Source organism: Streptomyces sp. NPDC086989, from assembly GCF_044745505.1.
GTDB lineage: Bacteria > Actinomycetota > Actinomycetes > Streptomycetales > Streptomycetaceae > Streptomyces.
Genome location: NZ_JBIVAL010000010.1, coordinates 169,685 through 225,359 on the forward strand (window position 1 = coordinate 169,685; position 55,675 = coordinate 225,359).

Consider the following 55,675-nt stretch of genomic DNA (forward strand, 5'->3'; position numbering starts at 1 on the left):
CCGGCTCGGGCAAGACCATCGTGGGCGAGTTCGCCGTGCACCTGGCCCTGCGTCAGGGCCGCAAGTGCTTCTACACGACGCCCATCAAGGCCCTGTCGAACCAGAAGTACGCCGACCTCGTCAAGCGCTACGGCGCCGCCAAGGTGGGCCTGCTGACCGGCGACAACAGCGTCAACTCCGAGGCGCCCGTGGTCGTGATGACCACCGAGGTGCTCCGCAACATGCTGTACGCGGGCTCGCAGTCGCTGATCGGCCTCGGCTACGTCGTGATGGACGAGGTGCACTACCTCTCCGACCGGTTCCGTGGAGCCGTCTGGGAGGAAGTGATCATCCACCTCCCCGAGTCGGTCACGCTGGTGTCCCTGTCGGCCACGGTGTCCAACGCCGAGGAGTTCGGCGACTGGCTCGACACCGTGCGCGGCGACACCGAGGTGATCGTCTCCGAGGAGCGGCCCGTCCCGCTGTGGCAGCACGTCATGGCCGGCCGCAGGATCTACGACCTCTTCGAGGAGGAGTCCGACCACGGGGGCCGCGGCTCCGCGCGCCGCGAGGTCAACCCCGACCTGCTGCGGATGGCGCGCGAGGAGAACACCCGGACGTACAGTCCGAAGGACCGGCGCCGCGGCAAGATGGTCCGCGAGGCCGACCGCGAGCGCGAGCGGCGCTCGCGCGGCCGGATCTGGACCCCGAGCCGCCCCGAGGTCATCGCCCGGCTCGACGGCGACGGGCTGCTGCCGGCGATCAACTTCATCTTCAGCCGGGCCGGCTGCGAGGCCGCCGTCCAGCAGTGCCTGTTCGCGGGCCTGCGGCTCAACGACGACTCCGCGCGCCTGAGGGTGCGCGAGATCGTCGAGGAGCGGACCGCCTCCATCCCCGCCGAGGACCTGCACGTCCTGGGGTACTACGAGTGGCTGGAAAGCCTGGAGCGGGGCATCGCCGCGCACCACGCCGGCATGCTGCCGACGTTCAAGGAGGTCGTGGAGGAGCTGTTCGTCCGCGGCCTGGTCAAGGCCGTGTTCGCCACCGAGACCCTCGCGCTGGGCATCAACATGCCGGCGCGGACGGTGATCCTGGAGAAGCTCGTCAAGTGGAACGGCGAGCAGCACGCCGACATCACTCCCGGCGAGTACACGCAGCTCACCGGCCGGGCCGGGCGCCGCGGCATCGACGTCGAGGGCCACGCCGTGGTGCTGTGGCAGCGGGGCATGGACCCGGCGGCGCTCGCCGGGCTCGCCGGCACCCGTACGTATCCGCTGCGCTCCAGCTTCAAGCCCTCGTACAACATGGCCGTGAACCTGGTCCAGCAGTTCGGGCGGCACCGCTCGCGCGAGCTGCTGGAGACCTCCTTCGCGCAGTTCCAGGCCGACCGCTCGGTCGTCGGGATCTCCCGGCAGGTGCAGCGCAACGAGGAGGGCCTGGAGGGCTACCGGGAGGGCATGACCTGCCATCTCGGGAACTTCGAGGAGTACGCGCAGCTGCGCCGCGACCTGAAGGACCGCGAGACGGACCTGGCCAAGCAGGGGGCGGCCCAGCGCCGGGCCCAGGCGGCCGGTTCGCTGGAGAAGCTCAAGCCGGGCGACATCATCCACGTGCCGACCGGCAAGTTCGCCGGGCTCGCGCTGGTCCTGGACCCGGGCGTGCCGGCCGGGCGGGTCCACGGGCACCGGGGCCAGGAGTGGGCCGAGGGTCCGCGCCCGCTGGTGCTGACCGCGGAGCGGCAGGTCAAGCGGCTCGCCGCGATCGACTTCCCGGTCCCGGTCGAGGCCATCGAGCGGATGCGGATCCCGAAGACGTTCAACGCGCGCTCGCCGCAGTCCCGCCGGGACCTGGCGTCCCAACTGCGCGCGAAGGCCGGGCACATCACGCCGGAGCGCCGGGGCCGCGGTCGGGCCGCGGCCGCCGACGACCGCGAGATCACCCGGCTGCGCGCCGCGCTGCGGGCGCATCCCTGCCACGGCTGCGACGAGCGGGAGGACCACGCCCGCTGGGCGGAGCGCTACCACCGGCTCAAGCGGGACACCCAGCAGCTCGAGCGGCGCATCGAGGGGCGGACGAACACCATCGCCCGTACCTTCGACCGGATCCACGCGCTGCTCACCGAGCTGGACTACCTGCGCGAGGACGAGGTCACCGTGCACGGCAAGCGGCTCGCCCGGCTGTACGGGGAGCTGGACCTGCTGGCGTCCGAGTGCCTGCGCGCGGGGGTCTGGGAAGGCCTGAGCCCCGCCGAGCTGGCCGCCTGCGTCTCGGCGCTGGTGTTCGAGGCGCGGCAGTCCGACGACGCGGTGGCGCCGAAGGTGCCGGGTGGCGCGGCGAAGGCGGCGCTGGGCGAGATGGTCCGCATCTGGGGCCGGCTCGACGCGCTGGAGGAGGAGCACCGCATCAACCAGGCGGAGGGCGTGGGCCAGCGCGAGCCGGACCTCGGCTTCGCGTGGGCGGCGTACCAGTGGGCCTCCGACAAGAGCCTGGACGAGGTGCTGCGGGAGGCGGAGATGCCGGCCGGTGACTTCGTGCGCTGGTGCAAGCAGGTCATCGACGTGCTCGGGCAGATCGCGGCCGCGGCCCCGGCGTCCTCCGCGCCGCCGTCCTCGCAGGGCGGCAGCACGGTGGCCCGCAACGCCCGCAAGGCCGTCGACGCACTGCTGCGCGGTGTCGTGGCCTACAGCTCGGTCGGCTAGGCCGGTACGGGTCAGTGTTCCGGCGGTGGTCTTCGGTGGTCTTCGCGGAGACCACCGCCGACACGACCTAGGGGCCGGCTTCCCAGGCCGTGAGGTCCTCCCAGGCCCGGAGGGTCAGGCCGCTCTCGAAGCGGCGCGGGGTGCCGCTGACGGGGTCGATGAACGACACGGTGCGGGCGAGGAGTTGCAGCGGGCGGCGGTAGTCGTCCGGGGCCGGGTCCCTGACCTGCGGGTACACCGGGTCGCCGAGGATCGGCAGGCCGAGGCCGTTCATGTGCACCCGCAGCTGGTGGGTGCGGCCGGTGTGCGGGGTCAGTCGGTAGCGGCCCAGTTCCCCTCTGGTGCCCAGGAATTCGACCAGGCTCTCGGCGTTGGGTTCGGCGCCCGGGACCTCGACCGCGGCGATCACCCCGCGGGTCTTGTCGATGTGGCTGCGGACCGTGCGGGGGAGGGCGACCGCCGGGTCGTGGCGGGCTACGGCCTCGTACTGCTTGACGACCCGCCGCTCCTGGAAGAGCAGTTGGTACGCGCCGCGGTCCTCGGGGCGGATGGTGAACATCACCAGTCCGGCGGTCAGCCGGTCCAGCCGGTGCGCCGGGCTGAGGTCGGGCAGGCCGAGCTCGGTGCGCAGCCGGGCCAGGGCGGTCTGTGTGATGTGGCTGCCGCGCGGCGTGGTCGCCAGGAAGTGCGGCTTGTCCACGACCAGCAGGTGCGCGTCGCGGTGGACGACGCGGATCGGGAACGGCACCACCGGTTCCGGCTCCATGTCGCGGTGGAACCACAGGTAGGAGCCCGGCTCGTACGGGTCCTGCGGGTGCAGGACCCGTCCGCCGGGGCCGAACACCCGCCCGGCGCGCAGCAGCCGGCCGATGGACTCGGCGCCGCGGGTGCCGGCGTAGCGCGCGGCGAGGTAGCCGCCGAGGTCGGGCCAGCGCCCGTCGGGGTCGGCAGGCAGCCGCAGCCGGACGGGGTCGATGCCGGCGACCTGCGGCAGGGGTGAGGGGGGTGCCTGGGTTCTGCGTCTCATCGGGTCCAGGCTATGCGCCTATTGCTACTGCTATTGCTACTGCTACTGCTACTGCTTGGTGAAGGTGCCCAGGTGGGTGGCGTCCAGGTACTCGATGCGGACCGTGCCGTCCTTGAAGAACACCCCGGTGCGCCCGACGGCGTTCTCGCCGGAGGTCACGTAGCTGAAGGTGTCCCCGTCGTAGTGGGTGAGCGGGAAGCGCATCGGCTTGGGGCCGAGGGAGAGGGTGAGGCCGCCCTTGCCGCCCGCGTTCGCGGTCACGGTCAGCTTTCCGTAGTACGGGCTCACGTAGGTTCCGGTGTACGCGCTGTCGGCGCGGGCCGGCTTGGCGCCCGCGGGCGGGTGCGCGTAGTCGGTGGCGGAGGGGCCGGGGCCCAGCTGCTGGGCGTAGAGCTCGGCGAAGAGGGGGAGCCAGTCGGTGGTCGGGCCGCCGTGCTCGGCGGTGTCGAAGAAGTCCGCGGCGATGGCGTCGGCCATGCCGACCGGGGCGCCGTTGGTGAGGACGACGATGCCGAGCTTCTCCAGCGGGAGCAGTGTGACGTTGGTGTTGGCGCCGAGTTCGAAGCCGCCGGAGTGGCTCAGGCGCAGCCGCCCCGCGTCGTCGTAGGAGACGTTCCAGCCGAGCCCGTAGAAGCCGGTGTGGTCCAGGGGCGGGGTGGGCGCCTGGGACACGATGTGCGGCAGGCGCGTGGCCGCGAGGGTGCCGGCGGGGATGATCCGCTTCCCGTCGAGGGTGCCGTCGGCGAGCTGGAGGCGCAGCCAGCGGGCCATGTCGGTGGCGGTGGAGCTCACGCCGCCGGCCGGGGCCTGGGCGTCGGGGTCGCGCACGAAGCGGGGCGCCCAGGTGCCGTCGGGGTTCTTGACGTGGGTGGCGGCGTGGTCGGGGGCGTTGATGAAGGACGAGAACTCGGTGCTGGTGTGTGTCATCCCGGCGGGCTTGAAGAGGGTGTCCTGGCTGAGCTTCTCCCAGGTGGTGCCCTTGTGCCGGGCGACGGCCTCGGCGGCGGCGGTGAGGCCGAAGTTGGTGTAGTTGTAACTCGCGCGGAAGGGGGTGAGGGGCTCCAGGCGGAGGTGGTCGAGGATGTACGCCTGGTCGTAGCCGAGGTCTTCGAGGAGGTCCCCGGCGTGGTCGGGCAGGCCGCTGCGGTGGGAGAACAGGTCGGCGGTGGTGACGTGGTCGGTGACCCACGGGTCCTTCAGTGCGAAGCCGGGCAGTTCGGTGCGGGCGTTCCAGTCACCGGGGTCCTTGAGGGCTCCGGCCACCACCGAGGAGGAGATGGGCTTGGAGACGGACGCGACCTGGAAGACGGTGTCGGGGCCGATGGCGCCGGGCGCGTCGGTGCGCCGGACGCCGAAGCCCTTGAGGTAGACGACCTTGTCGTCGTGGACCACGGCGACGGCGGCTCCGGGGACCCCGGTGCTGCGCATGGCGTCGGTGACGAAACCGGGCAGGCGCGCGAGCGCCTTGTCCACTTCCGCGTCGGTGATCTGCGGCTTGGGCGCGGGCGGCGGGCTGGGCGCGGCGCGTGCGTCGGCCACCGCCGTTGCCGTGAGGACAGCGGCGGTGGCGGCTGCGCCGAACATCCGGAGCGTACGCATGAGCACATTGTCACGCCGAACGGGTGACCACGCCGCTCGGAGCGGCGGGCGGGCGGCCCGGCGGGCGGGCGGCCCGGCGGGTCGTGGCCCGGTGGGTCGGTGGCCTGGCGGGTCAAGACCCGCGGGGGGACGGGCTGCCCCGGCCGCGCCGACGGCCGGGTTCCCCCGGGGTGTGCCACGGGGACGGGGCGGGGCCGTGCTCGGGCCGGGCCGGGTCCGCGGTGCGGTTAGGCCGCGGATTCCTGTTCGGCCATGACGCGTGCGTTCCAGTCGCCCTTGATGGCCCGCCAGCCCTCGTCCGTCTCGCCCAGGCGCCAGTAGCCCGAGATGGAGAGGTGCTCCTTGGGGATGCCGCGCTCCAGGCGCAGGTGGCGGCGCAGCTCCTTCACGAAGCCGGCCTCGCCGTGCACGAAGGCGTGGACCTCGCGGGAGGGGAATTCGAAGGCCCGGACCGCCTCGACGAGCGTCTCGCCGACCGGGCGGGTGCCGCGGTGGAGCCAGACCGGGACGACGCCGTCCGGGGTGGCGATCTTCTGCTCGTCGTCCGGGCCGTCGACCTCCACGAAGGCGTGCACCCGGGCGCCGGCCGGCATCCGCTCCATCGCGGCCGCGATCGCCGGCAGGGCGCTCTCGTCGCCCACCAGCAGGTGCCAGCCGGCGGTCGGGTCCGGGGCGTAGGCACCGCCCGGGCCCAGGAAGCGGACGAGCTCACCGGGCTGGACGCCGGCCGCCCAGGGGCCGGCCAGCCCGGCGTCGCCGTGGACGACGAAGTCGAGCGTCAGCTCCAGGTGCACCGGGTCCCACGAGCGGACGGTGTACGCCCGCTGGCGCGGCCACGCCTCCCGCTGGTACTCGGCGCGGATGCGGTCCAGGTCCCAGGGCGAGGGGTAGGTGACGCCCTCGGGCGCGAACAGCAGCTTGATGTAATGGTCGGTGAACTCGCCCGCACTGAACCGGACCAGTCCGGCGCCTCCCAGCACCACCCGCACCATGTGCGGCGTCAACCGCTCGGTGCGCACGACGACTGCGGTGCCGACCTTGCGGGCGCGTCCTTCTGCCACGGCGTAACCCCTTGCTCCCCTGAAACTTAGGATTACCTAAGTTAGCATCTCAGGGGCGGAGCGCGCTCCCCAGGCGCGACACCGCTCCGCCCAGACCCCACCGGCGCGCCAGCGCATCGACGAGTTCGGGCTCCGCGGGGACCATCGGCAGGGCCGGGTCGAACGCCGGAAGCGGGACGTCGGAGGCCACCTGGACCACCTTCGGGGCCACCGCCAGATACGGCCGGGACTCGTCCAGCCGCTTGCGCTGCGTGGGCGTCAGCTTCGACCTCGGGTCGTCGACCGCCGCGATGATCCCGGCCAGGGAGCCGTACGCGTCCAGCAGCTTCGCCGCCGTCTTCTCGCCGATCCCGGGCACCCCCGGCAGGCCGTCGCTCGGGTCCCCGCGCAGCAGCGCCAGGTCCGCGTACCCGCGCCCGTCCACCCCGTACTTCTCGCGCAGCCAGGCCTCGTCCGTCACCTGGAGGGTGCCGACCCCCTTGAGGGGGTACAGCACGCGCCGCTGCCGGGCGTCGTCGACCAGCTGGTACAGGTCACGGTCGCCGGTGACGATGTCCACCGGGCCCGTGGCGCGGGCCGTGAGGGTGCCGATCACGTCGTCGGCCTCGTACCCGGCGACCCCCACGCGGGCGATCCCGAACGCGTCCAGCGCCGCCTCGATGATCGGCACCTGCGGGGCCAGCGTGTCGGGGGTCTCCTCCACGTCCGGACCCGTCTCGGTCTCCTGGGCGACCCGGTGCGCCTTGTAGGAGGGGATCAGCTCCACCCGCCAGTGCGGCCGCCAGTCGGCGTCCATGCACGCCACCAGATCGTCGGGGCGGTGGTCCTGCACCAGCCGGCCGATGAAGTCGAGCAGCCCGCGCACCGCGTTGACCGGAGTGCCGTCCGGGGCCTTCACGGAGTCCGGGACGCCGAAATAGGCGCGGTAGTAGAGGGAAGCGGTGTCCAGCAGCATCAGGCGTCGAGTCGTCGTCACGGAGACGATGATGCCGCAAGCCCCGCGCGTGCCCCCCGGGGCGGACGGTTACGGGCGGGGGCACGGGAAGTGGCCGTCGGAGCGCTCGGAAACGGCACGGGAGTTTCACGCGGGGCGTACCGTGGTGGGCTCTTGCGCGCGAAACCGGGGGCGGTTGCTGCGTAAGGTGCTTACAGCACACCCACGTGTGACGGACGCCGATGTCCGCCGGCAAACCTGACAAGGGGAGGGCAGCCCCGCCATGGACGACAGGGACGGCTCGGACGACAAGGAACGGGACAAGGACGCCAAGGAACCGCTCCGGGTGGGCGTGGCCGTGCGCAAGCGGCGCCGGGCGCTCCACCTCACCCTCGCCGCCGTATCGGCGCGCAGTGGCCTGTCGGTGCCCTTCCTCAGCCAGATAGAGAACGAGCGGGCCCGGCCCAGCATGCGGTCCCTGGAGCGGGTCGCGGACGCGCTGGAGACCACGGCCGTCGAACTGCTGGCCGCCTCCGACACCGCGCGCACCGTCGACCTCGTACGGGCCGGCGACGACTCCGGGCTCACGCCGATGCCGGGCGTGCGGCCCCTCGTACGCGGTCACCACCAGCTGCACGCCCTGGAGTTCACCGGGGACCAGGACGCCGGCCGCGAGTACCAGCACCGCAACGACGAGCTGATGTACGTGGTCTCGGGCGCCTGCCAGGTCGAGGCCGAGGGGCGGGCGTACCGGCTGGAGAGCGGGGACGCGCTGTTCCTGTCCGGCGGCGTGCGCCACCGCTGGCGGGCCGTCTCCGAGGACACCCGGCTGCTGGTCGTCGCCGTCGGGGAACACATCCACGCCACGTCCGAACCGCCCTCGCCCGGGCGCTGAGCCGGATGCGGATCGTCTCGCTCGTGCCCTCGCTGACCGAGGCGGTCGCCGTGAGCGCACCCGGGCTGCTCGTCGGGGTGACCGACTGGTGCAGCCACCCCGCGGACCTCGGGGAGCGGGGCGCGGTGCGGATCGGGGGGACGAAGAACCCCGACGTCGGGCGGATCGCGGCGCTGCGCCCCGACCTGGTCGTCGCCAACGAGGAGGAGAACCGGGTTCCGGACCTGGAGGCGCTGCGCGCGGCCGGGCTGGAGGTGCTGGTCACCGAGGTACGGGAGCTGCCGCAGGCGCTGACGGAGCTGGACCGGGTGCTGGTGGGGGCCCTGGGACTGAAGCGGCCCCGGTGGCTGGACGAGGCCGAGGCCGCCTGGGCGGCCGTGGAGCCCCTGGGCCCCCTGACGGCCTGCGTACCCATCTGGCGGCGGCCCTGGATGGTCCTGGGCCGGGACACCTTCGCCGGGGACCTGCTCGCCAGGCTGGGCGTCCGCAACGCCTACGCGGAGCACGCCGAGCGCTATCCCAGGGTGGCGCTCGGCGAACTGACGGCGAGCGGCTGCGATCTGGTGGTGCTCCCGGACGAGCCCTACGCGTTCGGTGCCGAGGACGGCCCGGAGGCCTTCCCGAACCTCCCGGCCGCCCTGGTGAGCGGACGCCACCTGACCTGGTACGGGCCCTCGCTGGCCGAGGCGCCGGCGGTCCTGGGGGCGGCGATCAGGCGGTCCTGGGCAGCAGCCGGCCGCTGAACAGGCCGCGCAGGGTGTGCGCGGCGGCGAGCAGCCACGCGGTGACCAGGCCGAGGAAGAGGGCGGCGGCAAGCCAGGCGAAGGCGTCCAGGCCGGTGTGGCGGGCCAGGCCGGCGGCGCCGGTGACACACGTCCCGACGGGGAAGGTCAGCGCCCACCACGTCATGGCGAAGCCCATGCCGTTGCGGGCCGCCCGGACCAGCATCGCGGCCGCCAGGGCCAGCCACAGCAGGGCGAAGCCCGTCACGGGCACCCCGTAGACGACCGCGAAGGCGCCGAGGGCGTGGGCGTAGGGGGCTTCGACGGCGCCGGGCGCCACGTCCGCGAGCTGGTTCACGGCGGTGGTGGACTGCCCGAGGGGGCCGAGGACCAGGAACAGGGCCGGGGTCAGGGCCAGGGGCAGGGGGCCGTGCGTGATCAGCCGGCCGAAGACCAGGGGCAGCATCAGCAGCGTCGCCAGGAGGCTGAGGCCGAACATGGCGTAGCAGGCCAGCAGGAGCGCCTCGCGGGGCTGGCCGGCGGGCAGGTGGGGCACCAGCAGGGGGCCCACCGCGGCGGACACCATGGGGGCCACCAGCGGCAGCAGCCACACGGGGGAGGCCTGCGCGGGCTCGACCTTGTGCCGCACGACCATCAGGTAGGGCACGACCACGGCCATGAGCAGGCCGATCGCGGTGCCGACGGTGAACAGCACGGCGTCGACGGCGACCGCGGCGGGCTCTCCGACGAGGTCCTTGCCGACGATGAGGGTGCCGCCGCCGACGGCCAGCAGGGCCATCGCCAGACAGCCGTAGAACGGCGCCACGGCGGGGTCGAGCAGGTGGGCGCGGGCCTGGTCGCGGTGGTGGAGCCAGTGCCCGGCGCGGGCGGTGAGCAGGACCGCGAGGGCGACGGCCGACAGGGCCCACACGGCCTGGCAGGCCGCGCGCTGGCCGGGCACCTGGTACGGGAGGGTCGCGCCGGCGTTGGCGACGATGGCCGTGCCCATGACGGAGGCGTACCAGTTGGGGCCGAGGTGACGCAGCGCGGGGACCTTGTGGGTCCGGGGCGCGGCGGGGATGACGGTGCGGGGTCGCACGAGGGTGGTGGCCATGGGTCCAGCCTGGTGGCGGCGGCGGACCCATGGCAGAGGCCGTCTCTCTATAAGGTCATAAACTGACTTTATGGGTAACGAGGAGTGGGTTCCGCTGGCGCACCGGGTACCGGACCTGGGGGCGCTGGAGCTGCTGCTCGCGGTCGCGCGGATCGGCAGCCTGAGCGGCGCCGCCAAGCGCGTGGGCATCACCCAGCCCGCCGCGAGCAGCCGCATCCGGGCGATGGAGACACGGCTGGGCGTGGCGCTGGTGGACCGCTCGCCGCGCGGATCGACCCTGACGGCGGAAGGGGCGCTCGTCACGGACTGGGCGCGGCGCGTGGTGGAGGCCGCGGAGGCGTTCGACGCCGGGGCGCAGGCGCTGCGCGGGCGGCGCGACTCGCGGCTGCGGGTGGCGGCCAGCATGACCATCGCGGAGTACCTGCTGCCCGGGTGGCTGATCGCCCTGCGCGGGCAGCGGCCGGGGACGGCGGTTTCGCTGCACGCGGGGAACTCGGCGGTGGTCGCCCAGCGGGTGCTGGCCCATGAGGCTGACCTGGGCTTCGTGGAGGGGCTCTCGGTCCCCGAGGGGCTGGACTCGGCGGTGATCGCACAGGACCGGCTGGTGGTGGCCGTGGCGCCGGGCCACGCGTGGGCGCGGCGGTCGCGGGGGGTCGCTGCTGCGGAGCTGGCGGCGGCGCCGCTGATCCTGCGGGAACGGGGGTCGGGGACCCGGCAGGTGCTGGACGCCGCTCTGGCGGCGAGCGGGGGCCTCGCGGCGCCGCTGCTGGAGCTGGCGTCCACGACCGCGGTGAAATCGGCCGCGCTGAGCGGGGCAGGCCCGTGCGTGCTGTCGGAGCTGGCGCTGGGGGAGGAGCTGGCGGCGCGCCGCCTGGTGGAGGTCCCGGTGACGGGGGCGGCCCTGGGGCGGGCCCTGCGGGCGGTGTGGCCCTCGGGAGCCCGCCCGGCCGGCCCGGCCCGCGACCTCCTGTCCCTGACCAGGGTCCGCCCCTGACCGACTCCTGTCCCTGAGCTAGTGGCCCAGGTCGGGGCGGGGCTGGGCGTCCTGGGGCCAGCCGTAGCCCGTGCGCGGAGGCTCCGGGGCGGCTGCGCCCATCGAGGCCAGGTCCCGGTCGGCGGCGCGCGACAGCCGGGCCGCGAGGTCGCGCAGGGCCCGGCCGGCCGCGAGTTCGTCCCCGATGGCGGGGACCTCCACGTCCTCGGGGTTGCAGCGGGCCGAGCCGCGCCCGACCAGCTGCCCCGTGCCGGTGTCCAGCACGGCCCGGGCCCGGGTGGTGCCGCCCTCCTCCGTCAGCGAGACACCCACGTTCCATTCCGCCTTGTGTGTCATGGCGCGCCTCGTCATTCGGCGATCTCGGTGCGCTCCCACCACTCGAACACCGGCAGCCGCCCCTGTGGGCCGTCCTGCTGCCGTCCCGTGGCCCGGAAGTGCTCGTACCCGCCGCGGTGCGGGATCTTCATGTCCTCGCCGGGGGAGGGAGCGTCGACGACCCGATCGGGCAGGTCGGCCGGTCCGCCCTCCAGCACAGCCTTGTTCGTCATGCCTCCAGTCTTCCGACCTGCCGGACGCCTCGCACGTCGGCGGGCCGCGTCAGACGCGCACGGCCGGGATGAGTGACGCCGCCTCGATCAGGGAGGACATGACGCGGGTGTCCTTGTCGCGTTCCGGGTGCCACTGGACGCCGAGGACCCAGTGCGCGGAGCCGGGCAGCTCGATGGCCTCCACGGTGCCGTCGACCGCGTGGGCCGAGGCGATCAGGCCGCGGCCCAGCCGGTCGACGGCCTGGTGGTGGTAGGTCGGGACCTCCGCCTCCTCCGGGACCAGCGCCGCGTACCGCGTGCCCGCGACCGGGCGGACCGGGTGCCAGGACATGACGCCCGGGGCCACCGCATGGCCGTCGATGTGCTGGATCAGCGTGCCGCCCAGGGCGACGTTCAGCGCCTGCATGCCCCGGCAGATGCCCAGCACCGGCTTGCCCGACGCCAAGGCGGCCTCGATCAGGGCGAGTTCCCACTCGTCCCGGACCGTCGCGGGAGGGCCCGTGCGCGGGTGCCGTTCGGCTCCGTAGCGGACGGGATCCACGTCGGGGCCGCCCGCGACGACCAGGCCGTCCAGCCGGCCCAGCACCTCCGCCGCCGATCCGGGTTCGTCCGGCGGGAGCAGCACGGCCGCGCCGCCCGCCGCCTGGACGAGTTCGTGGTACCCGGTGGGCACGAGGGACGCCGGGACGTCCCACACCCCGTAGCGGGTGGATTCCTCCACGTAGGTCGTGATGCCGATGAGCGGCCTGGGCACGGTTGCTACCTCCAAGGGACGACGGGAAGGCGGACCGGTCGGCGTCCGGATCGGGGCGGGCCGGTCCCGGGGCGGCTGCGGATCGGCCGCGGGTCAGTCGCGGGTCAGTCGCGGGTCAGTTCCGCCTCGGCCTCCGCGAGCGCCGCGAACTCCTCTTCCGGCGCGGAGGCCACCAGATGGTGCCGACTGTAGAACGCGAAGTAGGCGAGGGCGACCGCGTACACACCCAGCGCGATGAACGCCGCGTCCTTGTCGACGAGGAAGGTGGCGACCAGGGCCGACAGGGCCAGCGCGAAGGCCACCGAGGAGGTGGCGACGCCGCCCGGCGTGCGGTACGGGCGCTCCAGGTCCGGCTCCCGCTTGCGGAGCACGATGTGGGACAGGGCCATCAGCGCGTACGAGATCGTCGCGCCGAACACGGCGATGTTGAGCATGCGGGGGCCGTTCCCGGTGGCCGCGGCGAGTGCGAAGCCGATCGCGCCGGGAATGAGCAGGCCCAGGTACGGGGCCTTGCGCTTCGAGGTGAGGGAGAGGAAGCGGGGCAGGTAGCCGGCCCGTGAAAGGGCGAACAGCTGGCGCGAGCCCGCGTAGATGAGCGAGAAGAAGGAGGCCACGAGCCCGGCCAGGCCCGCGTAGTTGACGAAGGTCTTCAGCCAGGACAGGCCCGGGTTGCCGTCGAGGGCGACGACCAGCGGGTTGCCGGCGTCCTTGATGGCGTCGGCGCCGCGCGCACCGGTCGAGGCGAGGAAGGTCAGCAGGGCGAGCAGGACGAGGATGCCCATGGAGATCGACAGGGCCCGCGGCATGGACCGCACCGGGTCCTTGGCCTCCTCGGCGGCCAGCGGTACGCCCTCCACGCCGAGGAAGAACCACATGCCGAAGGGGAAGGCGGCCCAGATGCCGAGGACGCCCAGCGGCAGCCAGGAGCTCGATCCGGCGGCGGTGGTGTCCACGGCGATGTCGTCGAGGTGCGAGGGGTCGAACCCGGTGAAGGCGCCCAGCGCGAAGACGATCAGCGCGAGGACCGCGATGGCGGTGACGACGAGGGAGAAGCGCAGGGCCTCGCCGACGCCCCACAGGTGGATGCCGATGAAGATCGCGAAACAGGCGAGGTAGACCGGCCATCCGGAGGTGAGGCCGAAGAGGTTCAGGGATTCGACGTAGTCGCCGATGAAGATGGAGATCGCGGCCGGGGCCAGGATGTACTCGATCAGGATCGCGGTGCCGGTGAGGAAGCCGCCCCAGGTGCCGAGCGCACGGCGGGCGAAGCCGTAGCCGCCGCCCGCCGTCGGCAGGATCGCGGACAGTTCCGCGAGGGAGAAGACGAGGCAGGCGTACATCGCGCCCATGAGGGCGGTGGCGATGGCGAGGCCGCCGAAGCCGCCCTGGGCGAGGCCGACGTTCCAGCCGGAGAAGTCGCCGGAGACGACGTACGCGACGCCCAGACCGGTCAGCAGCAGCCAGCCGGCGCTGCCGCGGCGCAGCGTGCGCCGCTCCAGGTAGCCGTCGCCCTCGGTGGAAGTGGTGGTGTCGGGTACGGCTGCGAGCCGTGCCTCGGTGTCGTCGGCCATGTGCGCTCCTGCCTAGGGCAATGGTTGTGGGGCGTACCTTTGCCGTACAGGAGTGGAGTGCGCAAGACCCCTGCGTTAAACAGGGGTTACGAAAACCTCTCGGGCGGCCCCGTGCCGTCCGTTCTAGGCCAGGAACCCCCGCAGCAGCGCGGCCGTCCCGCAGCAGTGCTCGCGCATCACCTCGCGCGCCGCGTCCGCGTTGCGCTCCAGTACCGCCTCCACGAGCGCGCTGTGCTGCTGCTGCGAGTGCTCCAGGTTGCGCACCAGCAGCGGGATGCAGTCCAGCAGGTCGTTCACGGTGGCCCGGACGGCGGCGTACTGGGCCGTGAGGGTGGCGGATCCGGCGAGCTCGCACAGGGTGAGGTGGAAGAGGGTGTCCTGGCGGCGGTAGTCCGGCAGCGGCGCGTCGTGGGTGGCGGCCAGGGCGCCGAGCAGCCGCTCCGCGCCCTCCTCGGTGAGCCCCTGGGAGGCGCACAGCCCGGCCGCGCCCACCTCCAGGACCTCGCGGAAACGCAGGGCGTCCTCGATGTCCACGCCCACCACGCGCCGGCGCAGCTCGTCCTCGGTGCCCCCCGCCGGGGTGTCGGGACGCGGGAGCACGAACGTTCCCCCGTACCGGCCGCGCCGTGCCTCGACCAGGCCCTGGTCCTGGAGCACCTTGAGCACCTCGCGCAGGGTGACCCGGCTGATCCCCATCCGCTCCGCCAGCTCGCGCTCGGGCGGCAGCCGCTCACCGCCGGGCACCAGACCCAGCCGGACCACCTGAAGGATCTGTTCGAGGGCCTCCTCGAAACCGTTGCCCGCACGCACCTGCCGCAGCACCGGATTCAGCCGCGCGATCGCGCCGCCTTCGCCCGCCGTGTCGGTCATCTCGGCTCCTCCCCTTCCCAAGCAATGGTTCTGTTCAATACCTTAGGCCTCCTCGGCTCACCGAAGGAGAGATTCCAGTGGTAGACCGCAAGCCGCCGCTCGCGCCCGAGGAGCTCCGTGCCCTCGTGGCGAGCGGCGAGATCGACACCGTGGTCCTGGCCTTCCCCGACATGCAGGGGCGCCTCCAGGGCAAGCGGTTCGCCGCACAGTTCTTCCTCGACGAGGTCCTCGCGCACGGCACCGAGGGCTGCAATTACCTCCTCGCCGTCGACACGGAGATGAACACCGTCGACGGATTCGAGATGTCCTCCTGGGACCGGGGCTACGGCGACTTCGCCATGCACCCCGACCTCGCGACCCTGCGCCGGATCCCCTGGAACCCGGGCAGTGCCTTCCTCCTCGCGGACCTCGCCTGGAACGACGGCTCCCCGGTGGTCGCCGCGCCCCGGCAGATCCTGCGCCGCCAGCTCGAACGCCTCGCCGGACACGGCTACACGGCCATGGTCGGCACGGAGCTGGAGTTCATGGTCTTCCAGGACACGTACGAGCAGGCCTGGAACGCCAACTACCGCGGCCTGACCCCCGCCAACCAGTACAACATCGACTACTCCGTCCTCGGGACCGGCCGCATCGAGCCCCTGCTGCGCCGGATCCGCAACGAGATGCAGGCCGCCGGCCTGACCGTGGAATCGGCGAAGGGCGAGTGCAACCTCGGCCAGCACGAGATCGCCTTCCGCTACGACGAGGCGCTGACCACCTGCGACCAGCACTCCGTCTACAAGACCGGTGCGAAGGAGATCGCCTCCCAGGAGGGCGTCTCCCTCACCTTCATGGCCAAGTTCGACGAGCGTGAGGGCAACTCCTGTCATATCCACCTCTCGCTGGGCGACGCCGACGGGCACAACGCGATGGCCGGTGACGGCCCGGGCGGAATGTCACCGGTGATGCGGCACTTCCTGGCCGGCCAGCTGGCCGCGCTGCGCGACTTCTCCCTTCTCTACGCCCCGAACATCAATTCGTACAAGCGTTTCCGGCCGGGATCCTTCGCCCCGACCGCCGTCGCATGGGGCGTGGACAACCGGACCTGTGCGCTCCGAGTCGTCGGCCACGGCCGCTCCATGCGCTTCGAGAACCGCCTGCCCGGCGGGGACGTCAACCCGTACCTCGCCGTCGCCGGCCTGGTCGCGGCAGGGATCTACGGCATCGAGAACCGCCTCGAACTGCCCGAGGCCTGCGCGGGCAACGCGTACACGGCCGATTTCGCGCACGTTCCCACCACCCTGCGCGAAGCCGCGGAGCTCTGGGAGAACAGCGAGATCGCCAAGGCCGCCTTCGGCCCCGAGGTGGTGGCCCACTACCGCAACATGGCCCGCGTGGAACTCGACGCGTACGACTCCGCCGTCACCGACTGGGAACTGCGGCGCTCCTTCGAACGCCTCTAGCCGCCACGGCCGTCGCCGGCTATCGCCACGGCCACCCTTCTTTGTCACCCGTAACCGTCATCGTCACTACGCCCCGCCCCGCCCCGCCCCGAACACCCGAAAGGCACCACGTGTCCGACGCGCTGGCCCCAGCCCATTTGACCGTGCTGAATCCGGCCACCGAGGAGATCGTCGCCACCGTCCCGGCCGCCACACGGGACGACGTCGACGCCGCAGTCGCCCGGGCCGTCGCCGCCCAGCGCGGCTGGGCGGCCGCCGCCCCCGCCGACCGGGCGCGGCTGCTGCGCCGCTTCGCCGCGGTCGTCGACGGGCACATCGAGGAACTGGCCCGACTGGAGGTCCGCGAGGCCGGACACACCATCGGCAACGCCCGCTGGGAAGCCGGCAACGTCCGTGACCTGCTCGAATTCGCCGCCGGGGGAGTGGAACGGCTCTCCGGGCGGCAGATCCCCGTCGCCGGCGGCATCGACGTCACCTTCCTCGAACCCCTCGGCGTCATCGGCGTGATCGCCCCGTGGAACTTTCCCATGCCGATCGCCGCCTGGGGCCTCGCCCCCGCCCTGGCCGCCGGGAACGCCGTCCTCCTCAAGCCCGCCGAAACCACCCCGCTCACCGCCCTGCGCCTCGCCGAACTCGCCCTCGAAGCCGGGATCCCCGAACACCTCTTCCAGGTGCTCCCCGGCCACGGGAGCGTCGCAGGCGACGCGCTCGTCGAGCACCCCGGTGTAGCGAAGATCGTCTTCACCGGATCCACCCCGGTCGGCAAGCAGATCATGGCCAAGTGCGCCGCCCGGGTGAAGCGGGTCACCCTCGAACTCGGCGGCAAGAGCCCCAACATCGTCTTCGCCGACGCCGACCTCGAAGCCGCCGCCGCAGCCGCGCCGATGGCCTTCCTCGACAACACCGGACAGGACTGCTGCGCCCGCACCCGGATCCTTGTCCAGCGCTCCGCCTACGACCGGTTCCTGGAACTGCTCGCCCCCGGCATCGAGGGCGTCCGCGTCGGCGACCCCGCCGACGAGAAGACCCAGATGGGGCCGCTGATCTCCCGCGTGCAACTGGACCGCGTACGGTCGTACGTCACCGACGACCTCACCGCGATCCGCGGCACCGCCCCCGAAGGCCCCGGCTTCTGGTACCCGCCGACCCTCGTCACCGACGTCGCCCCCACCACGCCGGTGGCGGCCGAGGAAGTCTTCGGGCCCGTCGCCGTCGTCCTCCCCTTCGAGGACGAGGAGGACGCCGTACGCCTGGCCAACGCCACCGAATACGGCCTCTCCGGCTCCCTCTGGACCCGCGACGTCGGCCGCGCGCTGCGCGTCTCGCGCGCCGTCGCCGCGGGCAACCTGTCCGTCAACTCCCACAGCAGCGTCCGCTACTGGACACCCTTCGGCGGCTACAAGCAGTCCGGACTCGGCCGCGAGCTCGGACCGGACGCCCTCACCGCATTCACCGAGACCAAGAACGTCTTCATCAGCACGGAGGCCTGAGCCCATCATGACCACTTCTGACACCGAGACCGTCTGCCGCCGCCTGGTCGGCCGTACCGCCGTCATCACCGGAGCCGGCAGCGGCATCGGCCTCGCCACCGCCCGCCGCCTGGCCTCCGAGGGCGCCAACGTGGTCTGCGCCGACATCGACGAGAGCGCCGGCAAGGCCGCGGCCGAGGAGGTCGGCGGCCTGTTCGTGAAGGTCGACGTCACCAGCCCGGAGGAGGTCGAGGCCCTCTTCAAGACCGCCTTCGACACCTACGGCTCCGTCGACATCGCCTTCAACAACGCCGGCATCTCACCCCCGGACGACGACTCGATCCTCACCACCGGCCTGGAGGCCTGGAAGCGGGTCCAGGACGTCAACCTCACCTCCGTCTACCTGTGCTGCAAGGCCGCCCTGCCGTACATGCAGCGCCAGGGCCGCGGCTCCATCATCAACACCGCCTCCTTCGTGGCCGTCATGGGCGCCGCCACCTCCCAGATCTCGTACACCGCCTCCAAGGGCGGCGTGCTCGCCATGTCCCGCGAGCTCGGCGTGCAGTTCGCCCGCGAGGGCATCCGCGTCAACGCCCTGTGCCCGGGGCCCGTCAACACCCCGCTGCTCCAGGAGCTGTTCGCCAAGGACCCGGAGCGCGCGGCCCGCCGCCTCGTGCACATCCCGCTGGGCCGGTTCGCCGAGCCCACCGAGATCGCGGCCGCGGTCGCCTTCCTCGCCAGCGACGACTCCTCCTTCATCAACGCCACCGACTTCCTGGTCGACGGCGGCATCTCCGGCGCGTACGTCACCCCCCTGTAGACCGGTCCCGCGTCCCGGACCCCCGGGCAGCCGGGCGTCGCACGACGCCCGGCTGCCGTCTTCCACCGTCCGGAACGATCTTCACAGGAACCAGGAGCGTCCCCCTCAGTGACCCGACCCGACACCGTACGACGGCTCCAGGCCGTGGGCGCCGCCCTCGCGTTGTCCGCAGGCGCCCTCCTCGCCACCGCACCCGCCGCCGAGGCCCGGACCGCCGGCCCCTGCACCACCCCGCGGATCGCGGCCGGCTGGTACGGGGACAACCAGGCCCGGCTCCAGCAGCTGATCGACGAGTACGGCACGTGCAACCCGTACCGGCCCAGCCGCACCAAGCCCGTCGCCGTCTTCGACTGGGACAACACCGTCGTCAAGAACGACGTCGGCGACGCCCAGATGTACTGGCTGCTGCGCAACGGCAGGATCCGCCAGCCGGCCGCCGGGGACTGGACCACCACCAGCCGCTACCTCACCCCCGCCGCCGCCCGGGCCCTCGCCGACGCCTGCGGCGGCCTCGCCCGCCCCGGCGCCCCCCTGCCCACCGGCACCCCCGCGGGTGCGGGCTGCGCCGACGAACTCGCCGCCGTCTACGGCACCGCCGCCACCCGCTCCGGCGCCGCCGCCTTCACCGGCTGGGACCACCGCACCATCGAGCCCGCGTACGCCTGGCTGCCCCAGCTGATGCAGGGCTGGACCGCCCGCGAGGTCCGCGGCTTCGCAGCCGCCGCACGCGCCGAGAACCTGGCCGCGCCCATCGGCGCCACGCAGAAGGTCGGCACCGCCGCCGTCACCGGCTGGGTCCGCTACTACGACCAGCAGAAGGACCTCGTCGGCGTACTGCAGAAGGCCGGCTTCGACGTCTGGATCAGCTCGGCCTCACCGCAGCCGGTCGTCGAGGTGTGGGCCGAGGGCGTCGGCGTCGACGCCGACCACGTCATCGGCATCCGCAACACCACCACGTCCGGTGGGAAGTTCACCGCGCACCTCCAGGGCTGCGGCTCGGTGCGGGACGGCGCCGACACGATGATCACGTACGTCGACGGCAAGCGCTGCTGGATCAACAAGGAGATCTTCGGCGTCCGCGGCGCGGCCGCCGAGAGGGTCCAGCCGGCCGCCCGCCGCCAGGTGTTCGCCGCCGGCGACTCCGACACCGACATCTCGTTCCTGCGGGACGCGACCGCGCTGCGGCTGGTGGTGAACCGGAACAAGAACGAGCTGATGTGCCGCGCGTACGACAACAGCGACGGCAAGTGGATCGTGAACCCGATGTTCATCGAGCCGAAGAAGCAGAAGGCCGCGCCGTACCCGTGCTCGACCACGGGCTACGTCGACCACGACGGCACGGCGGGACCCGTCCGCCGGGGCGACACCAGCGTCATCCCCGACCAGACGGACTCCGTCTTCTAGCGGCGGCTAGAGGAACGTGCGGCCCTCGCCCCGGTACGTCGGGACGGTGGCCGTCACCCGGTCGCCCTCGACCAGGTGCAACGCGTCGAAGCGCTCGCACAGTTCCCCCGCCTTCGCGTGCCGGAACCAGACCCGGTCGCCGATCAGCAGATCGTCGGCCGGGCTGCCGAGCAGCGGCGTCTGCACCTCACCGGCCCCCTCCTGGGGGTCGTAGCGCAGGCCCTGCGGAAGGTACGGCTCGGGCAGCCGGTCCGCGCCGGCCGCGCCGGAGGCGGGGTACCCGCCCCCGAGGACGGTGACCACGCCGACACCGGGACGGCGCACCACCGGCTGGGCGAACAGCGCCGCCGGACGGCCCCGGAACGAGGTGTAGTTGTCGAACAGCCGCGGCACGTAGAGACCCGACCCGGCGGCGATCTCCGTGACCGAGTCCTCGGCCGCGGTCTGCTGGACACTGCCGGTGCCGCCGCCGTTGACGAACTCCAGGTCCGGGACGACCGCGCGGACGGCCCGTACGGCCTCGGCGCGACGGGCCGCAAGCTCCTTGCGGGCGGCGGCCTGCATGAGCCGGATGGCGCGGGAGCGCAGCGGGCGTCCGGCGAGGGCGTCGCCGACCCCGGCGACGTGGCCCTCGTAACCCATGATCCCGACGACGCGGAACCCGGGCCGGGCGCGGACCGTACGGGCGAGTTCCGCGAGCCCGGCCGGGTCGCGCAGCGGCGAACGCCGGGCACCGACGCGCACCCGGCCGCCCAGGAGGTGGAGGGCCGTGTCGAGTTCGAGGCAGACGCGGACCTCCTGCGAACCGTCGCCGCTGCGGGACCGGTCGATCAGCTCCAGCTGGGCCGGGTCGTCGACCATGACGGTGATGGCCGCCGCCAGCTTCGGGTCCCCGGTGAGCTCCGCGAAACCGGCGCGGTCGGCGGAGGGGTAGGCCAGCAGCACGTCCTCGAACCCCGACCGGGCCAGCCAGACCGACTCGGCGAGCGTGTACGACATGATCCCGGCGAACCCGGGCCGGGCGAGGACCCGTTCGAGGAGCGCACGGCAGCGGACGGACTTGCTCGCGACGCGGATCGGCTTGCCGCCGGCCCGGCGGACGAGATCGTCCGCGTTGGCGTCGAACGCGGCGAGATCGACGATGGCCAGGGGCGCGTCGAGGTGCGCGGTGGCCCGGTCGTAGCGGGCCCTGTCTCCACCGGCGGGAAGATTCATGGGCGGCAGCCTGCCAGATGCCCGTACCGGTGGGTAGGGGCCTACACCGTGTGCGGCCCCGGGCGCCTGCGCCCGCACGGCCCGCGGTGCCGTACGCCCGTGGGGCGCTGCTCTTGCGCCCTCGCCCGGCCCCGCGCCCGGGCGGCTCACGGTGCCGCACGCCCGCGGGGCGTCACCCCGACGCCCGGGCCCGGTCCCCACACCCGCACGGCCCGCGGTGCCGCATGCCCGCGGGGCCCCGGTCCCCGACGGCCCGCGGTTCCGTACACCCGTGGGGCGCCACCCCGGGCCCCGGCCTCCGGGCCCGCACGGCCCGCGGTGCCGTACGCCCGCGGGGCGTCACCCCGACGCGCGGGCCCGGTCCCCACGCCCGCACGACCCGCGGTGCCGCACGCCCGGCGGCCGCCACCCCGGGCTCGGCCCCTACGCCCGAGGAACCGCACGCAGGCACGGGCCCCCGGGCCCGTCCACCGGCACCGGGCCCCGGGCCCGCCCCCGGCACGGCGCCCCCCGGGTCCGCCCCGGGCTGCGGCTTCGGGGTGGTGTGCGGCGGCCCGGGGCGTGGGGTGGGGGCGCGTAGAGTACGGGCAGGCAGCCGTACGGAACGGGGGGCGGAGCCGCCGGATGACCACGTCTACACCGCAGACCGCGGTCCTGGCCGCGCCCGCGCCCGCGACTGAATCCGTACCGGCCCGCCGGACCCTCGCCGCCGCACTGTGCGCCCTGGTCGGAGTGGGGCTCATCGGCGGAGCCGGCATCGGCGGCTGGGTCGAACAGCGCGGCGCCCACCAGCCCCTGGCCGCCGACGCCGCCTACCGCAAAGCCGCCTCGCTCTGGCGCGCGACCCCCGTCGACACCCTGTTCCCGCCCGTCCTGAACGGCGCCGACGCCGGCCCGGGCGGAGCCGACCGGACGTGGACCCGGGTCGCCCTCGCCCCCGACGCCGACTGCGGACCCGCGCTCGCCGCGGACTGGCGGGCGGCCCTCGCCGCCACCGGCTGCACCCGCGTCCTGCGTGCCACCTACACCGACGCCACCCGCAGCTCCCTCGTCACCGTCGGCCTGGTCTTCACCCCGGCCGACGCCCCGGCGATGGCGGCCCTGCGCGGACGCCTCCCCGCCCCGCCCGGCTACGGCTTCGCCGACAGCCAGCGCGCCGCGTGGACCGCGTCCGTGCCGGCCGAGGCCCCCGTCGTGGTCTACGCCGTCTCCGCCTTCACCGACGGCCGCACCCTGGACGCCCCCCGCCCCGCCGAGGACGCGATGCGCAAGGACGCCACCGGAGCCGTCGCCCAGGCGGGCCTCGGCCACGAGGCCAAAGCCGTCGCTGACCGGACGGAGCGCACCGTACGCACCCTCGCCGCACTGCCCGCCCCGTCCGGGACCCGGTGAGCCGGGCCCGGGCCGCCGCGGCCCTCGCCCTCGGTGCACTGCTCGTCGGAGCCACCGCGCCCCCGGCCGCCGCCGACGCCATCCGCGACCGCCAGTGGGGCCTGACGGCCCTGCGCGCCGAGGAGGCCTGGGGCATCACCCAGGGCGAGGGGGTCACCGTCGCCGTCCTCGACACCGGGGTCGACGCCACCCACCCCGACCTGGCCGGCCAGGTCCTCGACGGCACCGACCTCATCGGCATGGGGGCCGGCCGCGGCGACCGCGCCTGGGCCCGGCACGGCACGGCCATGGCCGGGATCATCGCCGGGCACGGCCACGGCCCGGGCCGCCGCCAGGGCGTCCTCGGCATCGCGCCGAAGGCGAAGGTCCTCCCCGTCCGCGTGATCCTGGAGGAGGGCGACCCCGGCCGGGCCAAGGCCCGCGAGAGCAAGGGCGGCGCCCTCGCCGATGGCATCCGCTGGGCCGCCGACCACGGCGCCGACGTGATCAACCTCTCCCTCGGCGACGACAGCGACTCCGCCCACCACGAGGCGGGCGAGGACGAGGCCGTCCAGTACGCCCTCGCCAAGGGCGTGGTCGTCGTCGCCTCCGCGGGCAACGGCGGCCGGGTGGGCGACCACGCCTCCTACCCGGCGGCCTACCCCGGGGTCATCGCCGTCACCGCCGTCGACCGCGGCGGCCGGAAGGCCGCCTTCTCCACCCGCAGCTGGTACGCCACCGTCAGCGCCCCCGGCGTCGACGTCGTCATCGCCGACCCCGACCGCTCCTACTACGAGGGCTGGGGCACCAGCGCCGCCTCGGCGTTCGTCTCGGGCGCGGTGGCCCTCGTCAAGGCCGCGCACCCGGACCTGTCCCCGGCCCAGATCAAGAGACTGCTCGAGGAGACGGCCTCGGACGCCCCGCCCGGTGGCCGCGACGACGCCCGCGGCCACGGCCTGGTCGACCCCGTGGCCGCCCTGCAGACCGCCGACACGCTGCGGGGCGAGCCCGCGCTGCCGGCACCCGTCGCGGCCGCGCAGCAGTACTTCGGCCCCGGCCCCGAGCCCGTCCGCACGGCCGGTCACGGCACCCGCCTCGGTGCCCCGGCGGCCGCGGCCGCCGGGCTGGCCCTGCTGGTCCTGGCCGCCGTACTGGCCCGGCGCCCGCGAGCGGCACGACGGGACCGGGATAGGGTCGGGTAACTGTGGCGAACAAAAACATTCCCGACCCCGGCTACTCCGACGACGACGGCTCCGCCGACCCCCGGCTGAGTGCGGCCCTGGCCGCCTGGTCCGAAGACCGGGCGAAGGAGCCCGAGGTGCTGGCCGCCCTCAAGGGCGCCCGCCTGCTGGTCCCCGTCGTCGCCGTCCTCGGCGAGGTCGAGACCGACCCGGAGACCGGCCTCCAGCGCGAGAAGACCAGTGACATGGCCGTCCCGACCCTGCGGGCGGGCGACCGGCGGGCACTGCCCGCGTTCACCTCGACCGCCTCGCTGGCGCTGTGGGACCCGGCGGCCCGCCCCGTGGCCGTTCCGCTGCACCAGGCCCTGGCGGCCGCCGCGCACGAGAAGGCCGACACCGTGGTCCTGGACCTGGCCGGCCCCGTCACCTACCAGCTCACCGGCCCCGCGCTGCTCGCGCTGGCCGAGGGGCGCACCGACGCCGGCCCGCTGGCCGACCCCGCGGTCCGGGAGGCCGTACGCGCCGCCGTGGCGGCCGAGCCGGCCGTGCTCCGCGCCCACCTGGGCCCGGGCGGGGCCGACTCCGACGGCACGCTCGCGATCGTGCTCGCCGACGGTGAGCAGGCCCACACCGCGGCCCGCCGCGTCGCGGAGGCGCTGGCCGCCGACGAGACGCTGCGGGCCCGCCTGGTACGCGGACTGGACCTGGCCCTGCTCCCCGCGGAGGCCGCGGCCCCGGCCGGAGAGCCGCTCTTCACCCGCTGAGCCGCAGCCGCCACGGGGCGTCTTCACCCGCTGAGCCGGCCCAAGGGGCGTTGGCGCGGGCGCATGAAGGAAGGGGCGCATGAGAGAAGGGCCGGGGCAGCGCCCCGGCCCCTCCGCGTACCGTCCCGATCAGGTCCCGCGGCTCAGCCGAAGACCGGACCCGTGAACTTCTCGCCCGGACCCTGGCCCGGCTCGTCCGGCACGATCGAGGCCTCGCGGAAGGCGAGCTGCAGCGACTTCAGGCCGTCGCGCAGCGGGGCCGCGTGGAAGGAGCTGATCTCGGTGGCGCTCGCCGTGACCAGGCCGGCCAGGGCCGTGATCAGCTTGCGGGCCTCGTCGAGGTCCTTGTGCTCGGAGTCCGGCTTGTCCAGGCCCAGGTTGACCGCCGCGGCGCTCAGCAGGTGCACGGCCACCGTGGTGATCACCTCGACGGCGGGCACGTCCGCGATGTCGCGGGTCATGGCGTCGTAGTCGGGAGCGTCCGGCGTGGCGCCGGCCTCGGTGGCGGGGGTGGGGGTCGCGTCAGTCATGCCTCACACGATAAGCCGGGCCGCGCGGGCCGCCGACCTGCCCCCGGCGGGGTGCCCGCCGGGCGGCGGCCCCTGCGCTGCGCGGGACGGCCGCCGGGTGAGCGGACCCGGCGCGGAATGCTATATTGGGCTGAAGACCGGCCGGAGACGCATGTCCCCGGCCCACAAGTGGAGGCTCCGTTCTCCCACCCGACCACCCTCCGGGGCGGCGGGTCACCGGTCAGGCGGCATCCATCGTTCCGTACGGACGATGGAAAGCTGCCCGAGTCTGCGCCCCGCGATCACATGCGGCGGTGCTCCGGTTGTATTGGAGCCCCTGCCTGTGCCCGGCGGGGCTTTTTCGTGTTCCGCCGCGGTAGGTCTGACGACACAAGACGTCAGCGGCTGTCTGCCAGACAGTCGTGTGGTGCTACCGAGGAGGATCCATCAGCACCGAGCCCCGCATCAACGATCGGATTCGTGTCCCTGAGGTGCGACTCGTCGGTCCCAGCGGCGAACAGGTGGGCATCGTCCCGCTTGCGAAGGCGCTTGAGCTCGCGCAGGAGTACGACCTGGACCTGGTCGAGGTCGCGGCGTCTGCACGCCCGCCGGTCTGCAAGCTCATGGACTACGGCAAGTTCAAGTACGAGTCGGCCATGAAGGCCCGTGAGGCGCGCAAGAACCAGGCGCACACGGTCATCAAGGAAATGAAGCTCCGGCCGAAGATCGACCCGCACGACTATGACACCAAGAAGGGTCACGTCGTTCGGTTCCTCAAGCAGGGCGACAAGGTCAAGATCACGATCATGTTCCGTGGTCGCGAGCAGTCCCGGCCGGAACTCGGCTACCGACTGCTGCAGCGTCTCGCTTCGGACGTCGAGGAGCTCGGCTTCATCGAGTCGAACCCGAAGCAGGACGGCCGAAACATGATCATGGTCCTCGGTCCGCACAAGAAGAAGACCGAGGCGATGGCCGAAGCCCGCGAGGCGCAGGCCGCCCGCAAGGCCGAGCGCCAGGGTGTCGCCGCCGACGAGGCTCCTTCCGAGGAAGCCCCCGTCGAGGAGGGCACCGAGGTCGCCTCTGCCGAGGCCACCGAGGACGCCTCTCCCGAGGCACCGGCCGAGGCCTGATTCCGAGGCAGCCTGTCTCGGATCACCGACACAACATGACGCCCCCGGGCGCCGGTCCCACCGGACCGGCTGGGGGCGCCACCGACGAGGAGATAACGGCGCTATGCCGAAGAACAAGACGCACAGCGGTACCAAGAAGCGCTTCAAGATCACCGGCTCCGGCAAGGTGCTCCGTGAGCGCGCCGGTAAGCGCCACCTGCTCGAGCACAAGTCGTCCCGTGTGACCCGCCGCCTCACCGGCAACGCGGAGATGGCTCCCGGCGACGCCGCGAAGATCAAGAAGCTTCTCGGCAAGTGACGTTCTCCGCTCCCCCTGCCGGGAGCGGACGTCAAGACCGGGACCCCATCTGAATTCGGGCCGTGTGAAGACACCCACGGCCCCGCTACAAGGAGTTAAAAAGTGGCACGCGTCAAGCGGGCAGTAAACGCCCACAAGAAGCGCCGGGCGATCCTCGAGGCGGCCTCCGGCTACCGCGGTCAGCGTTCGCGCCTGTACCGCAAGGCCAAGGAGCAGGTCACCCACTCGCTGGTCTACAACTTCAACGACCGCAAGAAGCGCAAGGGCGACTTCCGTCAGCTGTGGATCCAGCGCATCAACGCCGCTGCCCGCCAGAACGGCATGACGTACAACCGCCTCATCCAGGGTCTGAAGGCCGCCAACATCGAGGTGGACCGCAAGATCCTCGCGGAGCTGGCCGTCAACGACGCCAACGCTTTCGCCGCGCTCGTCGAGGTTGCGCAGAAGGCGCTTCCGGCCGACGTGAACGCCCCGAAGGCCCCCGCTGCCGCCTGAGCAGCAAGCCCTTCACAGGCTTCAGCCCGGACCCGCAGGCCCTGCGCCTGCGGGTCCGGTGCGTTGTAGCCGAGCCGATCCACCTGTTTCGACCCGCAGTACGCACGGAAGCGAGCCGACCGCCATGGGTACCCCCGCCCCCGCCGAGCTGATCTCCCCCCGGTCCCCGCGGGTGGCCGCCGCCAGGCGACTGGCGCGGCGCAACTTCCGCACCAAGGAGCGCCGCTTCATCGCCGAGGGCCCCCAGGCCGTCCGCGAGGCCGTCGAGCACCGCGGCGCCGAGGGCGCGTCGACCCTGATCGAGCTGTTCGCCACCGTCGAGGCCGCCGAGCGCTACGCCGGGATCATCGACGCCGCGCTGGCCGCCGGCGCGCGCGTGCACTACGCCTCCGACGAGGTGCTCGCCGAGGTCTCGCAGACCGTCACCCCGCAGGGCATCGTCGGCGTCTGCCACTTCCTCGACTCGCCGTTCGAGGACATCCTCAAGGCCGGGCCCAAGCTCGTGGCCGTCCTCGCCCACGTCCGCGACCCGGGGAACGCGGGCACCGTGCTGCGCTGCGCGGACGCCGCCGGAGCGGACGCGGTCGTGCTGACCGACGCCTCCGTGGACCTGTACAACCCCAAGTCCGTACGGGCCTCCGTGGGCTCCCTCTTCCACCTGCCGGTGGCCGTCGGCGTGCCCGTCGAGGAGGCCGTCGCAGGGCTGCGGGCGGCCGGTGTGCGCATCCTCGCGGCCGACGGCGCCGGCGAGGACGACCTGGACGCCGAGCTCGACGCGGGCACCATGGGCGGCCCCTCGGCCTGGGTCTTCGGCAACGAGGCGTGGGGGCTGCCCGAGGAGACCCGGGCGCTCGCGGACGCCGTCGTACGCGTCCCGATCCACGGCAAGGCCGAGAGCCTGAACCTCGCCACGGCCGCCGCCGTGTGCCTCTACGCCTCCGCGCGTGCACAGCGGGCGCCCGGAGGGTGCCGCTCCGTGACCCCCAGCTAGTAATGTGGCGGCCCGGGGGGCCCACTGCGCTACTCGGAGATGTGGGGTACGAGGACATGACCGTGGGTACGAACAGCTCGCCGGGGGCCGTGAAGGCGCCCGGTACGACGCAGTCCCTGCCGGCCGTCCCCCCGCAGGGTGCGGGCCGCGCCGGCGCGGCCGCCGCAGCCGAGCCCTGCGACCTCCCCGACTCCGGCGCGACCGGGATCGACCCCGACGACCTGCCGGACGGGCTCGTCGTCGCCGACCACACCGGCCGGGTGATCTGCTTCAACTCCGCCGCCGCACGGCTCACCGCCCTCGCCCCCGGCGAGGCGCTCGGCCTGCGCATCGAGCGGGTGCTGCCGCTGGAGGACCTCGAGGGCCGCCGCTGGTGGACGCTGACCGACCCGTACGGGGGCCTCGCCACCCGGCGCGGCCAGCCGGAGCGCAACCTCCTGCTGCCCGGCGGCCGTGAGGTGCTCGTCTCCGCCCGGTACGTGCGCACGCACCCCACGGGCCCGCTGCGCCGCCTCGTCGTCACCCTGCGCGGCACCGAGGCCCGCCGCCGCACCGAGCGCAGCCATGCCGAGCTGATCGCCACCGTCGCGCACGAGCTCCGCTCGCCGCTGACCTCCGTCAAGGGGTTCACCGCGACGCTGCTCGCCAAGTGGGAGCGGTTCACCGACGACCAGAAGCGGCTGATGCTGGAGACCGTCGACGCCGACGCCAACCGCGTCACCCGGCTGATCGCCGAGCTCCTCGACATCTCCCGCATCGACTCGGGCCGCCTGGAGGTGCGCCGGCAGCCGGTGGACATCGCCACCGCCGTGGGCCGCCACGTGCAGGCGCTCACCGCGAACGGGCAGTCGCCCGACCGGTTCCTCGTACGGGTCAGCTGCCCGCTGCCCGCGCTGTGGGCCGATCCGGACAAGATCGACCAGATCCTCGGCAACCTCCTCGAAAATGCGGTGCGGCACGGCGAGGGAACGGTCACCATCGAGGTGTCGCCGACGAGCCTGGCCAATGCAGCGGGCAAGACCGAGAAGGGAACCGCCGTCACCGTGACCGACGAGGGCCCCGGGATCCCCGAGGAGTCGATGGGCCGCGTCTTCACCCGCTTCTGGCGGGGGAGCAAGCGCGGCGGCACCGGCCTGGGCCTGTACATCGTCAAGGGCATCGTCGAGGCCCACGGCGGCACCATCACGGTCGGCCGCGGCCCCGGCGGCGGCGCCGAGTTCCGATTTATCCTGCCCGTGGGGGCGCCGGCCTACCTCACGCAGTGACCCTGCGGAGCGTCTCGCCAGGCGGCCCACGGGCTCCTTCACCCCCGGCGACCTTTAGACTCGTCCTTTGGCACCTTTGGGACTCGTCCGAATCTGTCGATCGAGACGGTCGAGCGGATCGCGCGGGGTTCCACCAGCCAGCCATCGGAAGTACGGGAAGAGATGTCGGCACCGAACAAGTCGTACGACCCTGTCGAGGTCGAGGCACTGAAACCGGAAGAGATCGAGCGCATGCGGGACGAGGCGCTCGCCGCCTTCGCGGCCGCCGGCGACCTCGACGCGCTGCGTGAGGCGAAGACCGCGCACATGGGCGACCGCTCGCCCCTGGCGCTCGCCAACCGCGAGATCGGCGCCCTGCCGCCGCAGGCCAAGGCCGAGGCGGGCAAGCGCGTGGGCCAGGCCCGCGGCGCCGTGAACAAGGCCTTCGGGGCCCGCACGGTCGAGCTCGAAGCGGAGCGCGACGAGCGGGTGCTGGTCGAGGAGGCGGTGGACGTCACGCTGCCCTACGACCGCGTCCCCGCCGGTGCCCGGCACCCCCTGACCACGCTGATGGACCGCATCGCGGACATCTTCACGGCCATGGGCTACGAGGTGGCCGAGGGCCCCGAGGTCGAGGCGGAGTGGTTCAACTTCGACGCCCTCAACTTCACGCCCGACCACCCGGCGCGCCAGATGCAGGACACCTTCTTCGTCCAGGGGCCGGAAGGCACCGAGGGCGACGAGTCCGGCGTCGTGCTGCGCACCCACACCTCCCCGGTGCAGGCGCGCTCGCTGCTCGACCGGGAGCCGCCCGTGTACGTGGTCTGCCCGGGCCGGGTGTTCCGCACCGACGAGCTCGACGCGACGCACACCCCGGTCTTCCACCAGGTCGAGCTGCTCGCCGTCGACGAGGGCCTGACCATGGCCGACCTGAAGGGCACCCTGGACCACATGGTCCAGGCACTCTTCGGCAAGGACATGACCACCCGGCTGCGCCCGAACTTCTTCCCGTTCACCGAGCCGTCCGCCGAGATGGACATGCAGTGCTACGTGTGCCGCGGCGAGTCGGTGGGCAACCCCGACCGCCCGTGCCGCACCTGCTCCAGCGAGGGCTGGATCGAGCTCGGCGGCTGCGGGATGGTCAACCCCAAGGTGCTCATCGCCTGCGGTGTGGACCCCGAGAAGTACAGCGGGTTCGCCTTCGGGTTCGGCATCGAGCGGATGCTGATGTTCCGCCACAACGTCGAAGACATGCGAGACATGGTCGAGGGTGACGTCCGGTTCACCCGGCCGTTCGGGATGGAGATCTGATGCGGGTCCCGCTTTCTTGGCTGCGGGAGTACGTCGACCTGCCTGCGGGCGAAACCGGTCGTGACGTACAGGCCAGGCTCATCGACGCCGGTCTCGAGGTCGAGACCGTCGAGCAGCTCGGCGCGGGCCTCAAGGGCCCCCTGGTCGTCGGCCAGGTGCTGACCATCGAGGAGCTCGAGGGCTTCCGCAAGCCGATCCGTTTCTGCACGGTCGACGTCGGCCAGGCCAACGGCACCGGCGAGCCGCAGGAGATCGTCTGCGGCGCCCGGAACTTCTCCGTCGGCGACAAGGTCGTCGTGGTCCTGCCCGGCGCCGTCCTGCCCGGCGACTTCGCGATCGCCTCGCGCAAGACGTACGGCCGGACCTCCCACGGCATGATCTGCTCCGGCGAGGAGCTCGGCATGGGCGACGACGGCACGCACGGCATCATCGTGCTGCCGCCGGAGCACGAGGTCGGCACCGACGCGATCGAGCTGCTCCAGCTCGTCGACGAGGTCCTCGACATCGCCGTCACCCCGGACCGCGGCTACTGCCTGTCGATGCGCGGCGTGGCCCGTGAGACCGCCACCGCGTACGGCCTGCCGCTGCGCGACCCGGCGCTGCTCGACGTGCCCGCGCCGAACTCGTACGGCTACCTGGTCAAGATCGACGACCCGGCCGGCTGCGACCGCTTCACCGCCCGTACGGTGACCGGTCTCGACCCCGAGGCGAAGTCCCCGATCTGGCTCACGCGGCGCCTGCAGAAGGCCGGCATGCGGCCGATCTCGCTCGCCGTCGACGTCACCAACTACGTGATGCTCGAACTGGGCCAGCCGCTGCACGCCTACGACCGCTCCCGCCTGGACGGCGCCATCGGCGTGCGCCGGGCCGAGCAGGGCGAGAAGTTCACCACCCTCGACGGGGTCAAGCGCACGCTCGACGCCGAGGACCTGGTGATCACCGACAACAGCGGGCCCATCGGCCTGGCCGGCGTCATGGGCGGTGCCAACACCGAGATCGCCGACTCCGTGACCGACCCCGAGACCGGCGCCGTCACCGGCACCACGGACGTCGTCATCGAGGCCGCGCACTTCGACGCGCTGACGATCTCCCGCAGCGCCCGCCGCCACAAGCTCGCCTCCGAGGCCTCCAAGCGCTTCGAGCGCGGAGTCGACCCGCAGGCGGCCTCCGCGGCCGCGCAGCGCACCGTCGACCTGCTCGTGCTGCTCGCGGGCGGCACCGCCGAGGCCGGAGTCACCGAGCTCACCGCCCCCGGAGCCCCGCGCACCATCGCGATGCGCGCGGACCACCCGGACCGCGTCGCGGGCATGGACTACGGCCGCGAGACCGTCGTCCGCCGCCTCCAGGAGGTCGGCTGCGACGTCTACGGCCAGGACGAGCTCGTCGTCACCGTCCCGTCGTGGCGGCCCGACCTCGCCGAGCCCAACGACCTCGCGGAAGAGGTCATCCGGCTGGAGGGCTACGGGAACCTCCCGTCGACCCTGCCGCAGCTGCCCTCCGGCCGCGGTCTGACCGCCCGGCAGCAGCTGCACCGGCGGGTCGGCCGTGCGCTGGCCGGCGCGGGCTACGTCGAGGCGCTCAGCTACCCGTTCGTCGGCGAGGGCGTCTTCGACCAGCTCCAGCTGCCCGCGCACGACGCGGCCCGCCAGGTCGTCAAGCTGGTCAACCCGATCTCCGACGAGGAGCCGGCGCTGCGCACCACGCTGCTGCCGGGCCTGCTGGGCGCGCTGCGCCGCAACGACAGCCGGGGCAGCCACGACCTCGCCCTCTTCGAGACCGGTTCGGTCTTCCGGGCCGGCAAGCAGCCCGGTGTCGCCGTACGACTGCCCGTCGACCGGCGTCCGACGGCCGAGGAGATCGCCACGCTGAACGCCGCCCTGCCCGCCCAGCCGCGGTACGCCGCGGTCGTGCTGGCCGGTGCGCGCGAGCAGGCCGGCTGGTGGGGCAAGGGCCGCCCGGCCGACTGGGCGGACGCGGTGCAGGCCGCGCGCTCGCTGGCCGTCGAGGCCGGTGCGGAGCTCGTCGTGCGCCAGGGCCAGTACGGGCCGTGGCACCCGGGCCGGTGCGCCGAGCTGCTCGTCACCCTGGACGGGGTGGAGACGGTCATCGGCCACGCCGGTGAGCTGCACCCGCGCGTCGTCAAGGCGATGGGCCTGCCGGCCCGCACCAGCGCCATGGAGCTCGACCTGGACCGTCTCGCGGCGGCCGGCGGCGGCGCCGTGCAGGCGCCCCGGATCTCCACCTTCCCGGTGGCGACCCAGGACGTCGCCCTGATCGTGGACGCGTCGGTTCCGGCGGCCGCGGTCGAGGCCGCGCTGCGCAAGGGCGCCGGCGAACTGCTGGAGTCCCTGCGGCTGTTCGACGTGTTCACCGGTGAGCAGGTCGGCGAGGGCAAGAAGTCCCTGGCGTACGCGCTGCGCTTCCGCGCGGCCGACCGCACGCTGACGGCCGAGGAGTCCACGGCCGCGCGCGACGCGGCGGTGGCCCTGGCCGCCGAGCGCACGGGCGCGGTGCTGCGCGGCGCATAACCGCCGCCGCGGCCGGAGGAGTTGAGGGGCGTGTCCGGAACACCGGACACGCCCCTCGTGCGTGGGCGGCGGTGCCCGAGGGCCCTCACTCGTGCGGGTGAGAGCCCGATGAGCGGTGTCCGCCGCTCCGGGCGGCCCGGGCGCGGCCCGGCCGGGCGGGGTCACGGTCGGCTGCGTGCCGGAGAGGCCCTGTTCCCGGGCGGCGACGGCGCCGAGGACGTACGCTCGCGCGGCGGCCGTCGGCGGGCACGCCCGTGCGGCTGGTCGCGGGCGTGCCCGCCGCCCCGTCACCGGAGCGCCGGCGCTCAACTCGCGGACGGCGGCGCCCTGCAGGTGCCGTGCAGTGCGGTGTCCGTGGGCGAGGCTGCCGGGCGGGAACCGCACACCGGGCCCGGTGGGAGGGCCCGGCGCGCGTTCCACGGCCCCCTGCCGGGGCCCGGCGACCAACCGGGCGCCGGCGGAGCCGGAGCGCGCCGCCCGCCTGCCATGGAGTGTCGGGCAGACAGCAAGGCGGGCGGCGCGGTGCGGGTCGTCGCACTGTACGAGGGGGAGCCGACGACCCGGGCTGCCTCTTTGGCGAGGCTCTTAAGTGAAGCGCTCCCGGGGCCCGTTGCGGCAGGGTGCGTATCGCATTTATGCGCGTACTCGGTTCACACCCCGTGTGAACCGCACACCCACTAGCCTGGGAACCGAAGAGCCCTTGGAGGGGCCCATGCAGCCCAACGCCCTGCTCGACGCCCTCCTCGCCGAGGCGGGCATGTCCCACGCCGGACTGGCGGCGCACGTCAACCAGGCCGGCCGGTCCCGCGGACTGGCACTGCGCTACGAACACACCGCCGTCACCCGGTGGTTGAAGGGACAGCGGCCGCGCGGCCAGGTCCCCGACCTGATCTGCGAGGTGCTCGGCGGCCGCCTGCGCCGCCCGGTGTCGCTGGACGACGTCGGGCTCGGCATGCCGGGCCAGCCCGTGTCCCCGCACGGCTCCCCGCTCAGCGGCTTCGTCGACCGGGCCGCCGCCCTGTGGCGTTCCGACGAGCAGGGCCGCTACCAGCTGCTCACCGCCGAGGCCGTCACCGGAACGCCCGCGGTGATCCCGGTCTGGGAGTGGGAGAACCCGCCCGAGGACGCGGACGTCTCCCGCGACGGCCCGAACCGGATCGGCCCCGAGCACATCGAGATCCTCCGGGCCGCCCGGGCGCACTACGAGCTGATGTACCGGCGGGCCGGCGGCGTGGCCACCAGGGCCCGGATCGTCCGCTTCCTGGGCAGCGAGACCGCGCCCATGCTGCGCGGCGGCTACCCCGACGGCCTCGGCCGCCAGCTGCACCGGGCCACCGGTTCCCTGGTGGCGGTGGCGGGGATCTGCGCGTACGACTCGGACGCCCACGGGCTCGCCCAGCGCTACTTCCACCAGGCGCTGCGGCTCGCGAAGGCGAGCGGGGACCGGGGCCTGGGCGCCTACGTGATCGCGCTGATCGTCAACCAGTCCCTGCACCTGCGGGAGTACCGCCAGGCCGTCGCCTTCGCCGAGGCCGCGCTGCGCGCCGCCGGCCGGCACATCACCCCGGCCCTGGCCGCCGACCTGTACGCCATGCAGGCCAAGGCGTACGCCCAGCTCGGCGACACCGCCGCCGCGCTGGCCTGCATCCGTCGCGCCGAGGCGGCCGCCGAGCGGATCCGGCCCGGCACGGAGCCGGACGAGACGGGGTACGTACAGCCCGGGCTGGTCAACGTACAGGTGGCCGAGGCGCTGCTCAGCCTGGGCGATCTGCACGCGGCCCACGAGCAGGCGACCGCGGCGGTCGGGACGCCGGCGCACGACCGGGGGCGGGTCCACCGGCTGGCGATGCTGTGCGAGATCCAGCTGCGCCAGGGCGAGGCGGACCGGGCGGTGGCGGCTGCCGCCGAGATGGCCGAGCGGGCCAAGGGGATGGAGTCGCTGAGGCTGCGGGACCGGCTGCGCGCGGTCCGTGAACAGCTGCTGACCAGCGGGTGTTCCGGCGCGGAGGAGACCGCGCAGCTGATCGACGGGGCGCTGCGCGTTCCCCTGTGAGGTCGTGAACTGCTGCCATGTTGCCACCTACTCGAACGGAAGGTGGCACGACCGTGCAGTGGACGAACCTGAGTGAGCAGACCGTGTACAGGAACCGCTGGTTCGACGTGAACCTCGCGGATGTGGAACTTCCCGACGGGCGGCACCTGGACCACTTCGTGATCCGGCTGCGGCCCGTCGCCGTCGCCACGGCCGTCAACGAGGCCAACGAGGTGCTGCTGTTGTGGCGGCACCGGTTCATCACCGACAGCTGGGGCTGGGAACTGCCCGCGGGCGTGGTCGAGGACGGCGAGGACATCGCGGCGGCCGCGGCCCGGGAGATGGAGGAGGAGTCGGGCTGGCGGCCCGGGCCCCTCCACCACCTGATGACCGTCGAGCCGGCCAACGGGCTGACCGACGCCCGCCACCACCTCTACTGGGCGGACGGTGCGACGTACATCGGACATCCCGAGGACGACTTCGAGTCCTCGCGCCGCGAGTGGGTGCCGCTCAAACTGGTGCCGGACATGATCGCGCGGGGCGAGGTCCCGGCCGCCAACATGGCGGCCGGGCTGCTGCTCCTGCACCATCTGCGGCTCGGCTGACCGCGGGGCCCGGGCCGCAGGCCCCGGACCGCGGGGCGGGAGCCGGGTGCGGGTCAGCCGTACGGGTAGAAGCCCGAGCCGGTCTTGCGGCCGAGGCGGCCCGCGTCGACCATCCGCTGGAGCAGCGGCGGAGCGGCGTACAGGGGCTCCTTGTACTCCGCGTACATCGAGTCGGCGATCGAGGCGATCGTGTCGAGGCCGATCAGGTCGGAGAGCTTGAGCGGACCCATCGGGTGGGCGCAGCCCAGCTCCATGCCGTTGTCGATGTCCTCGCGGCTCGCGATGCCCGATTCGAACATCCGGATCGCCGACAGCAGGTAGGGGACCAGGAGCGCGTTGACGACGAAGCCCGACCGGTCCTGGGCGCGGATCGCGTGCTTGCCCAGGACCTTCCCCACCAGGGCCTCGGCCCGCTTGATGGTCTCCTCGCTCGTGGTCAGCGCCGGGATCAGCTCGACGAGCTGCTGCACCGGCGCCGGGTTGAAGAAGTGGATGCCGATGACCTGGTCGGGCCGCGAGGTCGTGACGGCCAGCTTGACCAGCGGGATCGAGGAGGTGTTGGAGGCGAGGATCGCGTCCGGGCGGGTGATCACCTGGTCCAGGACCTGGAAGATCTCCGTCTTGACCTGCTCGTTCTCGACGACGGCCTCGATGACGAGGTCGCGGTCGGCGAACTCGCCGAGATCGGTGGTGAACGTGAGGCGGGCCAGGGTGGCGTCCCGCTCCTCCTCGCTGATCTTGCCGCGTTCGGCGGCCTTCGTCAGGGAGTTGTGCAGCCGGGTGCGCCCGATCTCCAGGGCCTCGCCGGTGGTCTCGGCGACCTTCACCTCGAGGCCGCTGCGCGCGCACACCTCGGCGATGCCCGCACCCATCTGGCCACAGCCCACTACGCCGACCCGTGTGATGTCGGAAGGGAGGTCAGTCACTTCGTGCCTTTCGCTGCTCATCCGTCGGCGGGTCCCCCGTGCTCCGCAGTGGTCCACTGCATTCCGGCGCCCGCCACGCCCCACGACGTTACCCCCGACCTTGACCATGGCGGGGGGCCGGGGCGGGCATGCTGTCACACGCAGGGGAATGTCACGCAACGGAACGGAGTCGTCACATGGCGTACATCGGACGGCGGGGGCTGCTGGCAGGCGCCGCCGGGCTGCTGGCCGCGACGGGTGCCGCGGGCCCGGCCCGGGCGGCGCGGGCCGTGCGGGGGAGGGGGGCGCGGCGGGACGCGGCCGCCGAGTTCCGCGCGATGTGGATCGCGTCTGTGGAGAACGTGGACTGGCCCTCCGAGAGCGGCCTGGACGCCGAGGCCCAGCGGGACGAGCTGACCGGCCTCCTCGACACCGCCGTCGCCCGCCGCCTGAACGCGGTGATCCTCCAGGTCCGGCCGGCCGCCGACTCGATGTGGCCGGGCGCCCGCGAGCCCTGGTCGCAGTGGCTGACCGGGGAGCAGGGGGAGGACCCCGGCTGGGACCCGCTCGGCACCGCGGTCGCCGAGGCCCACGCCCGGGGGCTGGAACTGCACGCCTGGTTCAATCCGTACCGGGTGGCCAACCACACCGACCTTGACCGCCTGGCCGAGGGCCATCCGGCGCGGCGCAACCCCGACTGGACGGTCCCGTACAACGGCAAGCTCTACTACAACCCGGGCCTGCCGGAGGTGCGCGCCTTCGTGCAGGAGGCGATGCTCGACGCCGTCTCGCGCTACGAGGTGGACGGGGTGCACTGGGACGACTACTTCTACCCGTACCCCGCCGCCGGGAAGTACTTCGACGACGACGACGCGTACGCGCGCCACGGCGGCGGCTTCGCCTCCCGCGCGGACTGGCGCCGTGCCAACACCGACACGCTCGTCCGCGAGATGTCCGAGCGGATCCGGTCGGTCCGCCCCGCGGCGCGCTTCGGCATCAGTCCCTTCGCGGTGTGGCGCAACAGTGACCGGGACCCCCTCGGTTCACCGACGCAGGCCGGCGTCGAAACGTACGACGACCTGTACGCGGACACCCGCAAGTGGGTCCGGGAGGGCTGGATCGACTACATCGTGCCGCAGGTGTACTGGCAGATCGGGCACCCGACCGCCGACTACGCGAAGATCGTGCCCTGGTGGGCGCAGACCGTCGCCGGTACCCGGGTGGACCTGTACGTGGGCGAGGCGCTGTACCGCTGCGACGCGGACAGCTCCACCGCCGCGTGGCGCGATCCGGCGGAGCTGTCGAGGCACCTCACGTTCGCCCGTGAGCTCCCCGAGGTCCGCGGCCACGTCTACTTCTCTGCGAAGCAGGTGGTCGCGGACCCCAACGGAGCGATGGCCAGGGTCGTCGTCGACCACTATCCGACGGCCGTGCCGCCGCGCTGAGACCGCGTCCCGTCAGTGCGTGGGCTCCGTCGGGTGCTTGACGACGCAGTCGGGGCCCGGGGACATGACTGCCTCGTGACCGTCGGAGAAGCGGACCCGGTAGGGAGGGGTGCCGTTCTCGCCGAGTACCTGAGTGATTTCACCGACCTTGTCGTGCTGGCCCACGATCCTGCCGTGCTGAACCAGCTGGTCGCCCTCGGTCGCGCGCATGCTGACCTCCTCGGAGGCGGTCTGGATCCGGTGACAGCAGTTTACGGCGGTTCGCGGCGATTAGGCCCGCTGAGTGACGGCAATGCAGACCAGTACCGCGCAGGCGGCGACCGGTGCGGCGGGGGACAGGTGCTCGCCCAGCAGCGCCACCGACCACACCAGGGTCAGCAGTGGCTGTGCGAGCTGGAGCTGGCTGGCCCGCGGCGCGCCGATCTCGGCCATGCCGCGGTACCAGACGTACAGGCCGAGGAAGGTGGAGCCGGCCGCCGCCCAGAGCAGGCCGGCCAGCCCGTGACCGGTCACGTGCACCGGCTCGTACGCGAGCCCCAGCGCGGAGCCGGCCACGCTGAGCGGCAGGCACAGCACCAGCGCCCAGCCGATGACCTGCCAGCCGGGCAGGACGCGGGCCAGGCGCCCGCCTTCGGTGTACCCGGCCGCGCACACCAGCAGGGCCCCGAACAGGTAGCCGTCGCCGGCGGAGAGGGAACCGCCGCTCTGCGCCAGGGTGAAGCCGAGCACGACGGCGGCCCCGGCGACGGCCGCGCCCCAGAACCGGCGCGAGGGGCGGACGCCGGTGCGCAGCGCGGACACGGCGGCCGTGGTGAGCGGGAGCAGGCCGACGACGACGGCGGCGTGCGAGGTGGTGGAGGTGGTCAGCGCCAGAGTGGTGAGCAGCGGGAAGCCGACGACCACCCCGGCGGCGACGACGGCGAGGCCCGCCCAGTGCACGCGGGCGGGCAGCGGCACGCGCCCGGCCAGCAGGAAGCCGCCGGCGATCAGGGCGGCGAGGACGCTGCGCACGGCGACGAAGGACCACGGGCCGAAGCTCTCCAGGCCCCAGGCGGTGGCGGGGAACGTCAGCGAGAAGGCGACGACGCCGAGCCCGGCGAGAGCGGTGCCGCTGCCGACCCGGCGGGCCGTTCCCTCGACCGCTATCGTGGTGGGGAGAGTAGCGCTATTCTGTGCTGTCATGTATGAGCGTAGCAGTGTGGCGGAGCTGGCAGAATCCCTACGGTCGGAGCTCGACCGCTACTCGGTGGGTGGAAAGCTCCCGTCGAGCCGGGCACTGGTCGAGCGCTACCGGGTCAGCCCCGTCACCGTCTCCCGCGCCCTCGCGCAGCTGGCCGCCGAGGGGCTGGTCGTCACCCGGCCCGGCGCCGGGGTGTTCCGGGCCCGGCCCCGTACGGCGGACCCCGCGCCCGGAGACACCTCCTGGCAGGAGGTCGCCCTCAGCGCCGAGGGCGCCGGCGAGGTGGTGCCGCGCTCGGTGGACGCCTCCGGGGTGCTGGTCTGCCTGGCCGCACCGCCGTCCGGGGTGATCGGGCTCAACAGCGGCTACCTGCACCCCTCCATCCAGCCCGAGCGGGCCATGGCCGCCGCACTGGCCCGGGCCGGACGGCGCCCCGGAGCCTGGGAACGGCCGCCCATGGAAGGACTGCCCGAGCTGCGCGAGTGGTTCGCCCGGGAGATCGGCGGGGCCGTCGCCGCCGCCGACGTACTGGTCACCGCGGGCGGGCAGAGCGCGCTGACCACCGCCCTGCGGGCGCTGGCCCCGCCCGGGGCGCCGGTCCTGGTGGAATCCCCGACCTACCCCGGTCTGCTGGCCATCGCCCGCGCCTCGGGATGCCGGCCGGTGCCCGTCCCGGTGGACGCCGAAGGGGTCCGGCCGGAGCTGCTGGCCGCCGCCTTCGAAGCGACCGGGGCGCGGGTGTTCGTGTGCCAGCCGCTGTTCCAGAACCCGACCGGCGCGGTGCTGGCCCCTGAGCGGCGGGCCGAGGTGCTGCGGATCGCGCGGGCCGCCGGGGCCTTCGTGGTGGAGGACGACTACGCCCGGGCGCTGGGCCACGACGACGCCGGACCGCTGCCGCCGACGCTGGCAGCCGAGGACCACGACGGGGTGGTCGTGCACGTCCGGTCCCTGACCAAGGCCACCTCGCCCAGCCTGCGGGTGGGCGCGCTCGCCGCACGCGGCCCGGTGCTGGACCGGCTGCGGGCCATCCAGGTCGTGGACAGCTTCTTCGTGTCCCGGCCGCTCCAGGAGGCGGCGCTGGAGCTGGTCGGCGCGCCCGCCTGGCCCCGGCACCTGCGGGCCGTCGCCGCCGAGCTGCGCCACCGGAGGGACGTGCTCGCGGGCGCGCTGCGCCGGGAGCTCCCCGGACTGACCCTGCCCCATCTGCCCTCGGGCGGATACCAGTTGTGGGCGCGGATGGCCGAGGGGGGCGACGACGCGGCCTTCGCGGCAGCGGCCCTGCGCGCGGGGGTCGCGGTCGCGGGGGGCCGCCCGTACTTCTGCGCCGAGCCACCGGGTCCGTACGTACGGCTCAGCTTCGCCGGGGTCCTGGGCGCGGGCGAGCTGAACGAGGCCGTCAGGCGCCTGCGCGCCGGGACCGGCGGGGGCGCTGCCGCTGCCGCAGCCGGCGCCGCCGGTCCGGACGCTTGACCCCGTGCCGCACGCGGCCCACCATCGCCGCATGAATGTTCGGGTTTCGCTCGTCGCCGCAGCCCGTGGTTCCTCGCTGCTCGCCGAGCGCTTCGACGACGACCGCCCGCTGGACGGGGCGGGCTGGCGCGCGGTCGAGTCCGCCGCGCAAGGACTCGTGCCGCTGGGCGCCGCCGAGCTGCGCTACTGCTCGCCCAGCCCGCGCAGCCGGGCCACCGGGCAGGCGCTCGGGTACGCGCCGCTCGCCCAGCCGGCGCTGCGCGACTGCGACATGGGCCGCTGGCGGGGGCTGACCCTGGCCGAGGTGACGGAGCGCGAGCCGGGGTCGGTGGACCTCTGGCTCACCGACCCCCGCTCCTCGCCGCACGGAGGCGAATCCCTGCTCTCCTTCATCTCCCGCATCGGCGGCTGGCTCGACAGCCGGCCCGCCGACGACGGCGCCGCGATCGTGGCGGTGGCGGAGCCCTCCGTGGTCCGGGCGGCCCTGGTGTACGCGCTGAGGGCGGCCCCGCTGACGTACTGGAACGTCGACGTCCGCCCACTGTCCACGGTCACCCTCACGGGCCGCTCCGGCGACTGGCACCTCTGCCTCCAGGCTCCCGCCTAAAGGAGTGGAGTCGCACCGCTCCACCGCCCTAGCCTGCGCACATGAACGGGATACACATCACCACCCTCGCGCAGCGCCCCGAACTGGCCGACCGGCTCTGGGACATGCAGGACCCCTGGCCGGAGTTCTCCCAGCACGACTCCGTCGCCTGGCTCCTCTACCCGCGGATGACCAGGGAGCTGGCCGACTACGTCCTGGTCGCCACGGACGGCGACGCGGTGGTCGCCCGCGGGTACAGCGTCCCGTTCGCGCTGAACGCGCCGGGCCGCGACGGGATCCTGCCCGCGCGGGGCTGGGACCAGGTCCTCATGTGGGCCTTCTCCGACCTGCGGCGCGGGATCGCCCCCGACACGGTGAGCGCCGTCGAGATCACCGTGGCCACCGACCGGCAGGGCGAGGGCCTGTCCGGGATGATGCTGGCCGCGATGCGCGACAACGCCCGCTCCCGCGGTTTCGCCGAGGTGGTGGCCCCCGTCCGGCCGAGCGGCAAGCCGGCCGAGCCGGACACGCCGATCGAGGAGTACGCGTACCGCACGCGCGGGGACGGCCTTCCGTACGACCCCTGGCTGCGCGTCCACGCCCGCGCCGGGGCCGTCATCGACTCGGTGGCACCGCTGTCGATGACGATCACCGGTTCGCTCGCGCAGTGGCGGGAGTGGACCGGGCTGCCGTTCGACGCGACGGGCCCGGTCCGGGTGCCGGGCGCCCTGGCCCCGGTCCGCTGCGAGCTCGAACAGGGCTACGCGGTGTACGTGGAGCCGAACGTATGGGTCCGGCACGCGCTGGACCGCTCCTCCCCGCCCCCGGCGTAGTCCCGCTCCGGGACCACGGGCCCGGTCAGGGCGTCACGATCGGGAAGCCGGGGTCCGGCTCGGTGAGGTGGCCGGTCAGCCCCGCGAGCCGGGCCGGGTCGCCGGTGACCCGGGCACGGCCCCCGGCGACCAGCTCCCCGAGGTCGGCCCGGCCCAGCAACAGACTGCGCAGCGCCGGCTCGTCCGGGGTGATCTCGACGTCCGGCTCGCCGGCGGCCGGCCCGGCCCCCCGTACGTGCGTGAGCACGCCGTTCTTCAGGCGCAGGGTGCGCGGCCCGCCGCCGTCGGGGAGGTGCCGGCGGACGGTGACGTCGGCGTCCCGGCTGCGCGGCCCGTCCACCCGGATCGCGAGGGAGTCGAAGAGCAGCCCGTGGCCCGCGACCAGCCTGCTCTGGCGCCACAGGCTCGGGTGGGCCGTGGGCGCGCAGTCCGCGTCCAGGAACCCGTAGGCGTCCAGGTCCCACACGACCCGGCCGTCCGCGTCGCGGATCGCGGCCTCCTCGGCCGTGCCGAGGAATCCGCGGCGCTCGTCCTCCAGGTCACGGGTGTCGTCGAAGGCCGGGCGCCGCCGTGCGGCCCCGTTGGCCTCGGCGACGACGGCCTCGGCGTCCCCGGAAGAAGCGCGCACGGCGCGGTCCTCCCTCTCGGCGGGCCGCCGGACACCGGTCTCCGGCGGCCCCCACCCACCCTCGGCCGCCGCGTCCCCGGGCACCACCCCGGGCCGGGTCCATTCGGATCACCCCGAGGACTTTGCATAAAACTGCGGAGCTACGTATAGTCATGCCATCGAGGAGGAGGGTCCGATGGTGGTACGTGTAGCGGTGGCCGGAGCGAGCGGGTACGCGGGCGGAGAGGTGCTGCGCCTGCTGCTCTCCCACCCCGAGGTGGAGATCGGCGCGCTGACCGGCCACTCCAACGCCGGACAGCCCCTCGGCACCCTCCAGCCGCACCTGGTGCCGCTCGCCGACCGGATCCTGGAGGCGACCACGCCCGAGGTCCTCGCCGGTCAGGGCCGTCGGCATGACGTGGTCTTCCTCGCGCTGCCCCACGGGCAGTCCGCCGCCGTCGCCGCCCAGCTCGGCGAGGACGTCCTCGTCGTCGACATGGGCGCCGACCACCGGCTCAAGGAATCCGCCGACTGGGAGGCGTTCTACGGGTCCCCGCACGCCGGCACCTGGCCCTACGGGCTTCCCGAGCTGCCCGGCGCCCGCGCGGCGCTGGAGGGCTCCCGGCGCATCGCGGTCCCCGGCTGCTTCCCGACCGCCGTCTCCCTCGCCCTGTTCCCGGCCTACGCCGCGCAGCTGGCCGAGCCGGAGGCCGTGATCGTCGCCGCCACCGGCACCTCCGGCGCCGGCAAGACCCTCAAGCCGCATCTGCTCGGCTCCGAGGTCATGGGCTCGGTCACCCCGTACGGAGTGGGCGGCGGGCACCGGCACACGCCCGAGATGGTGCAGAACCTGAGCCCGGTCGCCGGGCAGCGGGTCTCCGTCTCCTTCACGCCGACCCTCGTGCCGATGCCGCGCGGCATCCTGGCCACCTGCTCGGCCAAGGCCCTCCCCGGCACCACCGCCGACGCGGTGCGCGCCGCGTACGAGAAGGCGTACGCGGACGAGCCCTTCGTCCACCTGCTGCCCGAGGGGCGGTGGCCGGCGACCTCCTCCGTCTACGGTTCCAACGCCGTTCAGATCCAGGTCGCGTACGACGCGTCCGCACAGCGGATCATCGCGATCAGCGCCATCGACAACCTCACCAAGGGCACCGCCGGCGGCGCGGTGCAGAGCATGAACATCGCCCTCGGCCTCCACGAGGGCCTGGGTCTTTCCTCGATCGGAGTCGCACCGTGAGCTCCCCCCGCTCCCGCTGGGAGGTGCCCCCGGCACGCGCAGCCACCGGGCTGCAGACGACGACGGCCTCGGATCCGCGCTGCGCGGGCGGAGAAGCGAACAAGGAGATGCAGTGAGTGTCACGGCAGCACAGGGGTTCACCGCGGCGGGTGTCGCCGCGGGAATCAAGGCGAACGGCAATCCCGACCTGGCGCTCGTGGTGAACCACGGCCCGCGGCTGGCCGCCGCGGGCGTCTTCACCTCCAACCGCGTCAAGGCCGCGCCCGTGCTCTGGTCCGAGCAGGTCCTGCGCGGCGCCGTCGTCAGCGCCGTGGTCCTCAACTCCGGCGGTGCCAACGCCTGCACCGGCCCCAAGGGCTTCCAGGACACCCACGCCACGGCGGAGAAGGTCGCGCAGGTCCTCGGCGGTGAGCACAACGCCGGTGAGGTCGCCGTCGCGTCCACTGGCCTGATCGGCGTCCTGCTCCCCATGGACAAGCTGCTGCCCGGCATCGAGACCGCGGCGCAGGCCCTGTCCGAGGACGGCGGCGAGGCCGCCGCCATCGCCATCAAGACCACCGACACCGTGCACAAGACGGCAGCGGTGACCTGGGGGTCCCCCCGGACGGAGTCTGGGGGAGGCTGGACCGTCGGAGGCATGGCCAAGGGCGCGGGCATGCTCGCCCCGGGACTGGCCACGATGCTCGTCGTGCTCACGACCGACGCCGACGTGGACGGCGGCACCCTCGACAAGGCGCTGCGCGCCGCCACCCGCACCACCTTCGACCGGGTCGACTCCGACGGCTGCATGTCCACCAACGACACCGTGCTGCTGCTCGCCTCCGGCGCTTCCGGCCAGGTGCCGGCGTACGAGGACTTCGCGGAGGCCGTCCGGACCGTCTGCGACGACCTCGCCCGTCAGCTGATCGGGGACGCCGAGGGCGCCAGCAAGGACATCCGCATCGAGGTCGTCGGCGCTCTCACCGAGGGGGACGCGGTCGAGGTCGGCCGGTCCATCGCCCGCAACAACCTGCTCAAGTGCGCCATCCACGGCGAGGACCCGAACTGGGGCCGGGTGCTCTCGGCCATCGGCACCACCCGGGCCGCCTTCGACCCGGACCGGCTGAACGTGGCCATCAACGGAGTCTGGGTCTGCAGGAACGGCTCGGTCGGCGAGGACCGCGACCTGGTCTCCATGAAGGACCGCGAGGTCCGCATCACCGCCGATCTCGCCACGGGCTCGGAGTCCGCCGTGATCTGGGCCAACGACCTGACCGCCGAGTACGTCCACGAGAACAGCGCCTACAGCTCATGAGTGACGAGAGCGCCCGGAAGGGCGACGAGAAGGCCGGCCGGCCCGGCACCGCGCGCAAGCACACCGCGCTGCCCAAGGCGCAGATCCTCATCGAGGCACTGCCCTGGCTCACCCGCCACAACGGCAAGGTCGTCGTCATCAAGTTCGGCGGCAACGCCATGATCGACGACGACCTGAAGGCGGCCTTCGCCCAGGACGTGGTGTTCCTGCGCCAGGCCGGTCTCAAGCCGGTCGTGGTGCACGGCGGCGGCCCCCAGATCAACGCCCAGCTCGACAAGCAGGGCCTGGTCAGCGAGTTCAAGGCGGGGCTGCGGGTCACCACCCCGGAGGCCATGGACGTCGTACGGATGGTGCTTGCGGGCCAGGTCCAGCGGGAGCTGGTCGGGCTGCTCAACGAGCACGGGCCGCTCGCCGTCGGCATGACCGGCGAGGACGCCCACACCATCACGGCCACCCGGCACACGCCGGAGATCGACGGCGAGCTCGTCGACATCGGCCGCGTCGGCGAGATCACCGCCATCGACACGGGTGCGATCGAGGCGCTGCTGGCGGACGGCCGGATCCCGGTCATCTCCTCCATCGCGCGCAGCGCCGACGACCACCACGTGTACAACGTGAACGCCGACACGGCGGCCGCGGCGCTCGCCGCCGCGCTCGGCGCCGAGACGCTGATGGTCCTCACGGACGTGGAGGGCCTCTACGCGGACTGGCCCAACAGCGACGAGGTCATCAGCCGGCTGACCGTCTCCGAGCTGGAGAAACTTCTGCCCGAGCTGTCCAGCGGCATGGTCCCCAAGATGGAGGGCTGCCTGCACGCCGTCCGCGGCGGCGTGAGCACGGCCAGGGTGATCGACGGGCGGGTCCCGCACTCGATCCTGCTGGAGATCTTCACCGACGAGGGAATCGGCACGATGGTCGTGCCCGACGACGCACGGCAAGGGGGAGCGCAGTGACGCACGACGAGGTGACCGGCAACCAGCGGTACGCCGCCCGCTGGCAGGGCGCGCTGACCAACAACTACGGCACGCCCGCGCTGGCCCTCGTGCGCGGCGAGGGCGCCCGGGTCTGGGACGCGGACGGCAGGCAGTACACCGACTTCGTCGGCGGCATCGCGGTCAACGCCCTCGGCCACGCCCACCCGGCGATCGTCGAGGCCGTGACCCGGCAGATCTCCACACTCGGCCACGTCTCCAACCTGTACGCCTCCGAGCCGGTCCTCGCGCTCGGCGAACGGCTGCTCCAGCTGTTCGGCCGGCCCGGGCGGATTTTCTTCTGCAACTCCGGAGCCGAGGCCATCGAGGCCGCCTTCAAGATCGGCCGACTGACCGGGCGGACCCATATGGTCGCCACCGACGGCGGCTTCCACGGCCGGACCATGGGCGCCCTCGCGCTCACCGGCCAGCCGAAGAAGCAGGGTCCCTTCCTGCCGCTGCCCGGCGAGGTCACGCACGTCCCCTACGGCGACGTGGAAGCCCTGCGGGCCGCCGTCACCGAAGAGACCGCGCTCGTCGTCATCGAGCCGATCCAGGGCGAGAACGGCGTCATCGTCCCCCCGGCCGGCTATCTGAAGGCCGCCCGCGAGATCACCCGGGCCACCGGCACCCTGCTCGTCCTCGACGAGGTGCAGACCGGCATCGGGCGGTGCGGCCACTGGTTCGAGCACCAGGCCCACGAGGGCGTCGAGCCCGACCTCGTCACGCTCGCGAAGGGTCTGGGCGGCGGTCTGCCGATCGGTGCCGTGGCCGCCTTCGGGCCGGCCGCCGAGCTGCTCCAGCCCGGCCAGCACGGCACCACCTTCGGCGGGAACCCCGTCGCCTGCGCCGCCGGACTCGCGGTCATCGACACCATCGCCGCCGAGGGCCTGCTCGACCGGGTCAAGGCGCGCGGGGAGCAGCTGCGCTCCGGAATCGAGAGCCTCTGCGAGGGGAACGGCCACCCGCTCGTCTCCCACGTCCGTGGTGAAGGCCTTCTCCTGGGTATCGTGCTGACCGGGCCGCTCGCACCGCAGGTGCAGCAGGCGGCCCAGGATGCCGGATTCCTGGTCAACGCGCCCGCCCCCGACGTCGTGCGGCTCATGCCCCCGTACGTGCTCTCCGAGGCCGAGGCGGACGCGTTCGTCCGGGCCCTGCCCGGCATCCTCCGAGCAGCCGACGGGGACGGACTTACCGGGGAATGAGACGACGATGAGCCAGGCGCAGGACCACGAGCAGTGGGGGTCGGCCCGGAGGGGGGCGCCATCGGCGGCAGCCGGCGCGGAGCCCGGGGGAGGGCCTTCCGTTCCGCAGACCCGCACCGCCCGCCACCGCCGGATCGTGGACATCCTCAACCGGCAGCCGGTCCGCTCGCAGAGCCAGCTGGCCAAGCTGCTCGCCGACGACGGGCTGAGCGTCACCCAGGCGACGCTCTCCCGCGACCTCGACGAGCTCGGCGCGGTGAAGATCCGCAACACCGGCGGCGAGCTGATCTACGCGGTGCCCAGCGAGGGCGGTTTCCGCACCCCGCAGGCCCCACTCGGCGAGTCGGCGAAGGAGGAGCGCATGCGGCGCCTCTCCGGTGAACTGCTGATCTCGGCAGAGGCCTCCGCGAACCTCGTCGTGCTGCGCACCCCGCCCGGCGCGGCCCAGTTCCTCGCCTCCGCGATCGACCAGGCCGAACTCCGCGAGATCCTCGGCACGATCGCCGGCGACGACACGCTCATGCTGATCAGCCGCGACCCGTCGGGCGGCCAGGCCCTCGCGGACCACCTGCTGCGGCTGGCCCAGAAGGAGGGCTGAGCCGCACCGGTCCACGCCCGGGCCCCGGAAATCCGATGTCGGGCCCGGCGGCGGCGGACGTAGCCTCGGGGCGTGCATGAACTCGCCCTGGCCGCACTCGTGTCGGCGGTCACCGCCGCCGTGTACGCGGTCATCGGCCTGCAGGGCCGGCGCAGGGCCCGGATCCACCGGGAGGCCGTCGCGCTCGTCGCCGCGCTGGACCTGGACCCGTACCACGTCGCCGCGCTGAAGAACGAGGCGACCGAGGCCGCTGCCGCCGAGCTGCTGCTCGACCGTTACGTCGACGTCGACCCCGAGGGCGCGGTGTGGCTCGCCGGCGCCGGACACGAGCCCGGCCGCGCACCGGCGCACCCGGTGCCCGCCGCCCTGCTGGCCGCCGTACGCCGGCACGATCCGGCACCGGTCTCGCTCGGCTGGATCGAGTGGGGCGACGAGGAGTACCGGGCGGCGACCGCCGCGCACCGCGCCGAGCAGCACGCGCACCTGCCGGAGCTGCCCCGGACGCCGCAGCCCGCGGACGGCTGCGTCCGGTCCTGCTGCGGCTGCACGGGTCTCGTGCTGCTGCTGATGGTCTGGGCCGGGGCCGGCATCGTGGTCCTGGAGGCCCACCACCAGGGTGTCCTGGAATGGGGCGCGACGGTGGTGACCGCCCTGTGCATGGCGGCGCTCTGGCGGGCCGAGGCGGTGGCGCAGCGGATCCGGGACCGCACGTCCGGCAGGAGCCCACTGGACGAACGCGTCCGCGAGCAGACGCATCCCGCGCAGGCCGCGCTGGACGGGGAGCAGCGGCGCCGGCTGCTCCTGAGCAAGGGGGACCGGACCCGCTGGCGGGGCCTCGACGGGGGCACGGACGAGGACGGGGACGGGGACCTCGCGGACTGGGGCGGCCTCGACCCGGACGAACACTGGGACCTGGGCCCGGACGCGTACCGGTACGCGTCCGCCGACGAGGAGCCCGCCGGCCCTCAGTAGCGCGTCACGGCGAGGGGTCCGTCCTCGGTGCCGATCACGATGTGCGGGCGGCGGTGCGGTTCGGCCCAGCGCAGGATCGCCTGCATCGCCCGCTCCGGCACCGACACGCAACCGGCCGTCGCGCCCTTGCCGTTGACGTGCAGGAAGATGCCCGCGCCCCGGCCGTGCACCGGCCGGTCGTAGTTGAAGCCGACGACCAGCGCGTGCGCGTACTGCTTCTCGTACGCGACCAGGTGCTCCGCCTCGCCCGGCGCGCAGTCCGCGGGCAGCGGCTCCACCCAGCGGTTGTAGCTGCCCGAGGCGTTGTCCTGGCACCACCACGAGCGGTCCGTCACCCTCCGGTACCGGAACTGCGTCCCGGCGGGCGCGCGGTGGATCCCGAAGGCGTACGGGAGGTCGTACAGGCCCGTCGGTGTCGTGTTCGTGCCCTGGGTGCGGGTCGCGCCCTCGGTCAGGCCGTTCGCACCGAAGCGCGCCTCCGCGCCGCCGGCCTCGTACCAGCGCCCCGCCCGCCGGTCCCACCAGGTCACCCGGCCCGTGGTGGATCCGGGCCCGGGGGCGACGGCGATGATCAGCTGGCTGCCGCCGCCCGTGTCGGCGAGCCGGTCCGGCAGCGGGGCGGACCCGTACGGGCCCTGCGCGAGCAGGCTGGTGACGATCAGTGAGCCGGTGACAAGAGCGGTACGCAGCACATGTCAGACGGTACGGGGAGGCAGGGGCAGTGGCAGCGCAGGCAGGCCGTCGACACTCGACCCGATGAAATCCTTCTTCTCGCAGTACGCCGCGAACTCCTCGTCCGTCTTGCGGCCGAAGTACTCCGCGTGGAGGGTCCGCTCGCCCTGGTACTCCATGAAGGGGACGGCGTACCCGCACACATCGGCGATCCGGCGGGCGCGGACCACGATGACCGCACGCGCTGCGGGCCCGTCGGCCGGCCCGAAGAGGGCGATCAGCTCGGCCCAGCGCGGGTCGTCGCGGAAGACGGCCTCGCCCTCGCCGTGGATCCGCACGATGTTCGGCGGGCCGCTGAACGCGCACCACATCAGCGTGATCCGGCCGTTCTCGCGGACGTGGGCGATGGTCTCGGCGCCGCTGCCGCCGAAGTCCAGGTAGGCGAGGGTCTGCTCGTCGACGACGACGAGGGTCCCCGCGCGGCCCTTGGGTGACAGGTTGACATGGCCGTCACCGGCGAGCGGGGCGGTGGCCGTGAAGAAGACCGGCTGTTCCTCGATGAACTTGCGCAGCCGGCCGTCTATGCGGTCGTGAAGTTTTCCCATGAGATCATTATCCGGCGGGGTCGGACGGCGCACGGGGAATTCCGAGGCGTGAGCGCATCCGCCCCATGACGTACTCGCTGAACAGCCCGGTGCAGCGGTCCAGCAGGGTGCCCACCTCGGGGTCGCGCACCGGCAGCGCGGGCGGCCGGTCGGGGGACCACAGGCTCTGCACGCGCCGGGCGGCCGTGCGGCGCAGCGCCGGGTCGGCGTCCGTCAGCAGCTCGGTGGAGGCGCGCAGCCCGACGACCCCGCCGCGGGCGAACAGCACCCGGTAGGCGGCCCGGCGGGTGTGCGCCGGGCGGTCGGGGGCGATCCGCTCCAGCAGCCACTCGGCGGGCAGCCGGCCGGCGACGCCGGCCAGGCTCAGGGAGACTTCCCGGGCGACGGCGGCCGACGGGTCGTCGAGCAGGGGCCGCAGCAGGTCGATGTCGGTGGTGTCCAGCGCGCGCAGCCCGGCGACCGCCGCCGCCCGCACGGCCCCGGCGGGGTGGTCCAGCAGCGCGCGCAGCAGCGGCGCGTCCGCCCGCCGGGCACACTCGGCAAAACCGGTGACGGCGTACGGGGTCACCCGGGCCGGGTCCCCGACCAGGGCGCGGTAGTGGTCGTACGGGTCGCCGCCGTCCTGCTTGACCAGCCAGCGCGCGCAGGCCCGGACCAGCGCGGAGGGGTCGGTCAGGTGGTCCGGCGCCTCGGCGAAGCGCCCTTCCCGGCGCAGGGCCGTGACCCCGCCGGCCCGGACCATGGGCAGGTGTCCGTGCAGCAGGGCGTCGATCGCCCCGTCGTCGGGTTCGCCGCCGGCCAGCGCGGCCAGCGCCGCGTCGGCCCACAGTCGGGCCGTCACGGGATCGTGCTCCCGGGCCGCCCGCCGGGCCAGCTCCCGTACGCCGAGCAGTCCGCCGGCGAGGGTGATGCGGGTGGCGAACCGGCGGGTGGGCAGGTCCGCGCTGCGCCGCAGCCGGCCGAGTACGGTGTCGGGCTGCTCGCCGGTCGCCGAGACGGCCTCCCGGGCCGGGCGCCACCACCGGGCGTCGCGCGCGGGGCGCCACCACGGGGTGAGGACCGGGTCCTCGGCGGTGAGGGCCTCTTCGAACAGGTCGCTCGCCCAGCCGCCCTGCTCGCGCCGGGCCAGCCGCAGGACGAGCGGGGTGAGGTCGATCAGCGTCCGCGCCGGGTCGGCGGCCAGGGCCTCGCCGAGCACCTGGCGGGCGCGCTGGCGTACGGCGGGCGCCCAGTCGGTGCAGCGGATCGCGACGAGCGGGGAGCGGCGCCTTCGGATTGCGCAGCGCGGCCTCGCGGATCCGGCCGTCGGGGTGGCACAGGCGCTCTTCGACACGGTCGGCGCCGCGGGGCCCGGCGGACCCGGGACGGTGACTGCGGCGGATCTCCGCGTCGAAGGCCATCCACGAGATCGGCTGGACGGGGCGGCGGGCGCCGCCGGTCCCGAAGCGTCCGTCGCGCAGCAGGTGCACCGCCGCGGCGCGGCCCTCTTCGGCCTGCCGCTGTGCCTCGACTCCCACGTGCCCTCCCCGATACGGCGCGGACCGCCGATCCTAGGCTTTCGCCGCCCGTGCCACCTCTGATATTCGCGCTGGTCAGCGGGGTGACCCTCACGCGCAATTGACGAAACATACGGAGCAATGCATAGTTATGCCTGCCGCTGGACGGACCGCGCCGATGCAGGCGCCGCCACCTCGCCCGACGGCCGACGGCATCCGACCGTCTCCCCGTTTCCTCCGCGACGGGGAGCCAGTTGCACACCCGAAGCCTTGTGAAACATCCAAAGCCATGCAGATGCAGTCTTGAGGAGCAGTAGCTGTGAGCAGCAACAACGGTGGTGACGTCCGGCTCTGGGGCGGCCGGTTCGCCGACGGCCCTTCGGAGGCGCTGGCCCTGCTGTCGGCGTCCGTCCACTTCGACTGGCGGCTCGCGCCGTACGACATCGCCGGATCCCGCGCCCACGCCCGGGTGCTCGCCAAAGCCGGCCTGCTCACCGCCGACGAGCTCGACCGCATGATCGCGGGCCTGGACCAGCTCGAAGCCGACGTCGCCGACGGCTCGTTCACCGGCACCATCGCCGACGAGGACGTGCACACCGCCCTGGAGCGGGGCCTGCTGGAGCGGCTCGGCGCCGAGCTCGGCGGCAAACTGCGGGCCGGCCGCTCCCGCAACGACCAGGTGGCCACCCTCTTCCGGATGTACCTGCGCGACCACGCCCGGATCGTCGGCGGCCTGATCGCGGACCTGCAGGACGCGCTGGTCGGCCTGGCCGAGACCCACCCCGACGTGGCGATGCCCGGCCGGACCCACCTCCAGCACGCGCAGCCGGTGCTCTTCGCCCACCACGTACTGGCACACGTGCAGTCGCTGTCCCGGGACGCGGAGCGGCTGCGGCAGTGGGACACCCGGACCGCGGTCTCCCCGTACGGCTCGGGCGCCCTGGCCGGCTCCTCGCTGGGCCTGGACCCGGAGGCGGTCGCCGCCGACCTGGGCTTCGAGCGCGGTTCGGTCGGCAACTCGATCGACGGCACGGCCTCCCGCGACTTCGTCGCCGAGTTCGCCTTCATCACCGCGATGATCGGGATCAACCTGTCCCGGATCGCGGAGGAGATCATCATCTGGAACACGAAGGAGTTCTCCTTCGTGACCCTGCACGACGCCTTCTCGACCGGGTCGTCGATCATGCCGCAGAAGAAGAACCCGGACATCGCGGAGCTGGCGCGCGGCAAGTCGGGCCGGCTCATCGGCAACCTCACGGGCCTGCTGGCCACCCTCAAGGCCCTCCCGCTCGCCTACAACCGCGACCTCCAGGAGGACAAGGAGCCGGTCTTCGACTCCTGCGACACCCTCGAAGTCCTGCTCCCGGCCTTCACCGGGATGATGGCCACCCTCACCGTCAACCGGGAGCGGATGGAGGAGCTGGCCCCAGCCGGGTTCTCCCTCGCCACGGACATCGCGGAGTGGCTGGTCAAGCAGGGCGTGCCGTTCCGCGTCGCGCACGAGGTGGCCGGCGAGTGCGTCAAGGAGTGCGAGGCCCTCGGGGTCGAGCTGGACGAGCTCACCGACGAGCAGTTCGCGAAGATCTCCGAGCACCTGACCCCGGAAGTCCGCACCGTGCTCAACGTGCCGGGCGCCCTCGCCTCGCGCAACGGCCGCGGCGGCACCGCCCCCTCGGCGGTCGCCAAGCAGCTCGCCGAACTCAAGGCCGACCTGGTCATCCAGCACGCCTGGGCCGCCCACAAGCAGTAGCCGCACGGCGCTGCCCCGTACGTCCGCGGCCATGCGGCCCGCACGCCCGCGGCCCCTCCGGGGCCCGGGCCCTGCACCCCCGCACGCCGCGGGATGCCCGCAGGGGCGGCCGGAGCCCACGCTCCGGCCGCCCCTGCGTCGTGTCCGTGCCCGCGTGTTCAGCGCACCGGGTGCTCCGGCTCGTAGTTGGTCAGGACGCAGCCCTCGACCTGCGCCTTCTCCAGCCGGTACCCGGACGGGGCGGAGAAGCCGCGCATGCAGTTCAAGTAGAGGAACTGCATCTGGTACAGGACGAACCGGGCCGACACGCTGTTGGTCTCCACGGCGACGTTCTCGCCGACGAGCAGCCGGCTGGCGGTCGCCCTCAGCTTGCCGTCGTCCTTCAGGTCGGCCTGCTGCGCGGCCTTCGCCTTCGTCTGGAGCCTCCTCATGTCGCCGACGGTGTCGAGCCAGCTCAGGCTGCGGGCGCGCTGCCCGTCGGCCGGCTGCCCGCACAGGGCCCGGCCGGTCACGCCCCAGTCCAGGGCGTTGCCCTCGACCACCGGCTGGAAGTCGATGGACTCGATCGCCACCGCCTCCGGATCGGTGGAGAAGTGCTCCTTGCAGGCCAGCGGGCTGTTGTTCACGAGGGTGCGGAGCTCGGCGATGCTGCCCGCGCGCGGAAGTCCGAGGCTGCCGGTCGCGGGCTGGCCGGCCTTCTCGCCCCGGCCGTCGGAGGGGTTCTGCGGGATCTCGAGGTTCGGGCTGCCCGAGCCGTCCTCGGCGGCGACGAAATCGCTGAGGCCGCACCCCTCGACCAGGGCCTTCTCCCGCTTGTAGCCCTTGGGGACGGGGGCCGTCGGGTTGCAGGTCAGGACGCGCATCTCGGAGCGGACCAGCGCCATGGAGGTCTTCGGCAGGGTGGGGAAGGCGACGAAGTCCTTGCCGATCAGGACGTTGCTGAAGAGCCCGTACGCCCCCTCGCCGCCGGAGATCCGGTCCATGACGTACTTCTTGTAGCCCGCCTGGAACTCCTTCATGTCCTTGGGCACGGCGATGACGATGTCGCTCTTGTCGGCCGTGGTGCTGCAGACGCCGGTCTGCGTCACCGACCACTGCCCGGCCTTCGGGAAGTCGCCGTGCGGCATCCTCGGGTCCTCGGCCTTCGCGCTCAGGTCCTCGCAGCCGGCCCACTGACGTATGTACTGCTGCGCCCGGACGAGCGGGCCCTCGGCGGCCGCACCCCCGGCCGTCCCGGAGGCGGAGGGGGCGGGTGCGCCCGGTGGGGCCGCGTGGCCCTCTCCCTTGCACGCGGGAAGCGCGGCGAGGCAGGCGAGGGCGGCGGTCGTGGCGAGGATCCGCTGGATGCGCATGGGTCGCTTTCGTCGGGCGGCAGACACGGGGATGGCATGGGCATGCTAGAGAGGGCCGCGATCTTGATCAAAACCGCCGCGCCGTCCCGGGCAGCCGTCCCGGGCCCCCGGCCGCCGTCCCCGGCCCCCGGTCGTCGGCCGCCGTCACGCCGCCCAGTCGGCGAGCCTGTCGAAGTCCTGCCGGGTCAGGCCGACCCGCTCGTCGATGCGCATAAGCAGCGCCCTCGCCGGATGGAGCTGGTCCACGTACTCCCGGTCCATCTCCGTGATGTCGTCGTCGATCCACGCGAACTCCCGTGCGCCCGCGTACTCGAGGATGTACTGGGTCTTCCAGAAGGTGCCACGCGGGGCCCGTCCGTGCATCTGCGGCCAGTCGATGCAGGGCAGCCGCGGCAGGCCCAGGGGCGGGCCTATCCAGTCGTTCGCCTCGTCCTTCCAGGTGGTGGCCCAGACCAGCTCGTACGAGCGCGCCAGGGCGAGCAGCTCCGCACCGTGGCCGTGGTTCAGCCAGACCCGGAGCGGTTTCCGGCTCTCCGCCTCCGTCCAGCCGGTGGGGCGCATCCGGTGGGTGGAGTACCCCGGCGGGCGGCGCTGGGCCTGGGCCGCGTAGGGGTTCAGCGGGCCGTCCACGTCGATCAGCAGCAGGGGCCTGGGTGTCATCGCGCCAGCCTTCCGTCCGGGGCACCCGGAGGCACCTCATTTTTGAGTGAGACATCAATGTCTCATTCGGGGTATGCTTGTCTCATGGCCATGGACCGTGACCAGGTGCTCCGCGACGCCGCAGCCCTGCTCTCCCGCAAATCGACCGCCACGATGGACGAGGTCGCCCGCGCCGCGGGCATCGGCCGCGCGACCCTCCACCGGCACTTCGCCGGGCGCGACGCCCTCGTACGGGCCCTGGAGGAACTCGGCATCCGCCAG

53 protein-coding genes (2 of these 53 cut by a window edge) are annotated in these 55,675 nt (G+C 73.5%); 32 read left to right on the plus strand and 21 right to left on the minus strand.

The genetic code is table 11. The features are described 5' to 3' along the window. Positions 1-2,678 carry the 3' portion of a DEAD/DEAH box helicase gene (locus tag ACIPK4_RS24850; RefSeq protein ID WP_402316011.1) on the plus strand. 175 nt of this gene lie to the left of the window's left edge, so only the last 2,678 of its 2,853 coding nucleotides appear in the window; the start codon falls outside the window, past its left edge; it ends in the stop codon at positions 2,676-2,678. Between the two features lie 67 nt (positions 2,679-2,745). On the opposite strand, the gene ACIPK4_RS24855 is transcribed toward ACIPK4_RS24850, so the two are convergent. From ACIPK4_RS24855 to ACIPK4_RS24870, 4 genes are all read right to left on the minus strand, one after another. Further along, complete coding sequence (locus tag ACIPK4_RS24855) at positions 2,746-3,705, minus strand: pseudouridine synthase (protein WP_402316013.1); 960 nt, start codon at positions 3,703-3,705, stop codon at positions 2,746-2,748. Positions 3,706-3,753: 48 nt separating this feature from the next. Further along, a complete protein-coding gene (locus ACIPK4_RS24860; protein WP_402316015.1) occupies positions 3,754-5,304 on the minus strand; it encodes a serine hydrolase in 1,551 nt (516 codons plus the stop codon). Positions 5,305-5,531: 227 nt separating this feature from the next. Continuing rightward, complete coding sequence (locus ACIPK4_RS24865) at positions 5,532-6,365, minus strand: siderophore-interacting protein (RefSeq protein WP_402316017.1); 834 nt, start codon at positions 6,363-6,365, stop codon at positions 5,532-5,534. 49 nt (positions 6,366-6,414) lie between these two features. After that, entirely contained in the window at positions 6,415-7,320 is a 906-nt protein-coding gene (locus ACIPK4_RS24870; RefSeq protein ID WP_402316282.1) for a 5'-3' exonuclease H3TH domain-containing protein, read from the minus strand. 262 nt (positions 7,321-7,582) lie between these two features. Between ACIPK4_RS24870 and ACIPK4_RS24875 the strand changes: the two genes are divergently transcribed. Together ACIPK4_RS24875 and ACIPK4_RS24880 are read left to right on the plus strand one after the other, a co-directional pair. Further along, positions 7,583-8,194 (plus strand): helix-turn-helix domain-containing protein, encoded by a 612-nt coding sequence (locus tag ACIPK4_RS24875; RefSeq protein WP_054226090.1) that lies wholly within the window; start codon positions 7,583-7,585, stop codon positions 8,192-8,194. A gap of 5 nt (positions 8,195-8,199) precedes the next feature. Further along, on the plus strand, positions 8,200-8,937 hold the full coding sequence (locus ACIPK4_RS24880; protein WP_402316019.1) for a helical backbone metal receptor: 738 nt from the start codon (positions 8,200-8,202) through the stop codon (positions 8,935-8,937). Here ACIPK4_RS24880 and ACIPK4_RS24885 read toward each other — a convergent pair. Beyond that, the gene (locus tag ACIPK4_RS24885) at positions 8,906-10,030 is read right to left on the minus strand and encodes a TDT family transporter (RefSeq protein ID WP_402316021.1); all 1,125 of its coding nucleotides are present in this window, start codon (positions 10,028-10,030) and stop codon (positions 8,906-8,908) included. The genes ACIPK4_RS24880 and ACIPK4_RS24885 overlap by 32 nt on opposite strands. Positions 10,031-10,100: 70 nt before the next feature. Between ACIPK4_RS24885 and ACIPK4_RS24890 the strand changes: the two genes are divergently transcribed. Then, positions 10,101-11,024: a LysR family transcriptional regulator gene (locus tag ACIPK4_RS24890; protein WP_402316023.1), complete on the plus strand. Its 924-nt coding sequence runs from the start codon at positions 10,101-10,103 to the stop codon at positions 11,022-11,024. Positions 11,025-11,042: 18 nt separating this feature from the next. On the opposite strand, the gene ACIPK4_RS24895 is transcribed toward ACIPK4_RS24890, so the two are convergent. The 5 genes from ACIPK4_RS24895 to ACIPK4_RS24915 all read right to left on the minus strand — a co-directional run bounded on the left by ACIPK4_RS24895 (position 11,043) and on the right by ACIPK4_RS24915 (position 14,767). Continuing rightward, positions 11,043-11,360, minus strand: a complete 318-nt coding sequence (locus ACIPK4_RS24895) for a DUF1876 domain-containing protein (protein ID WP_402316025.1) — start codon at positions 11,358-11,360, stop codon at positions 11,043-11,045. An 11-nt stretch (positions 11,361-11,371) separates the two neighbouring features. After that, positions 11,372-11,572: a DUF5988 family protein gene (locus ACIPK4_RS24900; RefSeq protein WP_054226095.1), complete on the minus strand. Its 201-nt coding sequence runs from the start codon at positions 11,570-11,572 to the stop codon at positions 11,372-11,374. A gap of 49 nt (positions 11,573-11,621) precedes the next feature. Further along, entirely contained in the window at positions 11,622-12,326 is a 705-nt protein-coding gene (locus ACIPK4_RS24905; RefSeq protein WP_402316027.1) for a gamma-glutamyl-gamma-aminobutyrate hydrolase family protein, read from the minus strand. A gap of 104 nt (positions 12,327-12,430) precedes the next feature. Further along, complete coding sequence (gene eat / locus ACIPK4_RS24910; protein WP_402316029.1) at positions 12,431-13,897, minus strand: ethanolamine permease; 1,467 nt, start codon at positions 13,895-13,897, stop codon at positions 12,431-12,433. Positions 13,898-14,020: 123 nt separating this feature from the next. Further along, a complete protein-coding gene (locus ACIPK4_RS24915; protein ID WP_402316031.1) occupies positions 14,021-14,767 on the minus strand; it encodes a FadR/GntR family transcriptional regulator in 747 nt (248 codons plus the stop codon). Positions 14,768-14,844: 77 nt separating this feature from the next. Between ACIPK4_RS24915 and ACIPK4_RS24920 the strand changes: the two genes are divergently transcribed. The 4 genes from ACIPK4_RS24920 to ACIPK4_RS24935 all read left to right on the plus strand — a co-directional run bounded on the left by ACIPK4_RS24920 (position 14,845) and on the right by ACIPK4_RS24935 (position 19,902). Beyond that, positions 14,845-16,209, plus strand: a complete 1,365-nt coding sequence (locus ACIPK4_RS24920; protein ID WP_402316033.1) for a glutamine synthetase family protein — start codon at positions 14,845-14,847, stop codon at positions 16,207-16,209. 122 nt (positions 16,210-16,331) lie between these two features. Then, on the plus strand, positions 16,332-17,699 hold the full coding sequence (locus ACIPK4_RS24925; RefSeq protein WP_402316284.1) for an aldehyde dehydrogenase family protein: 1,368 nt from the start codon (positions 16,332-16,334) through the stop codon (positions 17,697-17,699). A 7-nt stretch (positions 17,700-17,706) separates the two neighbouring features. Then, entirely contained in the window at positions 17,707-18,498 is a 792-nt protein-coding gene (locus ACIPK4_RS24930) for a 3-oxoacyl-ACP reductase (protein ID WP_402316035.1), read from the plus strand. A 108-nt stretch (positions 18,499-18,606) separates the two neighbouring features. Further along, on the plus strand, positions 18,607-19,902 hold the full coding sequence (locus ACIPK4_RS24935; RefSeq protein WP_402316037.1) for a haloacid dehalogenase-like hydrolase: 1,296 nt from the start codon (positions 18,607-18,609) through the stop codon (positions 19,900-19,902). 6 nt (positions 19,903-19,908) lie between these two features. On the opposite strand, the gene ACIPK4_RS24940 is transcribed toward ACIPK4_RS24935, so the two are convergent. Beyond that, on the minus strand, positions 19,909-21,117 hold the full coding sequence (locus tag ACIPK4_RS24940) for an amino acid deaminase/aldolase (protein WP_402316039.1): 1,209 nt from the start codon (positions 21,115-21,117) through the stop codon (positions 19,909-19,911). Positions 21,118-21,741: 624 nt separating this feature from the next. Here ACIPK4_RS24940 and ACIPK4_RS24945 point away from each other — a divergent pair. From ACIPK4_RS24945 to ACIPK4_RS24955, 3 genes are read left to right on the plus strand one after another with little or no spacing between them, the layout of a single operon-like run. Then, positions 21,742-22,509, plus strand: a complete 768-nt coding sequence (locus tag ACIPK4_RS24945; protein ID WP_402316040.1) for a hypothetical protein — start codon at positions 21,742-21,744, stop codon at positions 22,507-22,509. Continuing rightward, positions 22,506-23,690, plus strand: a complete 1,185-nt coding sequence (gene mycP / locus ACIPK4_RS24950) for a type VII secretion-associated serine protease mycosin (RefSeq protein ID WP_402316042.1) — start codon at positions 22,506-22,508, stop codon at positions 23,688-23,690. The genes ACIPK4_RS24945 and mycP overlap by 4 nt, the downstream gene beginning before the upstream one ends. A 2-nt stretch (positions 23,691-23,692) precedes the next feature. After that, positions 23,693-24,433 (plus strand): SseB family protein, encoded by a 741-nt coding sequence (locus ACIPK4_RS24955; protein WP_402316044.1) that lies wholly within the window; start codon positions 23,693-23,695, stop codon positions 24,431-24,433. A 143-nt stretch (positions 24,434-24,576) separates the two neighbouring features. Here the strand turns inward: ACIPK4_RS24955 and ACIPK4_RS24960 are convergent, their stop codons facing one another. Beyond that, positions 24,577-24,963, minus strand: coding sequence for a DUF1844 domain-containing protein (locus ACIPK4_RS24960; protein ID WP_054226105.1), 387 nt, complete (start codon positions 24,961-24,963; stop codon positions 24,577-24,579). A 401-nt stretch (positions 24,964-25,364) separates the two neighbouring features. Here ACIPK4_RS24960 and infC point away from each other — a divergent pair, with 401 nt between their 5' ends. The 9 genes from infC to ACIPK4_RS25005 all read left to right on the plus strand — a co-directional run bounded on the left by infC (position 25,365) and on the right by ACIPK4_RS25005 (position 35,576). Further along, a complete protein-coding gene (gene infC, locus ACIPK4_RS24965) occupies positions 25,365-26,072 on the plus strand; it encodes a translation initiation factor IF-3 (protein WP_376203931.1) in 708 nt (235 codons plus the stop codon). 103 nt (positions 26,073-26,175) lie between these two features. Beyond that, on the plus strand, positions 26,176-26,370 hold the full coding sequence (gene rpmI / locus ACIPK4_RS24970) for a 50S ribosomal protein L35 (protein ID WP_054226107.1): 195 nt from the start codon (positions 26,176-26,178) through the stop codon (positions 26,368-26,370). A gap of 102 nt (positions 26,371-26,472) precedes the next feature. After that, positions 26,473-26,865 carry a 50S ribosomal protein L20 gene (gene rplT, locus ACIPK4_RS24975; RefSeq protein WP_008741875.1) on the plus strand — a complete coding sequence of 131 codons (393 nt, stop codon included), beginning with the start codon at positions 26,473-26,475 and terminating at the stop codon, positions 26,863-26,865. A gap of 124 nt (positions 26,866-26,989) precedes the next feature. After that, complete coding sequence (locus ACIPK4_RS24980) at positions 26,990-27,856, plus strand: TrmH family RNA methyltransferase (protein ID WP_376203927.1); 867 nt, start codon at positions 26,990-26,992, stop codon at positions 27,854-27,856. A 56-nt stretch (positions 27,857-27,912) separates the two neighbouring features. Next, positions 27,913-29,121 (plus strand): ATP-binding protein, encoded by a 1,209-nt coding sequence (locus ACIPK4_RS24985; RefSeq protein WP_082410916.1) that lies wholly within the window; start codon positions 27,913-27,915, stop codon positions 29,119-29,121. Between the two features lie 162 nt (positions 29,122-29,283). Further along, complete coding sequence (pheS, locus tag ACIPK4_RS24990; protein ID WP_054226110.1) at positions 29,284-30,411, plus strand: phenylalanine--tRNA ligase subunit alpha; 1,128 nt, start codon at positions 29,284-29,286, stop codon at positions 30,409-30,411. Beyond that, positions 30,411-32,939, plus strand: a complete 2,529-nt coding sequence (gene pheT, locus ACIPK4_RS24995; RefSeq protein WP_402316048.1) for a phenylalanine--tRNA ligase subunit beta — start codon at positions 30,411-30,413, stop codon at positions 32,937-32,939. Before pheS ends, pheT begins: the two co-directional genes overlap by 1 nt. A 712-nt stretch (positions 32,940-33,651) precedes the next feature. Then, positions 33,652-34,992, plus strand: a complete 1,341-nt coding sequence (locus ACIPK4_RS25000) for a transcriptional regulator (protein ID WP_402316050.1) — start codon at positions 33,652-33,654, stop codon at positions 34,990-34,992. 53 nt (positions 34,993-35,045) lie between these two features. After that, a complete protein-coding gene (locus ACIPK4_RS25005) occupies positions 35,046-35,576 on the plus strand; it encodes an NUDIX hydrolase (protein ID WP_376201664.1) in 531 nt (176 codons plus the stop codon). A 53-nt stretch (positions 35,577-35,629) separates the two neighbouring features. On the opposite strand, the gene ACIPK4_RS25010 is transcribed toward ACIPK4_RS25005, so the two are convergent. Beyond that, complete coding sequence (locus ACIPK4_RS25010) at positions 35,630-36,523, minus strand: 3-hydroxybutyryl-CoA dehydrogenase (RefSeq protein ID WP_063789474.1); 894 nt, start codon at positions 36,521-36,523, stop codon at positions 35,630-35,632. A gap of 155 nt (positions 36,524-36,678) precedes the next feature. Between ACIPK4_RS25010 and ACIPK4_RS25015 the strand changes: the two genes are divergently transcribed. Continuing rightward, complete coding sequence (locus tag ACIPK4_RS25015; protein ID WP_402316052.1) at positions 36,679-37,926, plus strand: glycoside hydrolase family 10 protein; 1,248 nt, start codon at positions 36,679-36,681, stop codon at positions 37,924-37,926. Between the two features lie 12 nt (positions 37,927-37,938). On the opposite strand, the gene ACIPK4_RS25020 is transcribed toward ACIPK4_RS25015, so the two are convergent. Beyond that, on the minus strand, positions 37,939-38,136 hold the full coding sequence (locus ACIPK4_RS25020; RefSeq protein WP_030294415.1) for a DUF1918 domain-containing protein: 198 nt from the start codon (positions 38,134-38,136) through the stop codon (positions 37,939-37,941). 60 nt (positions 38,137-38,196) lie between these two features. After that, the gene (locus ACIPK4_RS25025) at positions 38,197-39,108 is read right to left on the minus strand and encodes a DMT family transporter (protein ID WP_402316054.1); all 912 of its coding nucleotides are present in this window, start codon (positions 39,106-39,108) and stop codon (positions 38,197-38,199) included. On the opposite strand from ACIPK4_RS25025, the gene ACIPK4_RS25030 reads away from it, so the two are divergent. Genes ACIPK4_RS25030 through ACIPK4_RS25040 form a run of 3 tightly spaced genes read left to right on the plus strand, consistent with a single transcriptional unit; the run spans position 39,107 to position 41,995 of the window. Continuing rightward, the gene (locus ACIPK4_RS25030) at positions 39,107-40,576 is read left to right on the plus strand and encodes a PLP-dependent aminotransferase family protein (protein WP_402316056.1); all 1,470 of its coding nucleotides are present in this window, start codon (positions 39,107-39,109) and stop codon (positions 40,574-40,576) included. The two genes, ACIPK4_RS25025 and ACIPK4_RS25030, sit on opposite strands and share 2 nt — an antisense overlap. Positions 40,577-40,607: 31 nt before the next feature. Beyond that, positions 40,608-41,183, plus strand: coding sequence for a histidine phosphatase family protein (locus ACIPK4_RS25035; protein ID WP_402316057.1), 576 nt, complete (start codon positions 40,608-40,610; stop codon positions 41,181-41,183). A gap of 41 nt (positions 41,184-41,224) precedes the next feature. Then, entirely contained in the window at positions 41,225-41,995 is a 771-nt protein-coding gene (locus ACIPK4_RS25040; protein WP_402316059.1) for an N-acetyltransferase, read from the plus strand. Between the two features lie 25 nt (positions 41,996-42,020). On the opposite strand, the gene ACIPK4_RS25045 is transcribed toward ACIPK4_RS25040, so the two are convergent. Beyond that, positions 42,021-42,623 (minus strand): alkyl sulfatase C-terminal domain-containing protein, encoded by a 603-nt coding sequence (locus ACIPK4_RS25045; protein ID WP_402316061.1) that lies wholly within the window; start codon positions 42,621-42,623, stop codon positions 42,021-42,023. A gap of 175 nt (positions 42,624-42,798) precedes the next feature. Here ACIPK4_RS25045 and argC point away from each other — a divergent pair, with 175 nt between their 5' ends. The 6 genes from argC (at position 42,799) to ACIPK4_RS25075 (ending at position 48,879) form a co-directional block, all read left to right on the plus strand. After that, positions 42,799-43,839 (plus strand): N-acetyl-gamma-glutamyl-phosphate reductase, encoded by a 1,041-nt coding sequence (gene argC, locus ACIPK4_RS25050; protein ID WP_402316062.1) that lies wholly within the window; start codon positions 42,799-42,801, stop codon positions 43,837-43,839. Positions 43,840-43,951: 112 nt separating this feature from the next. Next, positions 43,952-45,133, plus strand: a complete 1,182-nt coding sequence (gene argJ, locus ACIPK4_RS25055; RefSeq protein ID WP_402316064.1) for a bifunctional glutamate N-acetyltransferase/amino-acid acetyltransferase ArgJ — start codon at positions 43,952-43,954, stop codon at positions 45,131-45,133. Then, the gene (gene argB, locus ACIPK4_RS25060) at positions 45,130-46,086 is read left to right on the plus strand and encodes an acetylglutamate kinase (protein ID WP_376201685.1); all 957 of its coding nucleotides are present in this window, start codon (positions 45,130-45,132) and stop codon (positions 46,084-46,086) included. Before argJ ends, argB begins: the two co-directional genes overlap by 4 nt. Continuing rightward, positions 46,083-47,309, plus strand: a complete 1,227-nt coding sequence (locus ACIPK4_RS25065; RefSeq protein ID WP_402316066.1) for an acetylornithine transaminase — start codon at positions 46,083-46,085, stop codon at positions 47,307-47,309. The genes argB and ACIPK4_RS25065 overlap by 4 nt, the downstream gene beginning before the upstream one ends. Positions 47,310-47,316: 7 nt before the next feature. Beyond that, complete coding sequence (locus tag ACIPK4_RS25070) at positions 47,317-47,907, plus strand: arginine repressor (protein ID WP_054226122.1); 591 nt, start codon at positions 47,317-47,319, stop codon at positions 47,905-47,907. A gap of 72 nt (positions 47,908-47,979) precedes the next feature. Next, positions 47,980-48,879 carry a hypothetical protein gene (locus ACIPK4_RS25075; RefSeq protein WP_402316068.1) on the plus strand — a complete coding sequence of 300 codons (900 nt, stop codon included), beginning with the start codon at positions 47,980-47,982 and terminating at the stop codon, positions 48,877-48,879. Here the strand turns inward: ACIPK4_RS25075 and ACIPK4_RS25080 are convergent. Genes ACIPK4_RS25080 through ACIPK4_RS25090 form a run of 3 tightly spaced genes read right to left on the minus strand, consistent with a single transcriptional unit; the run spans position 48,873 to position 51,489 of the window. Next, the gene (locus ACIPK4_RS25080; RefSeq protein ID WP_402316286.1) at positions 48,873-49,568 is read right to left on the minus strand and encodes a L,D-transpeptidase; all 696 of its coding nucleotides are present in this window, start codon (positions 49,566-49,568) and stop codon (positions 48,873-48,875) included. The genes ACIPK4_RS25075 and ACIPK4_RS25080 overlap by 7 nt on opposite strands. Positions 49,569-49,574: 6 nt before the next feature. Beyond that, positions 49,575-50,156, minus strand: a complete 582-nt coding sequence (locus tag ACIPK4_RS25085) for a pyridoxamine 5'-phosphate oxidase family protein (protein ID WP_402316070.1) — start codon at positions 50,154-50,156, stop codon at positions 49,575-49,577. A 7-nt stretch (positions 50,157-50,163) separates the two neighbouring features. After that, positions 50,164-51,489 carry a hypothetical protein gene (locus ACIPK4_RS25090; RefSeq protein ID WP_402316071.1) on the minus strand — a complete coding sequence of 442 codons (1,326 nt, stop codon included), beginning with the start codon at positions 51,487-51,489 and terminating at the stop codon, positions 50,164-50,166. Positions 51,490-51,971: 482 nt separating this feature from the next. Here ACIPK4_RS25090 and argH point away from each other — a divergent pair, with 482 nt between their 5' ends. Next, positions 51,972-53,402, plus strand: a complete 1,431-nt coding sequence (argH, locus tag ACIPK4_RS25095; RefSeq protein WP_402316073.1) for an argininosuccinate lyase — start codon at positions 51,972-51,974, stop codon at positions 53,400-53,402. A 158-nt stretch (positions 53,403-53,560) separates the two neighbouring features. On the opposite strand, the gene ACIPK4_RS25100 is transcribed toward argH, so the two are convergent. Then, complete coding sequence (locus ACIPK4_RS25100; protein ID WP_402316074.1) at positions 53,561-54,754, minus strand: hypothetical protein; 1,194 nt, start codon at positions 54,752-54,754, stop codon at positions 53,561-53,563. Between the two features lie 144 nt (positions 54,755-54,898). Then, positions 54,899-55,414, minus strand: coding sequence for an HAD domain-containing protein (locus ACIPK4_RS25105; RefSeq protein ID WP_402316076.1), 516 nt, complete (start codon positions 55,412-55,414; stop codon positions 54,899-54,901). Between the two features lie 84 nt (positions 55,415-55,498). On the opposite strand from ACIPK4_RS25105, the gene ACIPK4_RS25110 reads away from it, so the two are divergent. Further along, positions 55,499-55,675: the 5' end (the start) of a TetR/AcrR family transcriptional regulator gene (locus tag ACIPK4_RS25110; protein ID WP_402316078.1), read on the plus strand. It continues 375 nt past the right edge of the window; only the first 177 of its 552 coding nucleotides appear in the window; its start codon is at positions 55,499-55,501; its stop codon lies beyond the right edge, outside the window.

What these genes read in the sequence shown, in the direction of transcription:
- ACIPK4_RS24930 (WP_402316035.1), top strand. Translation starts at nt 17,707, where the DNA reads ATGACCACTTCTGACACCGAGACCGTCTGCCGCCGCCTGGTCGGCCGT.
- ACIPK4_RS24985 (WP_082410916.1), top strand. Translation starts at nt 27,913, where the DNA reads ATGACCGTGGGTACGAACAGCTCGCCGGGGGCCGTGAAGGCGCCCGGT.
- pheS (WP_054226110.1), top strand. Translation starts at nt 29,284, where the DNA reads ATGTCGGCACCGAACAAGTCGTACGACCCTGTCGAGGTCGAGGCACTG.
- ACIPK4_RS25010 (WP_063789474.1), bottom strand. Translation starts at nt 36,523, where the DNA reads ATGAGCAGCGAAAGGCACGAAGTGACTGACCTCCCTTCCGACATCACA.
- ACIPK4_RS25030 (WP_402316056.1), top strand. Translation starts at nt 39,107, where the DNA reads ATGTATGAGCGTAGCAGTGTGGCGGAGCTGGCAGAATCCCTACGGTCG.
- ACIPK4_RS24900 (WP_054226095.1), bottom strand. Translation starts at nt 11,572, where the DNA reads ATGACGAACAAGGCTGTGCTGGAGGGCGGACCGGCCGACCTGCCCGAT.
- ACIPK4_RS24945 (WP_402316040.1), top strand. Translation starts at nt 21,742, where the DNA reads ATGACCACGTCTACACCGCAGACCGCGGTCCTGGCCGCGCCCGCGCCC.
- ACIPK4_RS24870 (WP_402316282.1), bottom strand. Translation starts at nt 7,320, where the DNA reads ATGCTGCTGGACACCGCTTCCCTCTACTACCGCGCCTATTTCGGCGTC.
- rpmI (WP_054226107.1), top strand. Translation starts at nt 26,176, where the DNA reads ATGCCGAAGAACAAGACGCACAGCGGTACCAAGAAGCGCTTCAAGATC.
- ACIPK4_RS24980 (WP_376203927.1), top strand. Translation starts at nt 26,990, where the DNA reads ATGGGTACCCCCGCCCCCGCCGAGCTGATCTCCCCCCGGTCCCCGCGG.
- eat (WP_402316029.1), bottom strand. Translation starts at nt 13,897, where the DNA reads ATGGCCGACGACACCGAGGCACGGCTCGCAGCCGTACCCGACACCACC.
- ACIPK4_RS25000 (WP_402316050.1), top strand. Translation starts at nt 33,652, where the DNA reads ATGCAGCCCAACGCCCTGCTCGACGCCCTCCTCGCCGAGGCGGGCATG.
- ACIPK4_RS25025 (WP_402316054.1), bottom strand. Translation starts at nt 39,108, where the DNA reads ATGACAGCACAGAATAGCGCTACTCTCCCCACCACGATAGCGGTCGAG.
- argC (WP_402316062.1), top strand. Translation starts at nt 42,799, where the DNA reads ATGGTGGTACGTGTAGCGGTGGCCGGAGCGAGCGGGTACGCGGGCGGA.
- ACIPK4_RS25015 (WP_402316052.1), top strand. Translation starts at nt 36,679, where the DNA reads ATGGCGTACATCGGACGGCGGGGGCTGCTGGCAGGCGCCGCCGGGCTG.
- ACIPK4_RS24960 (WP_054226105.1), bottom strand. Translation starts at nt 24,963, where the DNA reads ATGACTGACGCGACCCCCACCCCCGCCACCGAGGCCGGCGCCACGCCG.
- ACIPK4_RS24915 (WP_402316031.1), bottom strand. Translation starts at nt 14,767, where the DNA reads ATGACCGACACGGCGGGCGAAGGCGGCGCGATCGCGCGGCTGAATCCG.
- ACIPK4_RS25105 (WP_402316076.1), bottom strand. Translation starts at nt 55,414, where the DNA reads ATGACACCCAGGCCCCTGCTGCTGATCGACGTGGACGGCCCGCTGAAC.
- ACIPK4_RS24880 (WP_402316019.1), top strand. Translation starts at nt 8,200, where the DNA reads ATGCGGATCGTCTCGCTCGTGCCCTCGCTGACCGAGGCGGTCGCCGTG.
- ACIPK4_RS24895 (WP_402316025.1), bottom strand. Translation starts at nt 11,360, where the DNA reads ATGACACACAAGGCGGAATGGAACGTGGGTGTCTCGCTGACGGAGGAG.
- ACIPK4_RS24890 (WP_402316023.1), top strand. Translation starts at nt 10,101, where the DNA reads ATGGGTAACGAGGAGTGGGTTCCGCTGGCGCACCGGGTACCGGACCTG.
- ACIPK4_RS24940 (WP_402316039.1), bottom strand. Translation starts at nt 21,117, where the DNA reads ATGAATCTTCCCGCCGGTGGAGACAGGGCCCGCTACGACCGGGCCACC.
- ACIPK4_RS25100 (WP_402316074.1), bottom strand. Translation starts at nt 54,754, where the DNA reads ATGCGCATCCAGCGGATCCTCGCCACGACCGCCGCCCTCGCCTGCCTC.
- ACIPK4_RS24855 (WP_402316013.1), bottom strand. Translation starts at nt 3,705, where the DNA reads ATGAGACGCAGAACCCAGGCACCCCCCTCACCCCTGCCGCAGGTCGCC.
- ACIPK4_RS24860 (WP_402316015.1), bottom strand. Translation starts at nt 5,304, where the DNA reads ATGCGTACGCTCCGGATGTTCGGCGCAGCCGCCACCGCCGCTGTCCTC.
- ACIPK4_RS24875 (WP_054226090.1), top strand. Translation starts at nt 7,583, where the DNA reads ATGGACGACAGGGACGGCTCGGACGACAAGGAACGGGACAAGGACGCC.
- argB (WP_376201685.1), top strand. Translation starts at nt 45,130, where the DNA reads ATGAGTGACGAGAGCGCCCGGAAGGGCGACGAGAAGGCCGGCCGGCCC.
- ACIPK4_RS25020 (WP_030294415.1), bottom strand. Translation starts at nt 38,136, where the DNA reads ATGCGCGCGACCGAGGGCGACCAGCTGGTTCAGCACGGCAGGATCGTG.
- ACIPK4_RS24885 (WP_402316021.1), bottom strand. Translation starts at nt 10,030, where the DNA reads ATGGCCACCACCCTCGTGCGACCCCGCACCGTCATCCCCGCCGCGCCC.
- ACIPK4_RS25085 (WP_402316070.1), bottom strand. Translation starts at nt 50,156, where the DNA reads ATGGGAAAACTTCACGACCGCATAGACGGCCGGCTGCGCAAGTTCATC.
- ACIPK4_RS25035 (WP_402316057.1), top strand. Translation starts at nt 40,608, where the DNA reads ATGAATGTTCGGGTTTCGCTCGTCGCCGCAGCCCGTGGTTCCTCGCTG.
- ACIPK4_RS25070 (WP_054226122.1), top strand. Translation starts at nt 47,317, where the DNA reads ATGAGCCAGGCGCAGGACCACGAGCAGTGGGGGTCGGCCCGGAGGGGG.
- ACIPK4_RS25040 (WP_402316059.1), top strand. Translation starts at nt 41,225, where the DNA reads ATGAACGGGATACACATCACCACCCTCGCGCAGCGCCCCGAACTGGCC.
- pheT (WP_402316048.1), top strand. Translation starts at nt 30,411, where the DNA reads ATGCGGGTCCCGCTTTCTTGGCTGCGGGAGTACGTCGACCTGCCTGCG.